Source organism: Pseudomonas sp. BN417 (genome assembly GCF_029871205.1).
In the GTDB taxonomy this organism is placed as follows: Bacteria; Pseudomonadota; Gammaproteobacteria; order Pseudomonadales; family Pseudomonadaceae; genus Metapseudomonas.
In genome coordinates, this window is sequence record NZ_SSOJ01000036.1 from 1 (window position 1) to 47,445 (window position 47,445).

The 47,445-nt window shown below is 64.8% G+C and carries 44 protein-coding genes and 1 pseudogene; 34 read left to right on the forward strand and 11 right to left on the reverse strand.

The genetic code is table 11. The features are described from left to right. Together E8F11_RS02955 and E8F11_RS02960 are read left to right on the forward strand one after the other, a co-directional pair. Positions 1 to 148 (forward strand): annotated as a pseudogene (locus E8F11_RS02955) (amino acid ABC transporter permease); the annotation flags it as partial. Further along, positions 141 to 875 (forward strand): amino acid ABC transporter ATP-binding protein, encoded by a 735-nt coding sequence (locus E8F11_RS02960; protein WP_280287311.1) that lies wholly within the window; start codon positions 141 to 143, stop codon positions 873 to 875. The pseudogene E8F11_RS02955 and the gene E8F11_RS02960, both read left to right, overlap by 8 nt. Before the next feature lie 149 nt (positions 876 to 1,024). On the opposite strand, the gene E8F11_RS02965 is transcribed toward E8F11_RS02960, so the two are convergent. After that, complete coding sequence (locus E8F11_RS02965; RefSeq protein ID WP_280287312.1) at positions 1,025 to 1,564, reverse strand: exonuclease domain-containing protein; 540 nt, start codon at positions 1,562 to 1,564, stop codon at positions 1,025 to 1,027. 114 nt (positions 1,565 to 1,678) lie between these two features. Here E8F11_RS02965 and E8F11_RS02970 point away from each other — a divergent pair, with 114 nt between their 5' ends. From E8F11_RS02970 to E8F11_RS02985, 4 genes are all read left to right on the forward strand, one after another. Further along, positions 1,679 to 2,551, forward strand: a complete 873-nt coding sequence (locus E8F11_RS02970; protein ID WP_280287313.1) for an NAD(P)-dependent oxidoreductase — start codon at positions 1,679 to 1,681, stop codon at positions 2,549 to 2,551. 103 nt (positions 2,552 to 2,654) lie between these two features. Then, positions 2,655 to 3,521, forward strand: a complete 867-nt coding sequence (locus E8F11_RS02975) for a hypothetical protein (protein WP_280287314.1) — start codon at positions 2,655 to 2,657, stop codon at positions 3,519 to 3,521. 47 nt (positions 3,522 to 3,568) lie between these two features. Further along, positions 3,569 to 3,826: a YkgJ family cysteine cluster protein gene (locus E8F11_RS02980; protein WP_280287315.1), complete on the forward strand. Its 258-nt coding sequence runs from the start codon at positions 3,569 to 3,571 to the stop codon at positions 3,824 to 3,826. 47 nt (positions 3,827 to 3,873) lie between these two features. Continuing rightward, complete coding sequence (locus E8F11_RS02985; protein ID WP_280287316.1) at positions 3,874 to 4,476, forward strand: START domain-containing protein; 603 nt, start codon at positions 3,874 to 3,876, stop codon at positions 4,474 to 4,476. A gap of 58 nt (positions 4,477 to 4,534) precedes the next feature. Here E8F11_RS02985 and gltA read toward each other — a convergent pair whose 3' ends face one another. Further along, a complete protein-coding gene (gene gltA, locus E8F11_RS02990; RefSeq protein WP_280287317.1) occupies positions 4,535 to 5,821 on the reverse strand; it encodes a citrate synthase in 1,287 nt (428 codons plus the stop codon). A 361-nt stretch (positions 5,822 to 6,182) separates the two neighbouring features. Between gltA and sdhC the strand changes: the two genes are divergently transcribed. The 12 genes from sdhC (at position 6,183) to E8F11_RS03050 (ending at position 20,551) form a co-directional block, all read left to right on the forward strand. Beyond that, a complete protein-coding gene (gene sdhC, locus E8F11_RS02995; RefSeq protein ID WP_280287318.1) occupies positions 6,183 to 6,557 on the forward strand; it encodes a succinate dehydrogenase, cytochrome b556 subunit in 375 nt (124 codons plus the stop codon). Then, positions 6,551 to 6,919 carry a succinate dehydrogenase, hydrophobic membrane anchor protein gene (sdhD, locus tag E8F11_RS03000; RefSeq protein ID WP_069083276.1) on the forward strand — a complete coding sequence of 123 codons (369 nt, stop codon included), beginning with the start codon at positions 6,551 to 6,553 and terminating at the stop codon, positions 6,917 to 6,919. The genes sdhC and sdhD overlap by 7 nt, the downstream gene beginning before the upstream one ends. A 3-nt stretch (positions 6,920 to 6,922) precedes the next feature. Further along, complete coding sequence (sdhA, locus tag E8F11_RS03005) at positions 6,923 to 8,695, forward strand: succinate dehydrogenase flavoprotein subunit (RefSeq protein ID WP_280287319.1); 1,773 nt, start codon at positions 6,923 to 6,925, stop codon at positions 8,693 to 8,695. Between the two features lie 11 nt (positions 8,696 to 8,706). Continuing rightward, entirely contained in the window at positions 8,707 to 9,429 is a 723-nt protein-coding gene (locus E8F11_RS03010) for a succinate dehydrogenase iron-sulfur subunit (RefSeq protein WP_280287320.1), read from the forward strand. 245 nt (positions 9,430 to 9,674) lie between these two features. After that, positions 9,675 to 12,506, forward strand: a complete 2,832-nt coding sequence (locus tag E8F11_RS03015) for a 2-oxoglutarate dehydrogenase E1 component (protein ID WP_280287321.1) — start codon at positions 9,675 to 9,677, stop codon at positions 12,504 to 12,506. A gap of 44 nt (positions 12,507 to 12,550) precedes the next feature. Then, positions 12,551 to 13,783, forward strand: coding sequence for a 2-oxoglutarate dehydrogenase complex dihydrolipoyllysine-residue succinyltransferase (gene odhB / locus E8F11_RS03020; RefSeq protein WP_280287322.1), 1,233 nt, complete (start codon positions 12,551 to 12,553; stop codon positions 13,781 to 13,783). 69 nt (positions 13,784 to 13,852) lie between these two features. Further along, positions 13,853 to 15,289, forward strand: coding sequence for a dihydrolipoyl dehydrogenase (gene lpdA / locus E8F11_RS03025; RefSeq protein ID WP_280287323.1), 1,437 nt, complete (start codon positions 13,853 to 13,855; stop codon positions 15,287 to 15,289). A gap of 201 nt (positions 15,290 to 15,490) precedes the next feature. Further along, on the forward strand, positions 15,491 to 16,657 hold the full coding sequence (gene sucC, locus E8F11_RS03030) for an ADP-forming succinate--CoA ligase subunit beta (protein WP_280287324.1): 1,167 nt from the start codon (positions 15,491 to 15,493) through the stop codon (positions 16,655 to 16,657). Beyond that, a complete protein-coding gene (gene sucD, locus E8F11_RS03035; protein ID WP_028629428.1) occupies positions 16,657 to 17,544 on the forward strand; it encodes a succinate--CoA ligase subunit alpha in 888 nt (295 codons plus the stop codon). Before sucC ends, sucD begins: the two co-directional genes overlap by 1 nt. A gap of 307 nt (positions 17,545 to 17,851) precedes the next feature. After that, positions 17,852 to 19,165, forward strand: coding sequence for a branched-chain amino acid transport system II carrier protein (gene brnQ / locus E8F11_RS03040; RefSeq protein ID WP_280287325.1), 1,314 nt, complete (start codon positions 17,852 to 17,854; stop codon positions 19,163 to 19,165). Positions 19,166 to 19,430: 265 nt separating this feature from the next. Next, positions 19,431 to 20,165, forward strand: coding sequence for a DUF599 domain-containing protein (locus E8F11_RS03045; protein WP_280287326.1), 735 nt, complete (start codon positions 19,431 to 19,433; stop codon positions 20,163 to 20,165). Further along, positions 20,162 to 20,551, forward strand: coding sequence for an MAPEG family protein (locus E8F11_RS03050; RefSeq protein ID WP_280287327.1), 390 nt, complete (start codon positions 20,162 to 20,164; stop codon positions 20,549 to 20,551). Before E8F11_RS03045 ends, E8F11_RS03050 begins: the two co-directional genes overlap by 4 nt. Positions 20,552 to 20,612: 61 nt before the next feature. Here E8F11_RS03050 and E8F11_RS03055 read toward each other — a convergent pair whose 3' ends face one another. Next, entirely contained in the window at positions 20,613 to 20,840 is a 228-nt protein-coding gene (locus tag E8F11_RS03055) for a hypothetical protein (RefSeq protein ID WP_280287328.1), read from the reverse strand. A 226-nt stretch (positions 20,841 to 21,066) separates the two neighbouring features. Between E8F11_RS03055 and E8F11_RS03060 the strand changes: the two genes are divergently transcribed. The 5 genes from E8F11_RS03060 to E8F11_RS03080 all read left to right on the forward strand — a co-directional run bounded on the left by E8F11_RS03060 (position 21,067) and on the right by E8F11_RS03080 (position 26,417). Beyond that, positions 21,067 to 21,522 (forward strand): PaaI family thioesterase, encoded by a 456-nt coding sequence (locus tag E8F11_RS03060; protein WP_280287329.1) that lies wholly within the window; start codon positions 21,067 to 21,069, stop codon positions 21,520 to 21,522. Then, positions 21,519 to 21,962 (forward strand): PaaI family thioesterase, encoded by a 444-nt coding sequence (locus E8F11_RS03065; protein WP_280287330.1) that lies wholly within the window; start codon positions 21,519 to 21,521, stop codon positions 21,960 to 21,962. Before E8F11_RS03060 ends, E8F11_RS03065 begins: the two co-directional genes overlap by 4 nt. A 43-nt stretch (positions 21,963 to 22,005) precedes the next feature. Beyond that, positions 22,006 to 23,256: an MFS transporter gene (locus E8F11_RS03070; protein ID WP_280287331.1), complete on the forward strand. Its 1,251-nt coding sequence runs from the start codon at positions 22,006 to 22,008 to the stop codon at positions 23,254 to 23,256. A 216-nt stretch (positions 23,257 to 23,472) separates the two neighbouring features. Then, a complete protein-coding gene (htpG, locus tag E8F11_RS03075; RefSeq protein ID WP_280287332.1) occupies positions 23,473 to 25,371 on the forward strand; it encodes a molecular chaperone HtpG in 1,899 nt (632 codons plus the stop codon). A gap of 260 nt (positions 25,372 to 25,631) precedes the next feature. Next, entirely contained in the window at positions 25,632 to 26,417 is a 786-nt protein-coding gene (locus tag E8F11_RS03080; protein ID WP_280287333.1) for a dienelactone hydrolase family protein, read from the forward strand. 28 nt (positions 26,418 to 26,445) lie between these two features. Here the strand turns inward: E8F11_RS03080 and E8F11_RS03085 are convergent, their stop codons facing one another. Both E8F11_RS03085 and E8F11_RS03090 read right to left on the reverse strand, forming a co-directional pair. Beyond that, the gene (locus E8F11_RS03085) at positions 26,446 to 27,306 is read right to left on the reverse strand and encodes a pirin family protein (RefSeq protein ID WP_280287334.1); all 861 of its coding nucleotides are present in this window, start codon (positions 27,304 to 27,306) and stop codon (positions 26,446 to 26,448) included. Between the two features lie 64 nt (positions 27,307 to 27,370). After that, entirely contained in the window at positions 27,371 to 27,790 is a 420-nt protein-coding gene (locus tag E8F11_RS03090; protein WP_280287335.1) for an OsmC family protein, read from the reverse strand. Between the two features lie 190 nt (positions 27,791 to 27,980). Here E8F11_RS03090 and E8F11_RS03095 point away from each other — a divergent pair, with 190 nt between their 5' ends. Then, the gene (locus E8F11_RS03095; RefSeq protein WP_280287353.1) at positions 27,981 to 28,949 is read left to right on the forward strand and encodes an amidohydrolase family protein; all 969 of its coding nucleotides are present in this window, start codon (positions 27,981 to 27,983) and stop codon (positions 28,947 to 28,949) included. 80 nt (positions 28,950 to 29,029) lie between these two features. On the opposite strand, the gene E8F11_RS03100 is transcribed toward E8F11_RS03095, so the two are convergent. Then, positions 29,030 to 29,284, reverse strand: a complete 255-nt coding sequence (locus E8F11_RS03100; protein WP_280287336.1) for a hypothetical protein — start codon at positions 29,282 to 29,284, stop codon at positions 29,030 to 29,032. A gap of 236 nt (positions 29,285 to 29,520) precedes the next feature. After that, positions 29,521 to 30,393, reverse strand: a complete 873-nt coding sequence (locus tag E8F11_RS03105) for a LysR family transcriptional regulator (protein WP_280287337.1) — start codon at positions 30,391 to 30,393, stop codon at positions 29,521 to 29,523. A 92-nt stretch (positions 30,394 to 30,485) separates the two neighbouring features. Between E8F11_RS03105 and E8F11_RS03110 the strand changes: the two genes are divergently transcribed. The 5 genes from E8F11_RS03110 (at position 30,486) to mddA (ending at position 36,697) form a co-directional block, all read left to right on the forward strand. Next, entirely contained in the window at positions 30,486 to 31,511 is a 1,026-nt protein-coding gene (locus E8F11_RS03110; protein WP_280287338.1) for a putative sulfate exporter family transporter, read from the forward strand. Between the two features lie 94 nt (positions 31,512 to 31,605). After that, positions 31,606 to 32,070, forward strand: a complete 465-nt coding sequence (locus E8F11_RS03115) for a DUF3859 domain-containing protein (protein WP_280287339.1) — start codon at positions 31,606 to 31,608, stop codon at positions 32,068 to 32,070. 63 nt (positions 32,071 to 32,133) lie between these two features. Further along, a complete protein-coding gene (locus tag E8F11_RS03120; RefSeq protein WP_280287341.1) occupies positions 32,134 to 32,862 on the forward strand; it encodes a response regulator in 729 nt (242 codons plus the stop codon). 138 nt (positions 32,863 to 33,000) lie between these two features. Continuing rightward, entirely contained in the window at positions 33,001 to 35,829 is a 2,829-nt protein-coding gene (locus E8F11_RS03125; RefSeq protein ID WP_280287342.1) for a PAS domain S-box protein, read from the forward strand. Between the two features lie 94 nt (positions 35,830 to 35,923). Then, positions 35,924 to 36,697, forward strand: a complete 774-nt coding sequence (gene mddA, locus E8F11_RS03130; RefSeq protein WP_280287343.1) for a methanethiol S-methyltransferase — start codon at positions 35,924 to 35,926, stop codon at positions 36,695 to 36,697. A 291-nt stretch (positions 36,698 to 36,988) separates the two neighbouring features. Here mddA and E8F11_RS03135 read toward each other — a convergent pair whose 3' ends face one another. The 4 genes from E8F11_RS03135 to E8F11_RS03150 form a co-directional block, all read right to left on the reverse strand. After that, entirely contained in the window at positions 36,989 to 38,614 is a 1,626-nt protein-coding gene (locus tag E8F11_RS03135; protein WP_280287344.1) for a methyl-accepting chemotaxis protein, read from the reverse strand. Positions 38,615 to 38,827: 213 nt separating this feature from the next. Then, positions 38,828 to 40,045, reverse strand: a complete 1,218-nt coding sequence (fabB, locus tag E8F11_RS03140) for a beta-ketoacyl-ACP synthase I (RefSeq protein WP_280287345.1) — start codon at positions 40,043 to 40,045, stop codon at positions 38,828 to 38,830. Positions 40,046 to 40,056: 11 nt separating this feature from the next. Further along, positions 40,057 to 40,572: a 3-hydroxyacyl-[acyl-carrier-protein] dehydratase FabA gene (gene fabA / locus E8F11_RS03145; protein ID WP_280287346.1), complete on the reverse strand. Its 516-nt coding sequence runs from the start codon at positions 40,570 to 40,572 to the stop codon at positions 40,057 to 40,059. 257 nt (positions 40,573 to 40,829) lie between these two features. Further along, complete coding sequence (locus E8F11_RS03150) at positions 40,830 to 42,737, reverse strand: ATP-binding protein (RefSeq protein WP_280287347.1); 1,908 nt, start codon at positions 42,735 to 42,737, stop codon at positions 40,830 to 40,832. Positions 42,738 to 43,100: 363 nt separating this feature from the next. Here E8F11_RS03150 and E8F11_RS03155 point away from each other — a divergent pair, with 363 nt between their 5' ends. The 5 genes from E8F11_RS03155 to E8F11_RS03175 all read left to right on the forward strand — a co-directional run bounded on the left by E8F11_RS03155 (position 43,101) and on the right by E8F11_RS03175 (position 47,227). Then, positions 43,101 to 44,123: an NAD(P)H-dependent glycerol-3-phosphate dehydrogenase gene (locus E8F11_RS03155; RefSeq protein ID WP_280287348.1), complete on the forward strand. Its 1,023-nt coding sequence runs from the start codon at positions 43,101 to 43,103 to the stop codon at positions 44,121 to 44,123. A gap of 31 nt (positions 44,124 to 44,154) precedes the next feature. After that, positions 44,155 to 44,502 (forward strand): DUF4389 domain-containing protein, encoded by a 348-nt coding sequence (locus E8F11_RS03160; RefSeq protein ID WP_280287349.1) that lies wholly within the window; start codon positions 44,155 to 44,157, stop codon positions 44,500 to 44,502. Next, positions 44,499 to 44,963 carry a phosphohistidine phosphatase SixA gene (sixA, locus tag E8F11_RS03165; protein ID WP_280287350.1) on the forward strand — a complete coding sequence of 155 codons (465 nt, stop codon included), beginning with the start codon at positions 44,499 to 44,501 and terminating at the stop codon, positions 44,961 to 44,963. Before E8F11_RS03160 ends, sixA begins: the two co-directional genes overlap by 4 nt. 105 nt (positions 44,964 to 45,068) lie before the next feature. After that, complete coding sequence (locus tag E8F11_RS03170) at positions 45,069 to 46,736, forward strand: AMP-binding protein (RefSeq protein ID WP_280287351.1); 1,668 nt, start codon at positions 45,069 to 45,071, stop codon at positions 46,734 to 46,736. Between the two features lie 47 nt (positions 46,737 to 46,783). Beyond that, on the forward strand, positions 46,784 to 47,227 hold the full coding sequence (locus E8F11_RS03175; RefSeq protein ID WP_280287352.1) for a hotdog fold thioesterase: 444 nt from the start codon (positions 46,784 to 46,786) through the stop codon (positions 47,225 to 47,227). The last annotated feature ends 218 nt before the right edge of the window (positions 47,228 to 47,445 follow it).

Sequence of the window (47,445 nt, forward strand, 5' to 3'; positions counted from 1 at the left end):
ACTGACCAAGAGCGGGCGCGAAGCGATCACCACCTCCTTCTCCACCTTCGAGATCTGGTTCTGCATAGCGGCGCTGTACCTGCTCATCAATCTGCCGCTGTCGCAAATCGCCAACAGTCTGGAGCGGAGGCTCGGGAAAAGTGATTGAAGTCCGTGATTTGGTAAAGACCTTCAACGCCCGCGGTCAGCTGGTACGTGCGGTGGACAATGTCGGTACGTCGGTGGCCAGGGGCGAAGTGCTGGTGGTGCTGGGGCCGTCCGGCTCGGGCAAATCCACCTTCCTGCGCTGCCTGAACGGCCTGGAGGAGCTGGATTCCGGCTCGATAGTCATCGACGGTGTCGACCTCGCGGACCCGAAGACGGACGTGAACGCCTACCGCCGCGAAGTGGGCATGGTGTTCCAGCACTTCAACCTGTTCCCCCACATGACCGTGCTGGAGAACCTCTGCCTGGCGCAGAAAGTCGTGCGCAAGCGCGGCAAGGCCGAACGAGAGGCCAAGGCCCAGGCGCTGCTGGCCAAGGTCGGCATCGCGCAGAAGGCCAACGAGTACCCCTCGCGCCTCTCCGGTGGCCAGCAGCAGCGGGTGGCCATCGCCCGGGCCCTGTGCATGGAGCCCAAGGTGATGCTGTTCGATGAGCCCACCTCGGCGCTGGACCCGGAAATGGTCGGCGAGGTGCTGGACGTGATGAAGCAGCTGGCCCAGGAAGGCATGACCATGGTCTGCGTCACCCATGAAATGGGCTTCGCCCGCGAGGTGGCCGACCGGGTGCTGTTCTTCGACCACGGCAAGCTGCTGGAAGACGCGCCCCCCGCGCAGTTCTTCGCCCAACCCCGGGACCCGCGGGCGCAAGCCTTCCTCAGTCAGGTGCTTTGATGCGCGAATGGTCCTGCAGGGTGGCCATGTCTACCCTGCGGGCCGGGCTGCGCCCCGCTGGTGGACAGCGCGGCCCAATCCATCCAGATTCCGGTTCGGACACAATCGCCAGGGGGCGCGGAGCCAGCGACACAAGGTCTGTGAAGCACCTAGGGCAGGGCCAGCGGCAATAGCCGGGCCGTGTTGCGGGCATCTTCCAGGGCGCGATGCTGCTGGCCCTGGAACTGCAGGCCGGCCAGCTGCAGCGCCGCATGCAGTCCCACGGCGCGCTTGAGCTGGCGCGCCTCGGCGAAGCGCTGCTTGAGATTGAGGTGGGGCACCGCGGCCAGCAGGCTGTCCAGGCCATGCAGGCGCCATTCCTGTTCCAGTTGCCGACGATCGTAGTCACCCCAGCTGGCCCAGCCTGCCAGTCGCGGGCTGTGGTGACCAAGCCAGCGTTCGAAGGCCGGCCAGACCTGGGGCAGGTTCGCCGCGCCATCCACGTCCGCCTGGTTGATATGGGTGAGCTGACGGCAGAATCCGGTCAGGCAGGGGCGTCGCAGGGGGCGCACGAAGCGCTGGAAATGGTCTACCTCGTGGCCGTCGGCACGAACCAGGGTGGCGCCGATCTCGATGATCTCCATTTCTTCCAGCGGCCAGCCACCTTCTTCGGTGGTGGCTTCCAGGTCTATCACCAGCCAGTGCGGCATGCGGTTCTCCTCGGCGGTGGGTGGTTGGCCGGCCTGGAGCGAGTATGGTGGCGCTTTCGCGGGTCGGCAAACTGCGTGTTAGGCTTTCCGGCAAGTCGACGAAGGAGAACAACAATGGCTGAAGTAGCGTTCATCGGGTTGGGGGTGATGGGCTTCCACATGGCTGGGCACCTGGCCTGCGAAGGTCATTCGGTGCGGGTCTACAACCGCTCTCCGGCCAAGGCCGAACTGTGGAGCGACGAGTTCGCCGGGGATGCCTTCGCCACGCCGCGCGAGGCGGCGGAGGGGGCCGAGTTCGTGATGGTCTGCGTCGGCAACGACGACGACCTGCGCGCGGTACTCCTGGGCGCGGATGGCGCCTTCGCCGGCATGGCGCCCGGCGCGGTGCTGGTGGATCACACCACGGCGTCGGCGGATGTGGCGCGGGAGATGGCGGTCCTCGCCGCCGAGCGCGAGCTGGGCTTTCTCGATGCGCCGGTTTCCGGCGGCCAGGCGGGGGCCGAGGCGGGCATGTTGTCGGTGATGGTGGGTGGCGAGCAGGCCTTCTACGACCGCGCGGCGCCGGTGATCGAAAGCTACGCCAAGATGGTCCGCCGGATGGGCCCGGTGGGCAGCGGCCAGCTGACCAAGATGGTCAACCAGATCTGCGTGGGCGGGCTGTTGCAGGGGCTCGCCGAAGCCCTGCATTTCGCCCAGTGCGCCGGGCTCGACGCCACGGCGGCGATGGAGGTGATCAGCAAGGGCGCCGCGCAGTCCTGGCAGCAGGAGCATCGCCATCAGACCATGCTGGAGGGCGCCTTCGATTTCGGCTTCGCCGTGGACTGGATGCGCAAGGACCTGTCCATCGTCCTGGACGAGGCAGCGCGCAACGGCGCGCAGTTGCCGGTGACGGCGCTGGTGGATCAGTTCTATGCCGAGGTCCAGGCTATGGGCGGCGGGCGCTGGGATACTTCCAGCCTCATCGCCCGGCTGAAAAGGCCCGGCTAGCTCCGGAAGGTGAAACAGGCCCCTCCGTCATGAACGAGGGGCTTTGTGCTGAGCGGTGCACAAGCCTGGTCGGGGGGCTGATTCTCAAGGAAAGGGGCGAGTCATGGCGGTTTGGCGTGGGTTGGGTTTCGCGGCTCTGGTACTGCTCGGGGTGCTGGTTGCGACCCTGCGCACCATGGAGGCCAGGCACCTGAGGCCGGTGATCGCGGAACTGCACCTGCCGCCGGCCTTCGCGGTGGCGCGCGATTTCGACTTCGGGCGTTATCGGCTGTCCTGGCGCGGGCAGGGGTTCCGCGTGCATCCCCAGGGGCGTCCGGAGAAAGCACTTTGGGGCGCGACGGGCGGCTTCCTGGCGGCGGGCGTCGGTCGTGCTGAGCGTCGCAGTCGCTGGCGCGCAGGGGAGCTGCGCGACCGGCGCGAGCTGCTCTGCCGCGAGCAGAGCCTGGAAGCCTTCGAGCGGCTCGGTTCGCAGTTGCTGCTCAAGGGCCACCTGCGCTGCGCCGACGGCAGCCTGAGCAGCTATGCGCTGGCCCTGCAGGATGATGGCGAGCGCGGCCTGGTGCTTTCCGTCACGCTGGGCGAGCCGCGGCTGAATCGCCTCTACCTGGCCTGGCATCGGGATGCGGATGAGCGTTTCTTCGGCTTTGGCGAGCGATCCGGCACCTACGACCTGTCCGGCCGCCGCCTTGCCATTGCCGGGGCCGGCAGTCAGCAGTCGCCGACGACGGAGGAGGTCGGCCGGAGCGGCGGAGCGACCCTTGGTTTCTACTTCACCTCCCGTTTGCGCGCCTTTTACAGCCAGTCCGCCGCCTATCAGGTGTTCGACCTGCGGGACGGACAGCGTGTGGGGCTGGAAGTCCACGAGGGGCGGTTAATGGCGCGCATCTACAATGGCGACAGCCAGGATGTGCTGCTGGCGCGCCAGGCTTCAGTGGTCGGGACTCTGCCAACCGCGCCCGGGCCCAAGTAAAATGCGCCTTTCCATTGCCCTGTCCCTGTCGTTCGAGGTCCATCACCATGCTCTGCCGCGCCGGCTGTGGTGCCTGCTGCATAGCGCCATCCATAAGCTCCCCCATACCCGGCATGCCGACTGGCAAGGCTGCGGGGGAGCGATGCCTGCACCTGTCCGCTGAAAACCTCTGCCTGCTGTTCGGCGACCCGCGTCGGCCAGCGGTCTGTGGTGCCTTCGACGCCGATCCCGAGGTCTGTGGCGGCAGCCGGGAGGAGGCGATACGGCTGCTCGGCTGGCTGGAGCAGGCGACCTCGGTGGCGTAACACAATGACCAGCCCCTGGGCTGGCCCTGTCTGAACAAGGAGAGATCATGAGAACCAAGGTCGTGGCGCTTTGCATCCTGGGTCTGTTGGCGGTGACCGCCGCCCATGCCGAGGAGTGGAAGCTGGCCAAGGACGAAGACGGCATCAGGGTGTACCTGAGCGAGGTGCCGGGTTCCCAGTACAAGGCCTATCGCGGCATCACCACCATGAAGGCCGATATCGCCACGCTGCGCGCGCTGCAGGAGGATGTCGCGGGTTCGTGCGTGTGGATCCACGAATGCAAGGAGCAGAAGCTGCTCAAGAGCGAGGGGCCGCAGAGCTGGACCTACACCCGTTTCAATACGCCCTGGCCGGTGACACCGCGGGATTCGGTGCTGCACGTCACCTCGCAGTTGGGCGCGGACGGCAGCGTGACGCGGATTCTCGAAGGGGTACCGGACTACCTGCCCGAGGCCAAGGGCTACGTGCGGGTCACCGAGGTGGACGGGCTCTGGAAGCTGGTGCCGAAGGGGGCAGGGGAGGTGGAAGTGACCTACCAGGTGCACACCGAGCCGGGCGGCAGCGTGCCGTCGTGGCTGGCGAACAGCTTCGTCGTCGACGCGCCTTTCAATACCCTGAAGGCCATGCGCGAGCGCGCGGAGAAGCGCTAGACCGAGTAGCAATAAAAAAGGCTGCCATCGGCAGCCTTTTTCATTTTTGCAACCCGCTTCAGTCGCGGTTTTCCAGCGACACGAAGTCACGCTGCTCGTAGCCGGTGTACAGCTGGCGCGGACGGCCGATCTTGTACGGGCTGGAGAGCATTTCCTTCCAGTGCGAGATCCAGCCGACGGTGCGCGCCAGGGCGAAGATCACGGTGAACATACTGGTCGGGATACCGATCGCCTTGAGGATGATCCCCGAGTAGAAGTCGACGTTCGGGTAGAGGTTGCGCTCCTTGAAGTACGGGTCGCTGCGCGCGATCTCGTCGAGCTTCATCGCCAGTTCCAGTTGCGGGTCGTTGATGCCCAGCTCGGCCAGGACTTCGTCGCAGGTCTGTTTCATGACCTTGGCGCGCGGGTCGAAGTTCTTGTACACGCGGTGGCCGAAGCCCATCAGCTTGAACGGATCGTTCTTGTCCTTCGCCTTGGCGATGAACTTGTCGATGTTCGATACGTCGCCGATCTCGTCCAGCATGCTCAGCACGGCTTCGTTGGCGCCGCCGTGGGCCGGGCCCCAGAGGGCCGCGATACCGGCAGCGATACAGGCGAAGGGGTTGGCGCCCGAAGAGCCGGCCAGGCGGACGGTGGAGGTGGAGGCGTTCTGCTCATGGTCGGCATGCAGGATGAAGATGCGATCCATGGCCTTGGCCAGCACCGGGCTGATCGGTTTGATCTCGGCCGGGGTGTTGAACATCATGTGCAGGAAGTTTTCCGCGTAGTTCAGGTCGTTACGCGGGTACATCATGGGCTGGCCCATGGAGTACTTGTAGGCCATCGCCGCGATGGTCGGCATCTTGGCGACCAGGCGCATCGCCGAAACTTCGCGGTGCTGCGGGTTATTGATGTCCAGGGAGTCGTGGTAGAACGCGGAGAGGGCGCCGACCACGCCGCACATGATCGCCATGGGGTGGGCGTCACGGCGGAAGCCGTTGAAGAAGCTCTTCAACTGCTCGTGAACCATGGTGTGGTTCTTGATGGTGCCGACGAACTTGGCCTTCTCTTCAGCGTTCGGCAGTTCGCCGTTCAGCAGCAGGTAACAGGTTTCCAGGTAGTCGGACTTTTCCGCCAGCTGCTCGATCGGGTAGCCGCGGTGCAGCAGTACGCCCTTGTCGCCGTCGATATAGGTGATCTTCGACTCGCAAGAGGCGGTCGACATAAAGCCAGGATCAAAGGTGAAGCAGCCCGTGGAGGTCAGGCCCCGCACATCGACTACATCGGGTCCCATGGTTCCGGACAGAACGGGCAGCTCTACGGGGGCTGCGCCCTCGATGATCAACTGCGCTTTTTTGTCAGCCATAGCGGCCTCCTAGTTATGCTTGAAATCATCAGAAGCCCCCCACGCAGGGCCCGGAACACTATAGAGGTATAAATTCGAATGTCAATTTGAAGAAACCCATATGGCAGAGGGGTTTGCGTGGGGTTTTCGACGAAAAAGAGGGGGCTATTTACGCCTTTTATATAGGTAGCGCAATCCACCCTTAGGGGCAGGCGTTCGCATTGTCATTAGTCAGCTAACTGTCTATACTCAGCGCCCGATCGCCAGGGGCCTTGGGCCCGTATTCTGGAGGTCGGCACTCCCTTTGGTGAGGGGTACCTGATCAGTGCACTTCCCGACAACTTGCCCTGTTTGTTAGGGGCCTCAGTGTGAAAAAAAAGCCGTGAATAGCCAACGACCTGTAAACCTAGATCTCAGGACCATCCAACTCCCCGTCACTGCTTACACGTCCATCCTGCATCGTATCTCCGGCGTCATCCTCTTCTTCGGCATTGCCGTGCTGCTGTTCGCGCTCGACAAATCGCTGAGCTCCGAGGAAGGCTTCGAGCAGGTTAAGGCGTACCTGACCAGTCCGCTGGCCAAGCTGGTGGTTTGGGGTCTCCTGTCCGCACTGCTTTACCACCTGGTCGCCGGTGTGCGCCACCTGGTAATGGATGCGGGCGTCGGCGAGACGCTCGAGGGCGGCAAGCTGGGCTCGAAAATCGTCATCGCAGTTTCTGCGGTGCTGATCGTGCTGCTGGGGGTGTGGATATGGTAACCAACGTCACGAACTTCTCGCGTTCGGGTCTCTATGACTGGATGGCCCAGCGTGTTTCTGCGGTCGTTCTCGCGGCTTATTTCCTCTTCCTGCTGGGCTACCTGCTGTTCAATCCGGGTCTGACCTACGCCGAGTGGCACGGTCTGTTCTCCCACACCGCGATGCGCATCTTCAGCCTGTTGGCCCTGGTCGCCCTGAGCGTTCACGCCTGGGTCGGCATGTGGACCATCTCCACCGACTACCTGACGCCCATGGCGCTGGGCAAGGCGGCGACTGTCGTGCGTTTCCTGTTCCAGGCTGTATGCGGCATTGCGATGTTCGCGTTCTTCGTCTGGGGCGTGCAGATTCTCTGGGGTGTGTGATCCATGTCTAGCATTCGTACTCTTTCTTTCGACGCCATCATCGTAGGTGGCGGCGGCGCCGGCATGCGCGCCGCGCTGCAACTGGCCCAAGGCGGCCACAAGACCGCTGTGGTGACCAAGGTCTTCCCGACCCGTTCCCACACCGTTTCCGCCCAGGGCGGCATCACCTGCGCCATCGCTTCGGCCGACCCGAACGACGATTGGCGCTGGCACATGTACGACACCGTCAAGGGCTCCGACTACATCGGTGACCAGGACGCCATCGAATACATGTGCTCCGTAGGTCCGGAAGCCGTATTCGAGCTCGAACACATGGGCCTGCCGTTCTCCCGTACCGAGCAGGGCCGCATCTATCAGCGTCCGTTCGGTGGCCAGTCCAAGGACTTCGGCAAGGGTGGCCAGGCCGCCCGTACCTGCGCTGCGGCCGACCGTACCGGTCACGCCCTGCTGCACACCCTGTACCAGGCCAACCTGAAGAGCGGCACCTCGTTCCTCAACGAGTGGTACGCGGTCGATCTGGTGAAGAACCAGGACGGCGCCATCGTCGGCATCATCGCCATCTGCATCGAGACCGGCGAAACCGTCTACATCCGCTCCAAAGCCGTGGTCCTGGCCACCGGCGGTGCGGGCCGCATCTATGCCTCCACCACCAACGCCCTGATCAACACCGGCGACGGCGTGGGCATGGCCCTGCGTGCCGGCGTACCGGTCCAGGACATCGAGATGTGGCAGTTCCACCCGACCGGCATCGCCGGCGCCGGTGTACTGGTCACCGAGGGTTGCCGCGGTGAAGGCGGTTACCTGATCAACGCCCACGGCGAGCGCTTCATGGAGCGCTACGCTCCGAACGCCAAGGACCTGGCCGGCCGCGATGTGGTCGCCCGCTCCATGGTCAAGGAAGTCATTGCCGGCAACGGCGTGGGTCCGGACAAGGACCACGTACTGCTGAAGCTCGACCACCTGGGCGAGGAAGTGCTGCACAGCCGCCTGCCCGGCATCTGCGAGCTGTCCAAGACCTTCGCGCACGTCGATCCGGTCGTCGCGCCGATCCCGGTCATCCCGACCTGCCACTACATGATGGGCGGCGTTGCCACCAACATCCATGGCCAGGCCATCACCCAGGACGCCAACGGTAACGACACCATCGTCGAAGGCCTGTTCGCCGTGGGCGAAGTGGCTTGCGTATCGGTCCACGGTGCCAACCGCCTGGGCGGCAACTCGCTGCTCGACCTCGTGGTATTTGGTCGCGCCGCCGGCCTGCACCTGGAAAAGGCCCTCAAGGAAGGCATCGACCAGCGTGCTGCGTCCGATACCGACCTGGAACTGTCTCTCAAGCGCCTGTCCGGCGTGAACGAGCGCAAGAGCGGCGAAGACGTGGCTCCGCTGCGTAAAGAGCTGCAGCAGTGCATGCAGAACTACTTCGGTGTATTCCGTACCGGCGAATACATGCAGAAGGGCATCGCCCAGCTGGCCGACCTGCGTGAGCGCATCGCCCAGGTGAAAATCGCCGACAAGTCCCAGGCCTTCAACACCGCGCGCATCGAAGCGCTGGAGCTGCAGAACCTGCTGGAAGTGGCCGAGGCTACCGCGATCGCCGCGGAAGTTCGCAAGGAATCCCGCGGCGCCCACGCCCGCGAAGACTTCGAAGACCGCGACGACGAGAACTGGCTGTGCCACACCCTGTACTTCCCGGGTGAGAAACGCGTCACCAAGCGCGCCGTCAACTTCGCGCCGAAGACCGTTCCGGCGTTCGAACCCAAAGTACGTACTTATTAAGGGTGGCCGATATGTCGCAAGCCAAAACTCTCACTGTCAGCGTCTATCGCTACAACCCGGACCAGGACAGCGCTCCGTTCATGCAGGATTTCCAGGTCGACACCGGCGGCAAGGACGTGATGGTCCTCGACGTGCTGGCGCTGATCAAGGAACAGGACGAAGGCTTCTCCTACCGTCGCTCCTGCCGTGAAGGCGTGTGCGGTTCCGACGGCATGAACATCAACGGCAAGAACGGCCTGGCGTGCATCACTCCGCTGTCCGCCGCCGGCCTGAAGGGTGGCAAGCTGGTTGTTCGCCCGCTGCCGGGTCTGCCGGTCATTCGTGACCTGGTCGTCGATATGAGCATCTTCTACAAGCAGTACGAGAAGGTGAAACCCTTCCTGCAGAACGACACGCCGGCTCCGGCCATCGAGCGTCTGCAGTCCCCGGAAGAGCGCGAGAAGCTGGACGGTCTGTACGAGTGCATCCTGTGCGCCTGCTGCTCGACCTCCTGCCCGTCCTTCTGGTGGAACCCGGACAAGTTCCTCGGTCCCGCCGCGCTGCTGCAGGCCTATCGTTTCCTGGCCGACAGCCGTGACAACAAGACCGAAGAGCGGCTGGCCGCGCTGGACGATCCGTTCAGCGTGTTCCGTTGCCGGAGCATCATGAACTGCGTGAGCGTCTGCCCCAAGGGTCTGAACCCAACCAGGGCGATTGGCCACATACGCAACATGCTGCTGCAGAGCGGTACCTGATTCGCGATTGCTGTACCCGCAACACCTGCGGCGCCGGCCTGGCCGGCGTCGCAGTAAACCAGGAACGCAGCTCACAAAGTCGTGTTCCTTATTTGAAAAATATATAGATGACCAGCAGGGGCAACCGGGCTGGTGCCCGGACTATCTGCGGGATCCTTGGTGGCTTTGCCGAAGTCGCTGTGCCAGGACTTTGAAGCCCTGTGGTGTCCACGCCGATGGCGTCCCCTTATCGAGGGTGACAAAGCATGCAAGAAAGCGAAATGCAGCGCATGTGGAACAGCGCCCACCTATCCGGTGGCAACGCTGCATATGTGGAAGAGCTCTATGAGCTCTACCTGCACGATCCCAACGCTGTGCCCGAAGAGTGGCGCACCTACTTCCAGAAGCTGCCGACCGACGGCAATCTTGCCACCGACGTTTCGCACTCCACCATCCGCGATCATTTCGTCCTGCTCGCCAAGAACCAGCGCCGTGCCCAGCCGGTGTCCGCTGGCGCTGTAAGCAGTGAGCATGAGAAGAAGCAGGTTGAAGTCCTGCGCTTGATCCAGGCATTCCGCATGCGCGGCCACCAGGCCTCCAAGCTCGATCCGCTTGGTCTGTGGCAGCGTCCGGCTCCGGCCGACCTGTCGATCCGTCACTACGGACTGACCGACGCCGACCTCGATACCACCTTCCGCACGGGTGAGCTCTACATCGGCAAGGAAGAGGCTACTCTGCGCGAGATTCAGCAGACCCTCAACGAGACGTATTGCCGCACCATCGGCGCCGAGTTCACCCACATCGTCGATTCCGAGCAGCGCAAGTGGTTCCAGCAGCGCCTGGAAAGCGTACGCGGCCGTCCGGCGTTCTCTCCGGAAGTGCAGAGCCACCTGCTCGAGCGCCTGACCGCTGCCGAGGGCCTGGAGAAGTACCTGGGCACCAAGTACCCGGGCACCAAGCGCTTCGGCCTGGAAGGCGGCGAGAGCCTGATCCCGCTGCTGGACGAGATCATCCAGCGCTCCGGCTCCTACGGCCTCAAGGAAATCGTCATCGGCATGGCCCACCGTGGCCGCCTGAACGTCCTGGTCAACACCTTCGGCAAGAACCCGCGCGACCTGTTCGACGAGTTCGAAGGCAAGAAGACCGAGGGCCTGTCCTCCGGTGACGTGAAGTACCACCAGGGCTTCTCCTCCAACGTCATGACTCCGGGTGGCGAAGTGCACCTGGCGCTGGCGTTCAACCCGTCCCACCTGGAAATCGTTTCCCCGGTGGTCGAAGGTTCCGTGCGCGCCCGCCAGGACCGCCGCCTGGACAAGACCGGCGACAAGGTACTGCCGATCTCCATCCACGGCGACGCGGCTTTCGCCGGCCAGGGCGTGGTCATGGAAACCTTCCAGATGTCGCAGACCCGTGGCTACAAGACGGGCGGCACCATCCACCTGGTGATCAACAACCAGGTGGGTTTCACCACCAGCCGTCCGGAAGACTCGCGCTCCACCGAGTACTGCACCGACGTCGCCAAGATGATCCAGGCGCCGATCCTGCACGTGAACGGCGATGATCCGGAAGCCGTCCTCTTCGTGACCCAGCTGGCCGTCGACTATCGCATGCAGTTCAAGCGTGACGTGGTCATCGACCTGGTCTGCTACCGCCGCCGCGGCCACAACGAGGCCGACGAGCCGAGTGGCACCCAGCCGCTGATGTACCAGCAGATCGCCAAGCAGCGCACCACCCGCGAGCTGTACGCCGACGCCCTGATCCAGACCGGCTCCCTCGAAAGCGCCAAGGTCCAGGCCAAGATCGACGATTACCGCACTGCGCTGGACAACGGCCAGCACGTGGTCAAGAGCCTGGTCAAGGAGCCCAACAAGGAGCTCTTCGTGGACTGGCGCCCCTATCTGGGCCACGCCTGGACCGCGCGTCACGACACCAGCTTCGAGCTGAAGACCCTGCAGGAACTCTCCGCCAAGCTGCTGGAGATCCCGGAAGGCTTCGTGGTTCAGCGCCAGGTCGCCAAGATCCTCGAAGACCGCCAGAAGATGGGCGCCGGTGCGTTGCCGATCAACTGGGGTTATGCCGAGACCATGGCCTACGCCACCCTGCTGTTCGAAGGCCACCCGGTGCGCATCACCGGCCAGGACGTCGGTCGCGGCACCTTCTCGCACCGCCATGCGGCGCTGCACAACCAGAAGGACGCCGGCACCTACCTGCCGCTGCAGCACCTGTTCGCCGACCAGCCGAATTTCGACCTGTACGACTCCTACCTGTCGGAAGAGGCCGTACTGGCCTTTGAATACGGTTATTCCACCACCATGCCGAATGCGCTGGTGATCTGGGAGGCCCAGTTCGGTGACTTCGCCAACGGCGCCCAGGTGGTGGTCGATCAGTTCATCACCAGTGGCGAGCACAAGTGGGGTCGTCTCTGCGGCCTGACCATGCTGCTGCCGCACGGCTACGAAGGGCAGGGCCCGGAGCACTCCTCCGCGCGCCTGGAGCGTTACCTGCAGCTGTGCGCCGAGCACAACATCCAGGTTTGCGTGCCAACCACGCCGGCCCAGGTCTACCACATGCTGCGCCGCCAGGTGATCCGCCCGCTGCGCAAGCCGATGGTGGCGCTGACGCCGAAGTCGTTGCTGCGCCACAAGCTGGCCATCTCGACCCTGGAAGACCTGGCCGAAGGCTCCTTCCAGACCGTCATCGGCGAGATCGACCAGATCGACCCGAAGAAGGTCGATCGCCTGGTCCTGTGCAGCGGCAAGGTCTACTACGACCTGCTGGAGAAGCGTCGTGCCGAAGGCCGCGAAGACATCGCCATCCTGCGTATCGAGCAGCTGTATCCGTTCCCCGAGGACGACCTGGCCGAGGCGCTTGCCCCGTACAAGAACCTCAAGCACATCGTCTGGTGCCAGGAAGAGCCGATGAACCAGGGCGCCTGGTACTGCAGCCAGCACCACATGCGTCGTGTAGCGGCGGCCCACAAGAAGGGTCTGTTCCTCGAGTACGCCGGTCGTGAAGGTTCGGCGGCCCCGGCCTGTGGCTATGCCTCCATGCACGCCGAGCAGCAGGAAAAACTGCTGCAAGATGCCTTTACCGTTTAACGCCTTCGCGCAGAAGAAACCGAATTAGATAGGAACCCGACACAATGGCTATCGAGATCAAAGCCCCCACCTTCCCGGAATCGGTTGCCGACGGCACCGTGGCCACCTGGCACAAGAAGCCTGGCGATGCGGTCAAGCGCGACGAGCTGATCGTCGACATCGAGACCGATAAAGTGGTCATGGAAGTCCTCGCCGAAAGCGACGGTGTGCTGGCTGAAATCGTCAAGAACGAGGGTGACACCGTCCTCAGCGGCGAACTGCTCGGCAAACTGAACGCCGGTGGCGCTGCCGCCGCAGCTCCTGCCGCTGCCGCCCCGGCCGCAGCTCCGGCTGCCCAGGCCGCCGCTCCGGCCGCTGCCGGCGACGACGCCATCCTCTCCCCGGCCGCTCGCAAGCTGGCCGAAGAGAACGGCATCGACCCGACCAGCATCGCCGGCACCGGCAAGGGCGGTCGCGTGACCAAGGAAGACGTGGTCGCCGCCGTTGAAGCCAAGAAATCCGCCCCGGCCGCTGCCCCCGCCGCTGCCAAGCCGGCCGCTCCTGCCGGCGAGGCGCCGATCTTCTCGGTCGGCGATCGCGTCGAGAAGCGCGTTCCGATGACCCGCCTGCGTGCCAAGGTCGCCGAGCGTCTGGTCGAAGCCCAGTCCACCATGGCCATGCTGACTACCTACAACGAAGTCAACATGAAGCCGATCATGGACCTGCGCGCCAAGTACAAGGACCTGTTCGAGAAGAAGCACAACGGCGTTCGCCTGGGCTTCATGTCCTTCTTCGTCAAGGCGGCCACCGAGGCGCTGAAGCGCTTCCCGGGCGTCAACGCCTCGATCGACGGCGGCGACATCGTCTACCACGGTTACCAGGACATCGGCGTTGCCGTATCCAGCGACCGTGGCCTGGTGGTACCGGTGCTGCGCAACGCGGAGTTCATGAGCCTGGCTGAAATCGAAGGCGGCATCGCCGAGTTCGGCAAGAAGGCCAAGGCCGGCAAGCTGACCATCGAAGAAATGACTGGCGGCACCTTCACCATCTCCAACGGCGGTGTATTCGGCTCGCTGCTGTCCAGCCCGATCGTCAACCCGCCGCAGACCGCCATCCTGGGTATGCACAAGATCCAGGAGCGCCCGATGGCCGTGAACGGCCAGGTGGTCATCCTGCCGATGATGTACCTGGCGCTGTCCTACGACCACCGCCTGATCGATGGCAAGGAAGCTGTAAGCTTCCTGGTCACCATCAAGGACCTGCTGGAAGACCCGGCTCGTCTGCTGCTCGACATCTGATCGGCAGTCTCTCTTAACGGCGGCCCCCCATACAGGGGCCGTCCGGTTTCATACGAGAAGGAATGAGTTATGACCCAGAAATTCGACGTGGTAGTGATTGGTGCGGGCCCCGGTGGCTATGTTGCCGCCATCAAGGCAGCCCAGCTCGGTCTCAAGACCGCCTGCATCGAGAAGTACCAGGACAAGGAAGGCAAGACCGCTCTGGGCGGCACCTGCCTGAACGTCGGCTGCATTCCGTCGAAGGCGCTGCTGGACAGCTCCTACAAGTACCATGAGGCCCATGAAGGCTTCAAAATCCACGGCATCGAAGCCAAGGGCGTCACCATCGACGTCCCGGCAATGGTTGGCCGCAAGAACACCATCGTCAAGAACCTGACCGGCGGCGTAGCCACCCTGTTCAAGGCCAACGGTGTGACCCTGCTGGAAGGCCACGGCAAGCTGCTGGCCAACAAGCAGGTCGAAGTCACTGGTTCCGACGGCAAGGTACAGATCGTCGAAGCCGAGAACGTGATCCTCGCCTCCGGCTCCAAGCCGGTCGACATCCCGCCGGCCCCGGTTGACCAGGACGTGATCGTCGACTCCACCGGCGCCCTGGACTTCCAGGCCGTGCCGAAGAAGCTGGGCGTGATTGGCGCTGGCGTCATCGGCCTCGAGCTGGGCTCCGTCTGGGCCCGCCTGGGCGCTGAAGTGACCGTGCTGGAAGCCCTGGAGAAGTTCCTCCCGGCCGCCGACGAGCAGGTTGCCAAGGAAGCCATGAAGGTCCTCACCAAGCAGGGCCTGCAGATTCGCCTGGGCGCCCGCGTGACCGGCTCCGAAGTCAAGAAGAAGCAAGTCACCGTCAACTTCACCGACGCCCAAGGCGAGCAGAAGCTGGTGTTCGACAAACTGATCGTGGCCGTTGGCCGTCGCCCGGTGACCACCGACCTGCTGGCCGCCGACAGCGGCGTGACCCTGGACGAGCGCGGCTTCATCTACGTCGACGACCAGTGCAAGACCAGCGTCCCGGGCGTCTACGCCATCGGTGACGTGGTACGTGGCGCCATGCTGGCCCACAAGGCGTCGGAAGAGGGCATCATGGTCGCCGAGCGCATCGCCGGCCACAAAGCCCAGATGAACTACGACCTGATCCCGTCGGTCATCTATACCCACCCGGAAATCGCGTGGGTCGGCAAGACCGAGCAGTCCCTGAAGGCCGAAGGCGTTGAGATCAACGTCGGCACCTTCCCCTTCGCCGCCAGTGGCCGTGCCATGGCCGCCAACGACACCGCCGGTTTCGTCAAGGTGATCGCCGATGCCAAGACCGACCGCGTCCTGGGCGTCCACGTGATCGGCCCGAGCGCTGCCGAACTGGTACAGCAGGGTGCCATCGGCATGGAATTCGGCACCAGCGCCGAAGACCTGGGCATGATGGTCTTCTCGCACCCGACCCTGTCCGAAGCGCTGCACGAAGCGGCACTCGCTGTGAATGGCCACGCCATCCACATCGCCAATCGCAAGAAGCGCTGAGCAACATCTCCTGCACAGGTTGCGCAAGTGGCCTGTTCAGGACGAAGAACCACGGCGGGTGGCCCGTCTTGAGCACCGATCACCCGATCGGCGCCCAACGCGGAAAGCCCGCCGGACTGCCTTCATCAGCAGTCACAGGTGGCGCGGCACCACGAATGCAGCGCCGAATGCGCAATACCTAAACGAAGACGGTAGACAAGCATGAATCTCCACGAGTATCAGGGTAAGCAGCTGTTCGCTGAATACGGCCTGCCCGTATCCAAGGGCTTTGCCGTAGACACCCCGGAAGACGCCGCAGAAGCCTGCGAAAAGATCGGCGGCAGCGAATGGGTTGTTAAAGCCCAGGTCCACGCTGGCGGCCGCGGTAAAGCGGGCGGCGTGAAGCTGGTCAAGAGCAAGGAAGATGCCAAGGCCTTCGCCGCCAACTGGCTGGGCAAGCGCCTGGTGACCTATCAGACTGACGCCAATGGTCAGCCGGTCAGCAAAATCCTGGTCGAATCCTGCACCGACATCGCCAAGGAACTGTACCTGGGCGCCGTGGTAGATCGTTCCAGCCGCCGTATCGTGTTCATGGCCTCCACCGAGGGTGGCGTGGACATCGAGAAGGTCGCCCACGACACTCCCGAGAAAATCCTCAAGGCCACCGTTGACCCGCTGGTCGGCGCTCAGCCCTACCAGGGCCGTGAGCTGGCATTCCAGCTGGGCCTGGAAGGCGACCAGGTCAAGCAGTTCACCCACATCTTCGTGAACCTGGCCAAGCTGTTCCAGGACTACGACCTGGCCCTGCTGGAAGTGAACCCGCTGGTGATCAAGGCCGACGGCAACCTGCACTGCCTGGACGCCAAGATCAACATCGACAGCAACGCCATGTACCGTCAGCCCAAGCTGCGCGCCATGCACGACCCGTCCCAGGACGACGCTCGTGAAGCCCATGCGCAGAAGTGGGAACTGAACTACGTGGCCCTGGAAGGCAACATTGGCTGCATGGTCAACGGTGCCGGCCTGGCCATGGGTACCATGGACATCGTCAACCTCCACGGCGGCAAGCCGGCCAACTTCCTCGACGTTGGCGGCGGTGCGACCAAGGAGCGCGTGACCGAAGCGTTCAAGATCATCCTCTCCGACAGCAACGTCGCTGCCGTTCTGGTGAACATCTTCGGCGGCATCGTTCGCTGCGACATGATTGCCGAAGGCATCATCGGCGCGGTGAAGGAAGTTGGCGTGAAAATCCCGGTGGTCGTCCGTCTGGAAGGCAACAATGCTGACCTCGGCGCCAAGGTACTGGCCGAGAGCGGTCTGAACATCATCGCGGCGACCAGCCTGACCGACGCTGCACAGCAAGTCGTCAAGGCCGCGGAGGGCAAGTAATGAGCGTCCTGATCAACAAAGACACCAAAGTCATCTGCCAAGGCTTCACCGGTAGCCAGGGTACTTTCCACTCCGAACAAGCCATCGCCTACGGCACCAAGATGGTCGGCGGCGTGACCCCCGGCAAGGGCGGCACCACCCACCTGGGCCTGCCGGTGTTCAACACCGTCAAGGAAGCCGTGGAAGCCACCGGCGCCGAAGCTTCGGTGATCTACGTTCCGGCTCCCTTCTGCAAGGATTCCATCCTGGAAGCGGCCAACGGCGGCATCAAGCTGATCGTCTGCATCACCGAAGGCATCCCGACCCTCGACATGCTGGACGCCAAGGTCAAGTGCGACGAGCTGGGCGTACGCCTGATCGGCCCGAACTGCCCGGGCGTAATCACTCCCGGCGAGTGCAAGATCGGCATCATGCCGGGCCACATCCACCTGCCGGGCAAGGTAGGCATCGTGTCGCGTTCCGGCACCCTGACCTATGAAGCCGTGAAGCAGACCACCGACGCCGGCTTCGGCCAGTCCACCTGCGTGGGCATCGGCGGTGACCCGATCCCGGGCTCCAACTTCATCGACATCCTGAAGCTGTTCCAGGAAGACCCGCAGACCGAAGCCATCGTCATGATCGGCGAAATCGGCGGTTCCGCTGAAGAAGAAGCCGCTGCCTTCATCAAGGCCAACGTGACCAAGCCGGTGGTGTCCTACATCGCTGGTGTGACTGCCCCTCCGGGCAAGCGCATGGGCCACGCCGGCGCCATCATCTCCGGTGGCAAAGGCACTGCGGACGAGAAGTTCGCCGCCCTGCAGGACGCTGGTGTGAAAACCGTGCGTTCCCTGGCTGACATCGGCAAGGCCCTGGCCGAGCTGACCGGCTGGGAAGTCAAGAACGCCTAAGGCCTCTTGATCCAGGCAAAGGCCACCCCTCGGGGTGGCTTTTGTATTTCTGGTTGCGCCAATCCCTAAAGGTGCAACCGCTTGTCGGTTAAGCGACAGAAACGGTTGCTACTCCGACAACCTGACTCACGTCAGGTGCTTCCCCCGGTAAAATCGGTAGCCTTGCAACTATCCCGCTCGCCAAGCCCCACAAGGGCAGAGGTCGGGCATCAGCGATCAATCCTAAACGGATGGATGACGTTTCCCCCGACCCATCAGGGAAACCCCTTCGGTAAAACCCTGTTTCAGCGATGTGGTAATTCCCCAGATGAAATCCTTGAAAGGCCAGGACGTCCTGGCACTCGGCTTTATGACATTCGCCCTGTTCGTCGGGGCCGGCAACATCATCTTCCCGCCCATAGTCGGCCTGCAGTCCGGCCCCCATGTCTGGATGGCCGCGCTCGGCTTCCTGATCACCGCCGTCGGCTTGCCGGTGGTGACCGTCATCGCCCTGGCCAAGGTCGGCGGCGCCATGGATTCCCTCAGCAGCCCGATCGGCAAGACCGCCGGCGTACTGCTGGCAGCGGTCTGCTACCTCTCGGTGGGCCCGCTGTTCGCCACCCCGCGCACCGCGACCGTGTCCTTCGAGGTGGGCCTGGCGCCCCTGACCGGCGATACCCCGCTGGCCCTGTTCGCCTATAGCCTGGTTTACTTCCTGGTGGTGCTGGCGGTGTCCCTCTATCCGGGGCGCCTGCTGGACACGGTTGGCCGCGTACTGGCGCCGATGAAGATCGTCGCGCTGCTGGTACTCGGGATCGCCGCCTTCATGCTGCCCCTGGGCGAAATCGGCGACGCCACCCCGGCCTACCAGGCCGCACCTTTTTCCCAGGGCTTCATCAATGGCTACCTGACCATGGATACCCTGGGCGCCCTGGTGTTCGGCATCGTCATCGTCAACGCCATCCGCTCCCGTGGCGTCGAATCGCCGCGCCTGATCACCCGTTACGCCATCATCGCCGGTCTGATCGCCGGTGTCGGCCTGGCCCTGGTCTACATCAGCCTGTTCCGCCTGGGAGCGAACAGCCACGACATCGCCGGTGAGGCCACTAATGGCGCGGCTGTTCTGCATGCCTACGTGCAGCACACGTTCGGCAACCTGGGCAGCGCGTTCCTCGCTGCGCTGATTTCCCTGGCCTGCCTGGTGACGGCCGTCGGCCTGACCTGCGCCTGCGCCGAGTACTTCAGCCGCCTGCTGCCGCTGTCCTATCGCAGCCTGGTCATCATCCTCGCTGCATTCAGCCTGTTGGTCTCCAACCTGGGCCTGACCAAGCTGATCCAGGTCTCGGTGCCGGTGCTCACCGCCATCTATCCGCCCTGCATCGTGCTGGTCGCGCTGAGCTTCTGCTGGAGCCTCTGGCATTCCCCGGGCCGCGTGGTGGCGCCGGTGATGCTGGTGTCCTTGGTGTTCGGTCTGGTGGATGCCGTGAAGGGCGCCGGACTGGGCGGCTGGATGCCCGAGTGGCTGGCCCACTTGCCCCTGTCCGAGCAGGGACTGGCCTGGCTGCTGCCAGCCGTCGCAACCCTGGCCGCGGCCAGCCTTTGCGACCGTCTGCTGGGCAAGTCGGCGGAAGTTGCCGCCTGATTTCTACAGGCCAGAAAGGGCCGCCTTCGGGCGGCCTTTTTCATTTGACTTGGGAAACCATGTCCTTAGGCCAATTTGGACGATGAGGTCGGTCTTTCTGTAGGAGCGAGCTTGCTCGCGAACAGCCTGAGCACGATCTTTCGCGAGCAAGCTCGCTCCTACGCGTTCGGCGTGAACCGTTCAGTCACCCGGGTCGCGGGAGACTGAACACAGCGCCTACAAGTGCCTCCCGCTATAATCCGCTGCGTTCTTACAAGGAATTCGCATGTCGATCATTCTGCGCAACTGGCCGCATCTACTGGCCATCATCTGGTTCATCGGCTGCTGGTTGGGCTACACCCGCTACGCCATCTGGAAAGGCCGGGACACGGCGTGCCTGGCTTCGGTCCTGCACCTCTATCGCGAGGACTGGATGCGCCGGCTGCTGCTGCGCGACAACCGCATCGCCGATGCCAGCGTGATCGGAAACCTGGAGCGCAACGCCTCGTTCTTCGCCTCCAGCACCCTGATCATCCTGGCCGGTATCCTCACCGTGCTCGGTTCCACAGATCGCGCGGTCTCGGTGCTGGAGGACCTGCCATTCGTGCAGCCCGCCAGCACCGGCATCTCCGAGCTGAAGCTGCTGGGCCTGGCGGTGGTCTTCGTCTATGCCTTCTTCACCTTCAGCTGGTGCATGCGCCAGTACAACTTCGCCGCCATCCTGGTGGGCTCGGCGCCGATGATCGGCGAGAGGCACGTCAGCGAGCAGGAGCGAAAAGACTTCGCCGAGCGCACCGCACGGGTGATATCCCTGGCGGCCAACCAGTTCAACTTCGGCCTGCGCAGCTACTACTTCGGCATGGCGATGCTGGCCTGGTTCATCAATCCCTGGTTCTTCATGATCGTCACCACGGGCGTGGTGCTGGTGCTGTATCGCCGCGAATTCCATTCCGATGTGCTGGATGTAATGGTCTACACCCCGACCCAGGCGCTGGAGGCGCCCAAGGAGAAAGTCGAATGAGTATTCCGTTCTGGTGCCTGTTCTTCGCGGCCTTGCTCATCTACCTGGCCAGGGCCCCAGTGGCCAAGGCCATGAGCGAGGAGGGCAGGGGTTATGACAACCGCAATCCGCGGGCGCAGCAGGCACGGCTGACCGGCTTCGGCGCTCGGGCGGTCGCGGCGCACCAGAACAGCATCGAGACCTTTCCGTTGTTCGCCGCGGGCGTGCTGGTGGCCCAGGTCACCCAGACCCAGGGCTGGTTCGTCGACCTGCTGGCGATCCTCTTCATCGTTTCGCGGGTCCTTTACTTGTTCCTCTACTGGAACGACAAGGCCACTTTGCGCAGCCTGGTCTGGGTCATCAGCCTGGTCTGTTGCCTGCTGCTGATGCTCAGCCCGGCGCTCTGACCGGCCCGCAAAAGACAAGGCCCGCAAAAATGCGGGCCTTGTTGTTCCTGCTACCGGGAGCTTACTGGCTCTTCTCCTCGGTCGGTGCGGTCTCCGGAGCGGCCGGGGCGGGCGCGCTCGGAGCCGGGGTGGCCTCTGGAGCCGGAGTCGGGGTCGGCTCGGTAGCGGGTGCGCTCGGCTGGGATTCAGTTGCCGGTGCAGCCGGGGCCTGGGCCTCTTCCTTCTTGTCGCAGGCAGCGAGACCAAGGCTGGCGGCCAGCAGCAGGGCGAGAGACAGGGTTTTCTTCATAAATAGAGCCTCCATGTGTGGCTTTCCTCATCGATAGCCGTTTGAACGTGTGAGCTTATTCGAAGTTCAATGTTTTCGCGCGAAAAATGCGTTAATTCCTGAGGTCAGCTCCGGCTGGGCCATCGGCCGCCGAAAAAGCCCGTCGCTGAGCGCTTGTCTACACGCGGAAGATCCCTCCGGCAGGGTATGATTCCGGCCCTCGCCACTCTCCGCCAAGGTCGTAGTCATGACGGACAACTCCCTTATTGAACGAGCCCAGCGCTTTCTTTCCGCGCTGCGCCATTGCCAGGTGCTCGGTATGAGCGTGCACGACGCCACGCCCGCGGGCCTGACCCTGAAGTTGCCCTACAGCGCCCAGATCATCGGCAACCCGGAAACCGGCGTGATCCACGGCGGCGCCATCACCACCCTGATGGACACCACCTGCGGCATCTCCACCGTCTGTGTACTGCAGGAATTCGAGATCTGCCCGACCCTGGACCTGCGCATCGACTACATGCACCCGGCCGAGCCGCACAAGGACGTGTTCGGTTTCGCCGAATGCTACCGGGTGACCCCGAACATCATCTTCACCCGCGGCTACGCCTATCAGGACGATCCGGCCCAGCCCATCGCCCACGTGGTCGGCGCCTTCATGCGCATGGGCAAGCCCGGCCAGCTCAAGCAGGGAGGTGCGGCATGAGCCTCGACCTCAACGCCCTGGTCCGCGAAGCCCACGAGAAAAACGACTACGACCCGCTGGTGTGCCTGATCCCCTACGCCAAGCTGCTCGGCATCGAATGCCTGCGCCTGGGCGACGACATGGTCTTCCGCCTGCCGGCGAACAAGGACAACATCGGTAACCCGACTCTGCCGGCCATTCATGGCGGGGTGATCGCCGGCTTCATGGAGCATGCGGCCATGCTTCATCTGCTGATGTTCATGGGCACGCCACATATGCCCAAAATCATCGACTTCTCGATAGATTACCTGCGCGCCGGACACTATCGTGACACCTACGTCCAGTGCCAGGTCTGGCGACAGGGCCGCCGCGTCGCCAACGTCGCCATCACTGCCTGGCAGACCACCCAGACCGAACCCATAGCCACGGCCCGCGCCCACTTCAAGGTCGACGAACCCTGAGGCGCGGCATCCGACGCGTGCGGTTGCTCATTAGGAAAGTCCGATGGTTGCGTTACTCATACTCGGTGGACTGCTGCTGATCGTCACCGGCCTGGTCTGGCTGGTGATGCTGGCGTTCGGCACCAGCCTGCTCTGGGGCTTCGGCAGCCTGCTGCCGCCGGTCACCCTGGCCTATGTGCTCTGCCACTGGCGCACCGCGCGCAAGGCCGTGGCCCTCGGCGCCATGGGCTTCATCCCGCTGGTGGTGGGCCTGACCATGATGGCCGCCCAGCAGCCCGAGCGCCTGCAGTCGATCCTCAGCCTGCGCTGGGTGGGCGCGGGGGAAAAGGTCGCGTCCGAACTGGACATCCGCCTCAACGGCGAGCTCAACGGCCAGCGTTTCGTGCCGCTGGAGGCCGAATTGGTGGGCGGTATCCTCAGCCTGCGAGAGGGCCAGGACTTCTACGCCCGCCGCGAGCTGAGCATCCGCCTCGGGCGCCAGCCCGAGGGGGCGCTGCGCCTCGATGTGCTCCCCCAGGACGCCGGCCCGCACCCTGAAGTCGAGATCAGTTGGCTGCTGCCGGAACAGGAACTGCCGGAGGCCCGACGCATCCCCCGCGGCTACACCTTGCACCTGGACCTGCAGCCGGTGGCGCCGAACCGGCTCGCCGGCGACTTCCACCTGGTGCTGCCGCCCAAGTTCGCCACCACCCTGTCCGGGCATCTTGAAGTCTTCACCGACCGCCTGCGCTACCGCGATGGCCAGGTCGACACCGCCTACGACTCCCGCGACACCCTGGCCTACGTGGTCCGCGACTACCTGCAGCGCCGTTTCGCCACCCGCGATGTGGAGCTGGCCCAGTTGCCGGCCTTCAGCCTGCCGGCGCGGGAACTGGAGCTGGAGGTGGAGGCGCGGATCGACGGCCAGCTCCAGCGGTTGCCGCTGCAACTCTCCAAGAACGAGGGCCGTGGCTGGCGGGTGCAGCGCGACAGCTTCCCGCCCCTGGCCGCTTCCGGTGCCGCGCCCGTGGCGCAAAGCGAGGCGAGCCCGGAGACGGCGGCCGCAGCCGAGGCCGCCCGCTCGGTGGACCGCCGCGAGCGATTCTCCCTGCAGCGCCTGTTGAGCAACCCCAATCACTACCAGGACCTCGCCATGCGCGTGTTCACGGTGCGCGGCAGCACCGCCGAAGGCCGCTTCGCCGGCCTCGATCGCGACGGCCGTGTGCTGATTCGTCGTAACCTCGGCGGCGCAGGGGCGGCCAGCTTCAGCCTGGCGGTTGATGAGATCGCGTGGGTCGAGTTGCTGGAGCCCTGATTCCCCGGGTGTACGACTCGTTTTCCCGTCAGCGAAGCTCGATTGCGTAGCGTGCGCCGTGCGCACCAGATCCCCCGCGCGGTGGTTCCGGTGCGCGCAGCGCACCCTACCGTCAGGCGTCTTTCGCTAAGCACTTGAAATCCTTGTCGAAGGCCCCATCTGGATGACATCCGCCGCCTTATGCGGCCCAAGCCATCGACGTGGAGTTAGAAGACCATGAGTGTGGAAACTCAAAAAGAAACCCTGGGCTTCCAGACCGAAGTGAAGCAATTGCTTCACCTGATGATCCATTCCCTGTATTCGAACAAGGAAATCTTCCTCCGTGAACTGATTTCCAACGCCTCCGACGCCTCCGACAAGCTGCGTTTCGAAGCGCTGGCGACGCCTGCACTGCTGGAAGGCGGCTCCGAGCTGAAGATCCGCGTCAGCTTCGACAAGGACACTCGCACCGTCACGCTCGAGGACAACGGCATCGGCATGAGCCGTGACGAGGTGATCGCGCACCTGGGCACCATCGCCAAGTCCGGCACCGCCGACTTCCTGAAGAACCTCTCCGGCGACCAGAAGAAGGATTCCCACCTGATCGGCCAGTTCGGCGTGGGCTTCTATTCCGCCTTCATCGTCGCCGACAAGGTGGACGTCTTCACCCGCCGCGCTGGCCTCTCGGCCGCTGAAGGCGTGCACTGGTCCTCGAAGGGCGAGGGCGAGTTCGAAGTCGCCACCATCGACAAGCCGGAGCGCGGCACCCGCATCGTCCTGCACCTGAAGAGCGGCGAAGAGGAATTCGCTGATGGCTGGCGCCTGCGCAACGTCATCAAGAAGTACTCCGACCATATCGCCCTGCCGATCGAGCTGCCGAAGGAACACCACGGCGAAGAGGCTCCGGCCGAACAGGAGTGGGAAACCGTCAACCGCGCCAGCGCGCTGTGGACCCGCCCGCGCAGCGAGATCAAGGACGAGGAATACCAGGAGTTCTACAAGCACGTTGCCCACGACTTCGAGAACCCGCTGTCCTGGAGCCACAACAAGGTCGAAGGCAAGCTGGAGTACAGCTCGCTGCTCTATGTCCCGGCCCGTGCACCGTTCGACCTGTACCACCGCGAGGCCCCGCGCGGCCTGAAACTGTACGTGCAGCGCGTGTTCATCATGGACCAGGCCGACCAGTTCCTGCCGCTCTACCTGCGCTTCATCAAGGGCGTGGTGGACTCCAACGACCTGTCCCTGAACGTTTCCCGCGAGATCCTGCAATCGGGCCCGATGATCGACTCGATGAAGTCGGCCCTGACCAAGCGCGTGCTGGACATGCTGGAGAAGCTGGCGAAGAACGAACCCGAGCAGTACAAGGGCTTCTGGAAGAACTTCGGCCAGGTGCTGAAGGAAGGCCCGGCCGAAGACTTCGCCAACAAGGAGAAGATCGCCGGCCTGCTGCGCTTCGCCTCCACCAGCGGCGACGCCGGCGAGCAGAGCGTGTCCCTGGCCGACTACATCGGTCGCATGAAGGAAGGCCAGGACAAGATCTACTACCTCACCGGCGAGAGCTATTCGCAGGTGAAGAACAGCCCGCACCTGGAAGTCTTCCGCAAGAAAGGCATCGAAGTGCTGCTGCTCACCGACCGCATCGACGAGTGGCTGATGAGCTACCTCAGCGACTTCGATGGCAAGGGCTTCGTGGACGTCGCCCGTGGCGACCTCGACCTCGGCAAGCTGGACTCGGAAGAGGACAAGAAGGCCCAGGAGGAAGTCGCCAAGACCAAGGAAGGCCTGATCGAGCGTCTGAAGTCCGCCCTGGGTGACGAAGTCTCGGAAGTGCGCGTATCGCACCGCCTCACCGACTCGCCGGCCATCCTCGCCATCGGCGAGCAGGACCTGGGCCTGCAGATGCGCCAGATCCTCGAGGCCAGTGGCCAGAAGGTTCCGGACTCCAAGCCGATCTTCGAGATCAACCCGGCCCACCCGCTGATCGAGAAACTGGATGGCGAGCAGGACGAAGACCGCTTCGGCGAACTGTCCCACATCCTCTTCGACCAGGCCGCCCTGGCCGCCGGCGACAGCCTGAAGGACCCGGCCGACTATGTGCGCCGCCTGAACAAGCTGTTGGTGGAGCTCTCCGCCTGACGGCTGGCTGTAACGAAAAAGGCCCGCCTGTGCGGGCCTTTTTCTTTGGCGTGCCCCAATGATCTGCGGGCGATTTCAATCGCCAAGGGTTGCGTAGCTGCCCCTGCAGCATTGCAGGCCGAACCTGCGGTCCGGTTGGCGAATGAATTCGCCCCTACAAGGGGGGCGCCTCGGAAATCCCCTGCTACGAACGCTGGGAGAAGTCGAATCCCTCATCGGGTCTAACCTTAGCTATCCCCACTGGCACAGGAGACTTTTCCATGAACAGATGGCTGCTGCCTCCGCTGCTCATTACCCTCGCCGGGCCGGCGTCGGCCGTGATGGTCGTCCAGGCCGTGCCCTACGAGATCGACGGCAAGGACTTCGAAGGCACCCTGGTCTATGACGATTCGGTGAAGACTCCGCGCCCCGGTCTGCTGATGGTGCCCAACTGGCTCGGTGTCACGCCGGCCGCCGCCGAGCAGGCGAAGGAGATTGCCGGTCAGCGCTATGTGATCTTCATCGCCGACATGTATGGCAAGGGCATCCGTCCGGCCAATCCGGTTGAGGCCAAGGCCGCCGCTACCGCCGTACGCGCCGACCGGCCGCTGATGCGCAAACGCGCCCAGGCCGGGGTGGAGGTGCTCAAGGCTCAGGGCCGGAAGGTTCCGCTGGACCTGGCCAGCCTGGGCGCCATCGGTTTCTGCTTCGGCGGTGGCAGCGTCCTCGAACTGGCGCGGTCCGGGGCGCCGCTGAAAGGTTTCGTGTCCTTCCACGGCAACCTGGACACCCCCGATCCGGCCGATGCCCGCAATATCCGCGCACCGATCCTGGTGTTGCACGGCGCCGACGATCCGGCGGTGCCCAAGGCCCAGGTGGATGCCTTCAGCGCCGAAATGACCGCCGCCGAGGTCGACTGGCAACTGGTCAGCTACGGCGGCGCGGTGCATTCCTTTACCGAGCGCGGGGCCAATGTGCCGGGGCGCAATGAATACCACCCCAAGGTTGCCGCGCGGGCTTACCAGGCCATGAACGGCCTGTTCGACGAAGTCTTCACCAGCCAATGAGCGCGAGGTTACGGCCGGTGCCGAGGGGCTAGGCCGGCAGCTCGATGCGGCTGGTCTCGCCCGGCACCACCGGCCAGTCGCCGGCGGCCCAGCGGCTGCGTGCCTGTTCGATCAACTCCGGGCTGCTGGAAACGAAGTTCCAGTTCATCCGCCGCGGAGCGTCCAGGGGCGCGCCGCCGATCATCACGAGGTGGCAGCCGCTGCAGGCCGCAACGACGTATTCGACGCCTTCCGGCAGCACCACCATGCTGCGCGGCTCCAGCGGCTGGTCATCCAGCTGTGCCTCGCCTTCCAGCAGGTAGAGCGCCCGTTGTGGGTGATCGCAGGGAATGGTCAGGGTGGCGCCGGTCTCCAACTGCAGGTCGGCGTAGAGGGTCGGGGAGAGTACCGGCACAGGCGACTCCAGGCAGAAGCCGTTGCCGGCGATCAGGCGAATGCGTACGCCGAGGGCTTCCTGCTGCGGCAGGCTAGCCGCCGGATAGTGGCTGTAGCTGGGTTCGCAGCCCTCCAGTTCGCGCGGCAGCGCCAGCCAGACCTGCAGGCCGTGGGCGCGGGAACCACTGGCGACCAGGTCGGCGGGGGTTCGCTCGACATGGGCGACGCCGCGGCCGGCGGTCATCCAGCTGACGTCACCGGGCCTGACCTGCTGGTCCGAGCCCAGGCTGTCCTTGTGCTGCAATTCGCCCTCGAACAGGTAGGTGAGGGTGGAAAGGCCGATATGCGGATGCTGGCGCACGTCCATGCCGCTGCCGGGGGCGTAGTCCGCCTCCAGCATGTGGTCGAAGAACACGAAGGGCCCGACGCTGCGGCACTGGGCCGAGGGCAGCGGGCGAAGGATGGGTTGCCCGGCGACCTCTTCGGCGCGTGGGCGGATGGTGAGGATGTTCATGCTGGGGCTTCCTGCGCGGGGTTTGCAGAAGAATAACCCTTCCACGCCGGAAGCCCAGCCTGGCTCACTGGCTGAAGTCGCCTTCTGCGAGGCGGGTTTCGATGCTCACCTCCACTTGGGTCATCAGCTTGTGCAGTGGGCACTTGTCGGCGATTCGCAGCAGGGTGGCGCGCTGCTCGTCGGTCAGGGCGCCGCGCAGGGTCAGCTTGACGTCCAGGCGGTAGTGCCCCTTGCGCTCCTCGCTATCGTCGCGAGTGACGTCGACGTCCACGCCGGTCAGCGGGATGCCATTTTTCTGGGCGTAGTAGGTCACGGTCAGGGCTTTGCAACTGCCCAGCGCGGCGTCGAAGTAGTCATGGGGCTCCGGGTCCGCGCCGGCGCCGCCCAGATCCAGGGGCAGGTCGGTGAACAGCGGGGCCTTGCCAGCGAGTTCGATGCGCTGCCGGGTGCCATTGGCGGAATCACGGGTGAGACGGATGGTCATGAATGGCCTCCTGGCCGAAGGGTGGGGGGAATCCCAGCTAGGCTAGCGCAAAGGGTGGTTGCCGCGCAGGCGATTGCCAGGCTGAACGCCGAGAGGTGAATGGCGGTCTACAGTCCCCCAGCCCATCCAGGGAGGAGTTGCCTTGTACCGACTGAGGACCAGTCTCGCCGCACTGCTGCTGGTTGCGACCATGCCTGGTGAAGCCCGCGACTACCGCTACAGCGACGCCCATCTGCATTACGTGGACTTCTTCCAGGAAAGCGATGGCATGGGGCCCCTGCTGGAGGCCATGGACAAGGGACGCATCGATCACGTGATGATCTCCGGCGTCCCGGTCGCCAAAAAGTGGCACGAGGACGAGCCCAAGCGCCCGCGTTACTACGCTGGCGACGATGCCGGTGCCTACTGGTACAGCGCCACCGATGTGCTGGTGGCCGCTGCGGTGTGGCAGTTGCCGGCCGAGCAGCGCGGGCGCTTCCACCCCTTTCTCAGCGGCTTCAACCCCAACGACAAGAACTCCGATGCCCATATCCGCCGCATGCTGGAGCTGGACCCGGGGCTCTGGCAGGGCATAGGCGAGGTGTTCACCCGCCACGACGACCTCACCGCGCTGATCGACGGCGACACGCCCCGGGCCAACAACGAGGCCATGAGCCGTATCTACCACCTGGCGGCCGAATACGACCTGCCGGTGCTGGTGCACTCCAACATCACCTCCCAGCGCGAGCGCAACCCGCTCTACCTGCAGGAACTGGAAGAACCTCTGCGCAACCACCCCCATGTCCGCTTCATCTGGGCCCATGCGGGCACCAGCATGGAAATCCACCGCCACCAGAAGAGGCTGGATTTCCTCCTGCCCACCCTGGGGCGCCTGCTGGAGGCTTACCCGAACCTCTACATCGACCTGTCCTGGAGCGTGCTGCGGCCCTATCTGCTGGACAAGGACGGCAAGCCCGACCGCCAGTGGCTGGAATTGGTGGAGCGCTACCCCGAGCGCTTCATGCTGGGTTCCGATGTGGTAGGTCGCTTCGACGGCCTGGGCGACTACCTGACCGCCTACGACCCCTTCCTCGACGCCCTGCCGCAAGCAGTGGCGCGCAAGGTGGCGCGGGACAACTTCCTCGCCGTGCTGCCCCGCAGGCACCAGGCGCTTCAATAGGAACCGGAGGCCAGGCAGGGAGGGCCGTCTGGGCTCCTGAGCCCTGCCCAGGCGGCGCTGGCGATGGAGATGGTTGCCAGTCAGGGAGTCAGGGCCAGTTTCTTCAGTTCGTGCTTGAGTATCTTGCCGGTGGCCGCAGCGGGCAGGGTTGCCAGCACGCGGATTTCCATGGGGCGCTTGTAGGGGGAAAGCCTGTCGGCGAGAAAGGCCGTCATTCCGCCCGCATCGAAGCTGTCCGGATCGGCGACCTGGAGGAAGGCGACCACTTCTTCGTTGCCTTCCACCGGACGACCCACCACCGCGGAAAGCACCACGCCCGGGTAGGCGTTGAGCACCGCCTCCACTTCAGGCGGGTACAGGACTGCGCCGAAGGTGGGCCAGGAGTCACCCCTTGCCCTCCGGGAGAGGGGCTGGGGTGAGGGTGGCTACCGGCTAGTTGGTGCCACGCCATTTTCGCGAATGAATTCGCTCCTACAGGGCATGTGGCTGAGCTCGTAGGATGGGTGGAGCGGAGCGATACCCATCAACCCCGAAGGGGCAGCTGTGCGTTCCTTGACGAATGAATTCGCCGCTACAGGAAATCCAGAAAACGCCGGAGCCCGCGTGTCGGCTGCTTGTCCTGGTGGATGGCGCGGTAGAACACGCGCTTCAGCGGGCCGCTGGGGCAGGGCAGGGTGCACAGCTGGCCGAGGGCGAGTTCGCTGCGCACCATGATGCGCGACACACAGGCGACACCCGCACCGGCAATCACGCAGCGCTTGATCGCCTCGCCATCGGACACCTCCAGCAATTGGCGCGGGCTGCCCAGCCAGGGGCCGATCAGGTGTTCCAGCATGTTGCGGGTACCGGAGCCCGGTTCGCGCATGATCCAGCGAGCCTTCGCCAACTCCTCGGCGGTCGGCTTGGGCTGGCGGGATAGCGGATGGCTCGGTGCCGCGATCAGCACCAGTTCGTCTTCCTGCCAAGGCCGCACATCGATATCCGGGTGCTGCACCGGCCCCTCCACGAAGGCCACGTCGACCGTGAAGCTGCACAGCAATTCGACGATGCGTTCGGTGTTCTCGACCTTCAGCTCCAGGCGGCTATCCGGCTCCGCTTCAAGGAAGGCAGCCAGCTTGTCCGGCAACAGATAACCGCCAATGGTAGTGCTGGCGCCGATGCGCAGGTGGCAGGTGAGCTGCTGCTGGAACAGCGATTCCACCTCCTGGGCGCCTTCCAGGGTGGCCTGGGCATGGGGATAGAGGCGACGACCGTGCTCGTTCAGCACCAGGCGCTTGCCATGGCGATCGAACAGCCGCGTGCCCAGTTGGTGCTCCAGGTCCTGCAGGGACATGCTCGCCGCCGACTGGGTGAGGCTGAGTTCCTTGCTGGCGCGGGTAACGCTGCCCAGGTCGGCAATGGCGATGAAGGTGGCGAGCTGGCGGAGCGTGATTCGGCACTGCATATCAGCATTCCTGATATGACCAATAAGAATAGGTTGCTTCGTTTAGGTTATATGCCGCGGCAAGCTTGCGCTACCACAAGCGAGGTATCGCCATGCTAGTCCTGAGTCGCTCCGAACGTTCGCCTTTCTTCCTGCTCGCCGGAGTCGGCACCAGCTTCCTGCTGGCCGGACTGGCGCTCTGGCTGTCGGGCTCCCCGGCGTTGCAGGGAACCGGGTTCGGTGCGCTGACACTGGCCATGCTGCTGGGTTTGCTGGCAGGGAACCTGACGTCCGAGCGCATCCACGGCCTGCTCGGGGCAGGCCTGCAATTCTGCAAGCAACCGGTGCTGCGCTTCGGTGTGGCGCTCTACGGCCTGCGCCTGACAGTCCAGCAGGTTCAGGCGCTGGGTGTGCAGGCCTTCGTCATCGACGCACTGCTGATCGTTTCCACCATGGGCCTGGCGATCTGGCTGGGTACCCGGATCCTGCGCCTGGAGCGTGAGACCGCCATCCTGATCGGCGCCGGTCACGCCATCTGCGGCGCCGCGGCGGTCCTTGCCAGTGCCGGCGTGGTGAAAGGGCGCAATGACCAGGTGGCCATCGCCATCGCCTGCGTGGTGCTGTTCGGTACCCTGGGCATGCTGCTCTACCCCTGGTTATTCACGCTCATGCCGACACTCTTCGGCGACAGCCACGGCTTCGGTGTGTTCGCCGGCGCGACGCTGCACGAAGTCGCCCAGGTAGTCGCTGCAGGCCAGGCCATGGACCCGCAGGCCGCCGAAGCGGCGATAGTGGCCAAGCTCATTCGTGTCCTGTTGCTGGCGCCTTTCCTGCTTGGCCTGGGTTTCTGGCTGGCGCGACGCTCCGAGCCTGGCCGCGCTGTCGCTCCGGTCCGGGTTCCGCTCTTCGTCATCGGTTTCGTGGTCTGCATGCTGTGCAATTCCTGGCTGCCCCTGCCGCAAGGCTTGCACCAGGCAATGGTCGGCCTGGACGACCTGCTGCTGGCTGCAGCCATGGGCGCGCTCGGCTTCAGTACCCGTCTCACCGACCTGCGCAAGGCCGGTCTCAAACCGCTGATTCTGGCCTTTGCCCTGACGGCCCAGTTGGTCATCGTGGGCGGTGCCCTGAGTTTCATCTGAGTGCGCCCATGCGCGCCGAGCCGCGCAGCGAGTCTGTCACGAGGCTGTCATGGCCGCGTCATAACCTCGCGCCACCGCAAACAAGGAGCGCGACATGATCCCCTTTCGAATGACAGCACTCATGGCCCTCGGCCTGGTATCCGGCGTTGCCCTGGCCGATGTACGGGTGGACGGGCCGGTGGAGTACGGCATCTTCGAAACCCAGTACAAGGACTACCAGCCCGGCGAGCGCGTGCTGACCCGCAGCGACCAGACGATCCAGCCCACCGGCGAGATCCCGGCCAAGCTGGGCACCAAGTTCGGCATGCGCTACACGCTGCTCGGCAAGCAGGATAAAGACACGCCGCTGACCCTGCTGTACCTCACCCCCGGCGTAGTCACCCCGGATGGCAAGCGCCACGACAAGTTCGTGGTGGAGCAGAAAATGGCGCCCGGCGCGCCCCTGGACGTGATGGCCTTCGAGTTCACCGAGCACTACGAAGTGGTGCCGGGCGAGTGGCATTTCATGGTCTTCCAGGGTGACCGCCTGCTAACCGAGCAACGCTTCACCGTCCGCTGATCCCACGCGTCGCCGTGGCGCGCTATATTCGCTGGGTCTGAAACTGGCGAGAGGCACAGGCCCATGGCCGAACTGATCAGCATCCTGGTCGTGGACGACGACGAGGCGATCCGCGAACTGCTGCTGGACTACCTCGGCGGCCAGGGCTACCAGGTCCAGGCCGTGGCCGACAGCGTCCAGCTGCGGGCGCGGCTCGCCGAGGCGCTGCCCGACCTGGTATTGCTGGATGTCGGCCTGCCCGGCGAGGACGGCCTCAGCCTGGCGCGGTTCCTTCGCGAGCATCACGACCTGCCGGTGATCATGGTCTCCGGCGCCGGTACGCCGCTGGACCGCATCGTCGGCCTGGAGGTGGGCGCCGACGACTACCTGGCCAAGCCATTCGACCCGCGCGAGCTGTTGGCGCGAGTCAAGACCGTGCTGCGGCGCTACCGCCGCGCGCCGGCCAGCGCCGCCCAGCCGGAACCGGAACCCGCCAGCGCCTGCCTGCAGCTCGGACTCTGCCGCCTCGATCTGCAGAGCCGCCAGCTGTTCGACGCCGCGGGCGAAGAAATCCCCCTCACCGCCATGGAGTTCGACCTGCTCCAGGCCTTCGCCCAACGCCCCAACCGGCCTTTGTCCCGCGATCAGTTGCTGAACCTCACCCAGCACCGCGACTGGAACCCCTTCGACCGCTCCATCGACATCCGCATCGCCCGCCTGCGGCGCAAGCTGGAGCAGGACCCGGACAAGCCGCAGATCATCCGCACGGTGCGCGGCGTGGGTTATATGTTCGTGCCGGGCGGCGCGTCTTAGACAGGCATCCTACAGTCCTGGCATTAGACCGACGCGACCTATTGTTTCAATTGTTTCAATCGCCGCCGAGCCCCTCCGGCCGGGGGCCGGCTGTCTCTATACTCAGGCTGTCCGCCCAGCCCCTCGGAGGGCCTATCGGTGAGCCAGCCCCTGACCAGCAGCCTGAAAGCCGTCAGCATCGAAGAGCACCGCCTGCGCCAGATAGTCGACAACAGCAGCGCGGTGATCTATGTGAAGGACCTCGACGGCCGCCTGCGCCTGGTCAACCGCGCCTTCGAACGGCTGTTCAAGGTGCGTGCCGAGCAGGTGCTGGGGCGCACCGACCACGACTTCTTCCCCAGGGAAATGGCCGATGTGCTGCGTGCCAACGACCTGCGCGTGGCCCAGCTCGGCCATGAACTGGAGTTCGAGGAGCAGGTGCCCATGGCGGGCGTCATCCGCACTTACCTGTCGAGCAAGTTCCCGCTTTTCGACAGCGATGGCCGGGTCAGCGCCATCTGTGGCATTTCCACCGACATCAGCTCGCGCAAGACCCTGGAAGAGGTGTTGCGCTTCGTCGCCCTGGGGGTGTCCGCGGCTACCGGCAACGAGGTGTTCGAGGCCATCGCGCGCTACATGGTGCGTTCGCTGAACGCCGATTTCGCCTTCGTCAGCCGCATCAGTGACGAGGGGCCGCATTGCCTGACCACCCTGGCGCTCTACTACGACGGCAAGCTGCAGCAGAATTCCACCTACGAGCTCAAGGGCACGCCGTGCGCCGAGGTCTTCGGTGGCAGCTTCCATTTCGTGCCCCGCGACCTGCAGTGCTCCTATCCCAATGACGAGGTGCTGAGGGCGTTCGGCGTCGACAGCTACGCCGGCTTCCCGCTTTTCGCCAGCGATGGACGGCCCCTGGGACTGATCGCGGCCGGGCGGCTCGGGCCGATGAGCGACCGCGACAAGGTGGAGTCGGTGTTGCGCATCTTCTCGGTGCGGGCGGCGGCGGAAATCGAGCGGCTGGAGGCCGAGGCCAGCTACCGGGCGATCTTCGATACCTCCGAGGACGCCATCTTCGTCCACGACATCGACAGCGGCGCCCTTGTGGACGTCAATCCCAAGGCCTGCCGCGCCTATGGCTACAGCTACGAGGAAATGCTCAAGCTGGACATAGACGCCTTCAGCGCCGGCTATTCGCCCTACACCGGCAAGGAAGCGGCCGGCTACCTGACCCGTGCCGCGGCTGGCGAGATGCAGCGCTTCGAGTGGCACCGGCGCAACCGCGATGGCAGCCTGCACTGGGACGAAGTGCTGCTCAAGCGCGTGGCCATCGGCGGCATCGACCGCATCCTCGGCATCACCCGCGAGATCACCCAGCGCAAGGAGGCCGAGCAGGCCCTTCGCGCCAGCGAGCTGCAGTACCGGGCCATCACCAACACGGCGCTGGACTGCTTCATCAGCATGGACGAGGCGGGCCGGGTGCTGGCCTTCAACCCGGCGGCGGAGCAGTGCTTCGGCCTCAGCCGCGAACAGGCCCTGGGCCATTCGCTGCTCAAGCTGATCATCCCGCCACGCTTCCGCGAGTCCTACGAGCGCGCCCTGGAGCATTACCTGATGACCGGTCACGGCGCCTTCCTCGGCAAGCGCATGGAAGTGGTGGCCCAGCGCGCCGACGGCCGCGAGTTCACCGCTGAGCTGGCCTTGACCCAGGTACCGGGTGACGAGGGGCCGCGCTTCATCTGCTACCTGCGCGACATCACCGAACGCACTCAGGCCGAAGAGGAGCGCGCGCGCCTCGAGCAGCAGCTGCGCCAGGCCCAGCGGATGGAGGCCATCGGGCACCTGACTGGGGGCATCGCCCACGATTTCAACAACCTCCTGACCAGCATGCTGGGTTACACCGTGATGGCCCAGGAGCTGGCGGAGCTGGGCAGCGACGAGCGCCTGAACAAGTACCTGGCCCGGGTGCAGCGTTCGGCGGAGAAGGCCCGCGACCTGATCCAGCAGATGCTCACCTTCAGCCGTGGCAGCCGCGGCAAGCCCCAGGTGGTGGCGCTGGACCAGCTACTCGGGGACTTCATCCGCCTGGTGGAGTCCACCTTGCCGGCCACCGTCGAGCTGGAGGTGCGCCTGGACCATGACCTGCCGCGGGTTCTGGCCGACCCGGTGCAGCTCGAGCAGGTCCTGATGAACCTCTGCATCAATGCCAGGGATGCCATGGGCAGCGTCGGCCAGTTGCGCGTCAGTCTGGGTCAGGAGGAGCTGGAGGGCGTTTGCGCCTCCTGCCAGCAGCGGATCAAGGGCAACTTCGTCGCGCTCACCGTCAGCGACAGCGGGCCGGGCATCGATCCGGCACTGCGAGTGCAGATCTTCGAGCCGTTCTTTTCCACCAAGGCCAGTGGCCAGGGCAGCGGCATGGGGCTGTCCATGGTGCACGGCATCGTCCACGAGTATGGCGGCCATCTCCACCTGGACAGCGCGCCGGGGCGCGGCTCCACCTTCAGGGTGCTGATGCCGGCCCACAGCCTGGCGGTACCGGGCCCGGTGGAGCAGGGCGCCTCGACCGCCGAGCGCCAACCGCTGCGTTCGGCCCTCTGTGGCCGGGTCGCGGTGGTGGACGACGACGCTACTGTGGCCGAGTTCATGGGCGAACTGCTGGAAGGCTGGGGCCTTGCGCCGGGCATCTTCTGCGACGCCGAGCAGGCCAGCCAGCTGCTCTGCGCCGATCCCTACGCCTGGGACTTCGTCATTCTCGACCAGAGCATGCCGCGCCTGTCCGGCCTGCAACTGGCGCGGCGCCTGCTGGCGTCCCGCGCCGACCTGCCGATCGTGCTCTACACCGGCTTCAGCGATTCGCTGCTGGAAAGCGAGGTGCAGCAACAGGGGGTCAAGGCGCTGTTGACCAAGCCGCTGAACCAACAGCGCCTGCACCAACTGTTGCAGGCCTGGCTGGGTACCCCGAAGAAGGGATACAAAGCAGAAACAAATTGAGCGCTGCCAGCCATCGGGCTGATACAGGCCGGGGCCAAGCTGGTGTCCAAGGCGGAGCGATGCCGCCGACCAGAACCCCGGGCAGGAGCGCATCATGTTCAACTATTCCAAGCGCATTTCGATCTTCATCTACGGTCTGATCAGCTACCTGATCTTCTTCGCCACATTCGTCTACTCCATCGGTTTCGTCGCCAACCTGCCGTTCGCGCCGCGTACCCTGGATGGCGATCCGCGCCTGCCGTTCTGGGCCGCCCTCGGGATAGACGTGCTGCTGCTGGGCCTCTTCGCCGTCCAGCACAGCCTGATGGCCCGCCCCGCGTTCAAGGCCTGGTGGACCCGCTGGATACCGCCGGCAGCCGAGCGCAGCACCTATGTGCTCTTCTCCAGCCTGGCGCTGGTGCTGCTGTACAGTTACTGGCAGCCGCTGGGCGGCGAGATCTGGAGCATCGAGAACCGTTCGGGCCGGCTGGTGCTGGGCGCCACCTTCGGCTTCGGCTGGGCCCTGGTGTTCTACGCGACCCTGCTGATCAACCACTTCGACCTGTTCGGCCTGCGCCAGGTCTGGCTGAACCTGCTGGGCAAGCCCTACACCGCGCTGGAGTTCAAGACTCCCGGGGCATACAAGCTGGTGCGCCACCCGCTGTACCTGGGCTGGTTCCTGTGCTTCTGGGCTACCCCGACCATGACCGCCACGCACCTGCTGTTTGCCGTGCTGACCAGCATCTACATACTGGCGGCCATTCAGCTGGAGGAGCGCGACCTGCTGCGGGAACATCCGGAATACGCGGATTACCGGCGCCAAGTGCCCATGCTGCTGCCGCGTGTCGGCCAGCGGGGCAAGGAGGGAAGTGGTCGCGAAGCGGCTTGAACGCTCCATGAAAAGGAAGGGCGCCGATAGGGCGCCCTTCTTGCGTTCGGGGATTCCCGTATGTGGGCGAATTCATTCGCGATCGGGCTCGTTCGCCGGAATTCGCAAGTTGGCGCCGAGGAAGGAGACTCAACGTCGCTTTGTGTAGGAGCGAGCTTGCTCGCGAAAGATTGCGCTCGGACTGTTCGCGAGCAAGCTCGCTCCTACGAGTCGGTAGCCCGAATGAAATCCGGGGGATATTCCAACCTCCGCTCCCTGAAATCGCTCCCACAGGCGTCTGACTGGACAGGCTCAGACCACGAAGTGCGCGATCATCCCATTCAACTCGGTCGCCAGGCGCGACAGTTCGTGGCTGGCGGCGGAGGTCTGGTTGGCGCCGGCCGACGTCTGCACCGAGACGTCGCGGATGTTCACCAGGTTGCGGTCCACTTCCCGGGCGACCTGGGCCTGCTGCTCCGCCGCGCTGGCGATGACCAGGGTGCGCTCGTTGATCTCGCTGGCTTGCCGGGCGATCTCCTGCAGCGCCTGGCCTGCGCCCTCGGCGACCTGGAGCATTTGCTGCGCGTGCTGATCGCTCTGGTTCATGGCGCCGAGCGCCGCATCGGAGCCGGCCTGGATACTGGCGATCATCTGCTCGATCTCGCGCGTCGACTCCTGGGTGCGATGGGCCAGGGCGCGCACCTCGTCGGCCACCACCGCGAATCCGCGCCCCTGGTCGCCGGCCCGGGCCGCCTCGATGGCCGCGTTGAGGGCCAGCAGATTGGTCTGCTCGGCGATGGCGCGGATCACCTCCAGCACCTTGCCGATGTTCTGCGCCTGCGCGGAGAGGTCGGCTACCCGCTGCGTGGTGTCGGCCACCTCCTGGCTCATGCCGCGGATCGCCTGGACGGTTCTTTCGACGCGCTCGCGGCCGGTCTGCGCGGTCTCTTCGGAGGCGATCGAGGCTTCCGATGTGGAAGCGGCGTTGCGCGCCACTTCCTCGACTGCCGCGCTCATCTGGGTGACTGCCGTTGCGGCCATTTCGATCTCGTCGTGCTGGCGGTTCAGCGAGCGGTTGCCTTCCTCGGTCACTGCGTTCAGCTGTTCGGCTGCCGAAGCGAGCTGGGAGGCCGAGTTGCCTATCTGTTCGATGGTGTCATGCAGGTCCTGCTGCATGGCCTGCAAGGCCGCCATCAGCCGGGAGGGCTCGTCGCGCCCTGTGCTGTCGAGCTGTCCGGTAAGGTCGCCCTTGGCGATTTTTTCCGCTGTGCGCATGGCTTCGCGGATGGGTAACACGATGCTGTGGGTCAGCAACCAGGCGATGGCGATGCTGGCCAGTACTGCCACCAGCATCACCGCCACTACCGCCCGGGTAGCGTCGTCGAACAGATCGTCGCCCTCCTGGCTGGAGGCCAGCGCTTCCTGGCGGACCAGTTCGATCAGCGCCGTCAGGCTCTGCAACAGGCTGTCGTAGCGTTCGCGCTGTTCGTTGCGCATCAGCTCGTAGGCCTGTTCGGTGTCGTTGCGCCGCGACAGTTCAAGCAGCGCCTGGTGTCCGTCCAGGTACTTCCGGGTCAGTCCGAGAAACGCCTGGAACAGCCGGCGTTCCTCCGGCAGCATCAATAGCGGTTCGTAGTCGTCCTGCACCCTTGCCAGGTCGGCGAGTAGCCCGTCCATCTGCTGTTCAAGGGCTTGCATGGTGGCCAGGTCCCGGGCCAGGACGTGGTTCATTTCGCTCTGGCGGAACTCGGACAGGAGCATGCCCATCTGCCCGGAGAGCTGGACACTGGGCAGCCAGAGCTCGCTGATCCGGGTGGAGGCCTGGTTGATGGCGGCCATGCGGTTGCAGGCGAACAGGCCGAGGCCGACCAGCATCAGGGTGATGATGGCGAAACCTGTGGCCGCGCGGTAAGCGATGGGTAGCTGGCGAAGGAACATGCGGTCTTCTCCGATCCGGGGCGATTGGTTGTTGCTCGACCCTTTAGCGGAGCTGAACGATTGTTCTTGATGGCAGAGGTGGGGGTTCGGAAAGGCCCTACAGGGTTTCGGGAGGTTGCTTCTCGTGGGCGCCGGGTTCGACTGCTGCGTGGCCCACAAACGACAACGCCCGTATCCGGGGATACGGGCGTTGCCGGTACTACTCGGGCCGGATCAGCCTTTGTAGCGCTTCAGTACCAGGGTGGCGTTGGTGCCGCCGAAGCCGAAGCTGTTCGACATCACGGTGTCGATCTGGGCGTTTTCGCGGGTCTGGCGCAGGATCGGCAGGTCGGCCACTTCCGGGTCCAGCTCGTCGATGTTGGCCGAGCCGGCCATGAAGTTGCCTTCCATCATCAGCAGGCAGTAGATGGCTTCCTGCACGCCGGCGGCGCCCAGGGAGTGGCCGGACAGGCTCTTGGTGGAGCTGATGGCCGGGGCCTTGTCGCCGAACACGGCGCGTACGCCGCGGATTTCCGCCACGTCGCCCACCGGGGTGGAGGTGCCGTGGGTGTTCAGGTAGTCGATCGGGGTGTCGACGGTGGACAGTGCCTGCTGCATGCAGCGGATGGCGCCTTCGCCGCTCGGGGCGACCATGTCGTAGCCATCGGAGGTCGCGCCGTAGCCGACGATTTCGGCGTAGATCTTGGCGCCGCGCTTGAGCGCGTGCTCCAGCTCCTCGACCACGACCATGCCGCCGCCGCCGGCGATGACGAAACCGTCACGCTTGGCGTCGTAGGCGCGGGAGGCGCGTTCGGGGGTGTCGTTGTACTGGGTGGAGAGGGCACCCATGGCGTCGAACAGGCAGCTCTGGCTCCAGTGTTCTTCCTCACCGCCGCCGGCGAAGACCATGTCCTGCTTGCCCAGCTGGATCTGTTCCATGGCCTGGCCGATGCAATGCGCGCTGGTGGCGCAGGCCGAGGAGATGGAGAAGTTCACGCCCTTGATCTGGAAGGGGGTGGCCAGGCAGGCGGAAACGGTGCTGCCCATGGTGCGGGTCACGCGGTATGGGCCGATGCGCTTGACGCCCTTCTCGCGGAGGGTGTCGATGGCTTCCATCTGATTGACGGTGGAAGCACCGCCGGAGCCGGCGATCAGGCCCACGCGCGGGTTGGAGATCTGCTCGGCGCTCAGGCCGGCGTCTTCGATGGCCTGCTGCATCGCCAGGTAGGCGTAGGCAGCGGCATCGCCCATGAAGCGGAAGAGCTTGCGATCGATCAGCTCTTCCAGGTTCAGGTTGACGGAGCCGGACACCTGGCTGCGCAGACCCATTTCCGCATAGGAGGGGTTGTGGCGGATACCGGCCTTGCCGGCGCGCAGGTTGGCGGAAACAGTTGCTTTGTCATTGCCCAGGCAGGAGACGATGCCCAGGCCAGTGATCACGACGCGACGCATGCGGATGTCCTTCAGAAGCTGTCGGTAGAGGTGAACAGGCCTACGCGCAGGCCTTCGGCGCTGTAGATCTCGCGGCCGTCGACGGCCACGGTGCCATCGGCGATGCCGAGGATCAGCGAACGATTAATAGTGCGCTTGATATGGATGTTGTAGGTGATCTTTTTGGCGGTCGGCAGGACCTGGCCGAAGAATTTGACTTCGCCGGAGCCCAGGGCACGGCCGCGGCCGGGATTGCCCTGCCATCCGAGGTAGAAGCCGACCAGCTGCCACATGGCGTCGAGGCCGAGGCAGCCGGGCATGACCGGGTCGCCCTCGAAGTGGCAGGCGAAGAACCACAGGTCCGGGTTGATATCGAGCTCGGCGACGATTTCGCCTTTGCCGTACTTCCCGCCGGTTTCGCTGATATGCACGATGCGATCGATCATCAGCATGTTGGGGGCGGGCAGTTGCGCATTACCAGGGCCGAACAGCTCGCCGCGACTGCAGCGCAGCAGGTCTTCCCGGGTATAGGCGTTTTGTATGGTCATGCGAGCTCCTCAATGGTCCCAGTGCGGCACAGGGATTTGCATTCATCCTTCTGCCGCGCGCGTTATCGGGCGTCTGTCGGCAGACTAGTCATAGACTGTTGCGTTGCGGTGAAAGTCACAGCGTGACGAGCACAGTCGTTCACTCGAGTGACGGAACCATCCGCAAGGGGCGTGCCAAGGGGCACCCCACTCGCAAAGCGTGGTGCACTTTAACATTCCTGGACACTCGACGAATGTCTGGAAACGCCTCCAAGCCATCAGTCCGACGGCTTGCTCAGCCAGCGCTGCATCACCCGTAGCAGGTCGGCGCGCTTGAATGGCTTGGCCAGGTAGTCGTTCATACCCGCGGCCAGGCAGGCTTCGCGGTCGCCCTGCAAGGCGTTGGCGGTGAGGGCGATAATCGGCACCGCGACGCCGCCATTCATCTGGCGAATCTGGCGTGTGGCCTCGTAGCCGTCCAGCACCGGCAGGCGGCAGTCCATCAGGATGGCCGCGTAGTGGTGGCGGGAGGCCTGGTGCACCGCCTGGGCGCCATCGCCCACCAGGCTGACCTGGTAGCCGAGGCTGCGCAGCATGGCTTCGATCACGGTCTGGTTGACCGGGTTGTCCTCCACCAGCAGCACCTGCTGGCCGCTGCCCTCGCTGTTGCTCTGCTCCAGGCCGTAGGCGACTTCCACATCCTGGGTACGGAATGGCAGGGGGATCTCCAGGGTGAAGACCGAGCCGGAGCCTTCGTGGCTCTCGGCCCGCAGGGTGCCGCCCATGCGCTCGGCCAGGGTGCGGGCGATCGGCAGGCCGAGGCCGGTTCCGCCATAGCGACGGGAAATCGAGTGATCAGCCTGCTGGAAGGCGTCGAACATGTGCTCCAGGCGGTCCGGCGGGATGCCGATGCCACTGTCGTGCACCGCGCAGGTCAGCCAGAGCACTTCGTTGTCCAGGGCCTGCCAGCGCGTTACCACCCGGATGCCGCCTTCTTCGGTGAACTTCAGGGCATTGCCCACCAGGTTGACCAGAATCTGCCGCAGCCGCGTTGGGTCGCCCTGCACCTCGACCCGCTCCAGGCCCTCCTGGGTATCCAGGGCCAGGGCCAGGCCGCGCTGCTGGGCGCTGTGCTGGAACACATGCACCGAGCCGAGGATCAGCTCCAGCAGGTTGAAGGGAATGCGCTCGAGCTCCAGGGCGCCGCGCTCGATACGGGAGAAGTCGAGGATGTCGTTGATCACCTTCAGCAAGTGCTCGGTGGATTCCGTGGCGAGGGCGGTGTACTCCGTCTGCTCCTCGGTCATCTCGGTGGTTTCCAGCAGTTGCAGCATGCCCAGCACGCCGTTCATCGGCGTCCGCAACTCGTGGCTCATCATCGCCAGGAAGTCGGATTTGGCGCGGTTGGCCATTTCCGCTTCCTCGCGGGCCTTGATCAGCTGGTCCATCGCCTGTTGCTGTTCGTGGCTGGCCTGCTGCAGGCCGCTGGCGAGGTTGTTGATGTGGCGGCTCAGGTCGCCCAGTTCGCTGTCGTCCACCACCGGCAGGCTGGCGCTGTAATCGCCGGCCTGGATGGCCTTGACCGCCTCGCCCATGGCGCTGATGGGCTGCGACAGGCGGGTGGCCAGGCGGCGGGCGAGGAGGAAGGTGAAGAGCAGGGCGATCAGGGCCAGCACCGTCGCCTTGAAGAGGATTTCCTGCTGGCGGCTGCTGAAGGCGTCGTTGGACATGCCCACCACGACCCGGCCCAGGTAGTTGCGGTCGCCGTTGCGGCCATCGTCGCCGGCCTGGGTCCGCCGCGCCTGCAGGTGCATCTGCTGCTGGACGATGGGAGCGTGGAACACCTCCACCTGGGCGCCGCTCTTCTCCAGGCTTTCGTGCTGCTCCAGATAGACCAGGATATTGTCGGCCCGGTCGCGGACTTCGAGGAAACGTACGTGGGGCGTGCCGAGGCTGGCCTGCAGCAGGCCTTCCAGCACTTCCAGGTTGCTGGTGACCACGCCGTACTCCGCCGCCGGGGCGAGCTGGTTGGCGATCAGTTGGCCGTTGTGGTTCAGCTCCTGGCGCAGGTCCTGCAGCCGCGCGAAGGTGAAGAAGCCCGTCAGCAGCAGGGTCAGCAGCAATGCCGGGCCGAGGCTGATCAACTGGGTGCGGGTATGGATGTCCCAGCGCTGACTCAGGGTCATCGGCGCGGCTCTCCTGCGCCAGACGGACGGGAATGGCCCCGATGCGGCTGTAACCGGAATGTCACGAAAGGGTGGGAGACGGGGCGCATCATCCTTTGGCCTCTTTGCGGGGTCGTCCGTGGGGACAGAGCTATGCTGGAACTTTAGTCTCGTTACGCCCCGAAGCTGGGGGAAATTTCGTTGAGTGGAGCTCGCCCGCGGGCGGAAAGGGCACCTGAAGGCCCGCCGCGGGTCAAATTCGAGGCATCTTAACCGAGGCACGCGGCTTTTCCAGCGCAAAGGCTCTGGATTGAGGCTGGCTGGCCGGCAACGCCTCCGTATAATGCGCGCACTCGCCATCCCAATGGCCTACATGGACCCGTTATGACTGAACAGCAACCCATCGCGGTGCTCGGCGGCGGCAGCTTCGGCACCGCCATCGCCAACCTGCTGGCCGAGAACGGCCAGCGCGTGCGCCAGTGGATGCGCGACCCGGAGCAGGCCGAGGCGATCCGTACCCAGCGGGAGAACCCCCGTTATCTCAAGGGGGTGAAGATCCTTCCCGGGGTCGAGCCGGACACCGACCTGCCCGCTGTCCTGGCCGACTGCGAACTGGTCTTCGTCGCCGTGCCTTCCAGTGCCCTGCGCCAAGTGCTGGAACCCGTGGCCGGGCAATTGACCGGCAAGTTCCTGGTCAGCACCACCAAGGGCATCGAGGCGCAGAGCTTCAAGCTGATGAGCCAGATTCTCGAGGAGGTGGCCCCGGATGCGCGCATCGGTGTGATTTCCGGCCCCAACCTGGCCAAGGAGATCGCCGATCACGCCCTGACTGCGACCGTAGTCGCCAGCGAAGACGCCGAACTCTGCAAGCGTGTCCAGGAAGCGCTGCACGGCCGCACCTTCCGCGTCTACGCCAGCCAGGACCGCTTCGGCGTCGAGCTCGGCGGGGCGCTGAAGAACGTCTACGCCATCATGTCCGGCATGGCTGCCGCCCTGGATATGGGCGAGAACACCAAGAGCATGCTGATCACCCGCGCCCTGGCGGAAATGACCCGTTTCGCCGTCAAGCTCGGCGCCAATCCCATGACATTCCTCGGCCTGGCGGGGGTGGGCGACCTGATCGTCACCTGCTCCTCGCCCAAGAGCCGCAATTTCCAGGTGGGTTTCGCCCTGGGCGAAGGCCTCAGCCTGGAAGACGCCGTGGCGCGCCTGGGCGAAGTGGCCGAAGGCGTCAATACCCTCAAGGTGCTCAAGACCCGCGCCGAAGAGCTGCAGGTCTACATGCCGCTGGTCGCGGGCCTGCATGCCATACTTTTCGAGGGACGTACGCTGGCCCAGGTAATCGAAGCGCTGATGCGCGCCGAGCCCAAGACCGACGTAGACTTCATTCCAACCACCGGCTTCTGAGCCATCGTTCTTTTGAACAAGGAGATTCCCCATGAGTGAAGCGCCTGACGACCTGCAGCGTGAGCACATCCTGCTGCGCGTCCTGTGGATGCTGATCTTCGTCATCGTCTGGCAACTGGCCGAGATCGTCCTGGGCGCCGTGGTCCTGCTGCAGCTTGGCTACCGCGCCTTCTACGGCGCGCCCAACGCCGGCCTGCTGGGCTTCGGTGACAGCCTCAGCCAGTACCTGGCGCAGATCGGCCGCTTCGGCACCTTTAATACCGAAGAAAAGCCCTGGCCGTTCGCCGACTGGCCCGAAGCCCGCGCCCCGCAGGGTGAGGCGCCTCACGACGTGCCCCCGGCCGCCCATCCGGTGCGGGACGAAGAGCCCAAGCTGTGAGGCTCTGGCTGCTGCGCCACGGCGAGGCCGAGGCCCGCGCCCGTACCGACGCCGAGCGCGAGCTGACCCGTCACGGTCGCAAGGAAGTGCTGCACAGTGCCGCCCAACTGGCCGGAAGGCCGTTGGGGGCGATACTCGCCAGCCCTTACGTGCGTGCGCAGCAGACCGCCGAGCTGATTCGCGAGGCCCTGGGATTCGCCGGCGCCATCGGTACCGCGCCTTGGCTGACGCCCGACAGCGACCCGCGCGAGGCGCTGAACTTCCTCGCCGAACGCAGCGAGCAGGACCTCCTGCTGGTCACCCACAACCCCTTCGTCAGCGAGCTGGCGGGCCTGCTGCTGCACGGCCATCGGCAGGAGCCGCTGCCCATGAGCACCGCCAGCCTGGCGGAGCTGGAGGGCGACCTGCTGATCCCCGGCCTGATGTCCCTGCGCTCCCTGCACCACGTTCGCCATCACTGACAGAACGCAACATTTCTTAACTTGCGCCCCCTCCAGGTGCGTGGAATAGTCGGCCGAGCAAGTGCTTGGTTGTCCCCACAAAAAGAACAAAATGGAGGAGGCCCTGTGGCTGATGCAGTCCGTTTGCCGCTTGAAATGTTCTTCGAGCGCGAAGCCCGTCATCCGAATAAGCGCTACCTGGTCCAGCCCCTCGGCGGCGGCCAGGTCCAGGAACTGACCTGGTCCGATGTGGGCGAGCAGGCCCGCCGGGCGGCCAGCTGGCTGCGAGGCCGCGACCTGCCCCAGGGCAGCCGGATCGCCATCATTTCCAAGAACTGCGCCCACTGGATCATCGCCGACCTGGCGATCTGGATGGCCGGCCACGTCTCGGTTCCCCTCTATCCCAACCTCACTGCCGACTCGGCACGCCAAGTGCTGGAGCACTCCGAATCCGCCCTGGCCTTCATCGGCAAGCTGGACGACTGGCCCGCCATGGCCGGCGGCGTACCCCAGGGCGTGGCCACCATAGCCCTGCCGATCCACCCCGAGGGCGAGTTCGACTACGGCTGGGCCGACCTGCAGGCCAGCAGCCCGATCCGCGATACCCCCAAGGGTGCTCCCGACCAACTCGCCACCATCATCTACACCTCCGGTACCACCGGTACGCCCAAGGGCGTGATGCACAATTTCAGCAACTTCGCCTTCGCCGCCAGCCATGGCATGGACCTGTTCGGCACCGGCGAGGACGACCGCCTGCTCTCCTACCTGCCGCTGTGCCATGTGGCCGAGCGCATGTTCGTCGAGATGGCGTCCATCTATGCGGGGCAGACAGTGTTCTTCGCTGAAAGCCTGGACACCTTTCTCGACGACCTGCGGCGTGCCCGGCCCACCGCCATCTTCGGCGTGCCGCGGATCTGGACCAAGTTCCAGATGGGCGTCTACGCCAAGATGCCGGCGCAGAAGCTCGACCGCCTGCTCCGGCTGCCCATCATCGGCCGCATGGTCGGGCGCAAGGTCCTCGCCGGCCTCGGCCTGGACGCCGTGCGCTACGCCCTCTGCGGCGCCGCGCCGGTACCCGGGGCCCTGCTGGACTGGTACAAGCGTCTGGGGCTGGACGTGCTGGAGGTCTATGGCATGACCGAGAACTGCGGTTACTCCCACGTCTGCCGCAGCGGCATGCAGAAACGCGGCTGGATCGGCCAGAACAGCCCCGGCGTGGAAGTGCGCATCAGCGAAGAGGGCGAAGTCCTGGTGCGCAGCGGCGCCACCATGCAGGGCTACTACAAGGACCTGGCGAAGACCGCCGAGACCCTCACCGCCGACGGCTACCTGCGCACCGGCGACAAGGGCGAGCAGGATGCCGATGGCAACCTGCGCCTGACCGGGCGCATCAAGGAAATCTTCAAGACCAGCAAGGGCAAGTACGTGGCCCCGGCGCCCATCGAGAATCGTCTCGCCGTGCATCCGCGTATCGAGCAGGTCTGCGTGGTGGGCGACGGCCTGCCGCAACCCATGGCGCTCTGCGTGCTGTCCGAAGCGGGCCGGCAGGAAGCGGCCAACAGCGCCCGTTCCGAACTGGAGGTCAGCCTGCGCAGCCTGCTGGAAGAGGTCAATGGCGACCTCGACAAGCATGAGCGACTGCTGGGGCTGGTGCTGGTCAAGGACGTCTGGGCCGTGGACAACGGCTTCCTCACCCCCACGCTGAAGATCAAGCGCAACATGGTCGAAGACGCCTACGGCAAGCGCTTCCCCGAATGGCTGGAACGCCGCGAAGCAGTCGTCTGGCACGAATGAACCAGTCGGGCCGGGACTTCCGTCCCGGCCTCATCAAGGAGTGATCCATGGGCCTGTGGCTACAAAACCCCGATCTTGCGCAGCTCAACGAATCCCTGAAGAACACCATCGGCGAAGGCCTGGATATCCGCTTCGAAGGTTTCGATGACGAGTCCCTGACCGCCAGCATGGTGGTCGACCCGCGTACCCACCAACCCTATGGCCTGCTGCACGGCGGCGCCTCGGTGGTGCTGGCGGAAACCCTGGGCTCCACCGCCAGCTACCTGTGCATCGACAACCAGCGCTTCTATTGCGTCGGCCTGGAAGTCAACGCCAACCACCTGCGCGGCTTGCGCAGCGGCCGCGTCACCGCCGTCGCCCGACCCGTGCACCTCGGCCGCACCACCCATGTCTGGGACATCCGCCTGTCCGGCGAGGATGGCAAGCCCAGCTGCATCTCCCGTTTGACCATGGCCATCGTGCCACTCGGCGCCGAACCGCCGCGCGGCTGATTTGCCTGCAGACGCGCCTTCTACATGGGCTTCGTCGCGTTCCCACCGCCCTCAACTTCGCCCAAGCGCGCCTTCGTAGGTTGGGCTGAGCGCAGCGAAGCCCAACATTCTCCGCTCGGCCAAGCCTCGTTGGGCTTCGCGTAGCTCTGCCCAACTGTAGTGGTCTACTGATCCCGGACACCGATTTAGGCGAGAATCCTCGCCGTGAGAGAGGTGTC

Excerpts from the sequence above, each read along its gene's own strand:
- lpdA (WP_280287323.1), top strand. The coding sequence starts at position 13,853 with ATGACCCAGAAATTCGACGTGGTAGTGATTGGTGCGGGCCCCGGTGGC.
- sucC (WP_280287324.1), top strand. The coding sequence starts at position 15,491 with ATGAATCTCCACGAGTATCAGGGTAAGCAGCTGTTCGCTGAATACGGC.
- sucD (WP_028629428.1), top strand. The coding sequence starts at position 16,657 with ATGAGCGTCCTGATCAACAAAGACACCAAAGTCATCTGCCAAGGCTTC.
- E8F11_RS03155 (WP_280287348.1), top strand. The coding sequence starts at position 43,101 with ATGACTGAACAGCAACCCATCGCGGTGCTCGGCGGCGGCAGCTTCGGC.
- E8F11_RS03090 (WP_280287335.1), bottom strand. The coding sequence starts at position 27,790 with ATGACCATCCGTCTCACCCGTGATTCCGCCAATGGCACCCGGCAGCGC.
- E8F11_RS03120 (WP_280287341.1), top strand. The coding sequence starts at position 32,134 with ATGGCCGAACTGATCAGCATCCTGGTCGTGGACGACGACGAGGCGATC.
- E8F11_RS03135 (WP_280287344.1), bottom strand. The coding sequence starts at position 38,614 with ATGTTCCTTCGCCAGCTACCCATCGCTTACCGCGCGGCCACAGGTTTC.
- gltA (WP_280287317.1), bottom strand. The coding sequence starts at position 5,821 with ATGGCTGACAAAAAAGCGCAGTTGATCATCGAGGGCGCAGCCCCCGTA.
- htpG (WP_280287332.1), top strand. The coding sequence starts at position 23,473 with ATGAGTGTGGAAACTCAAAAAGAAACCCTGGGCTTCCAGACCGAAGTG.
- E8F11_RS03095 (WP_280287353.1), top strand. The coding sequence starts at position 27,981 with ATGCCTGGTGAAGCCCGCGACTACCGCTACAGCGACGCCCATCTGCAT.
- E8F11_RS02975 (WP_280287314.1), top strand. The coding sequence starts at position 2,655 with ATGGCGGTTTGGCGTGGGTTGGGTTTCGCGGCTCTGGTACTGCTCGGG.
- sdhA (WP_280287319.1), top strand. The coding sequence starts at position 6,923 with ATGTCTAGCATTCGTACTCTTTCTTTCGACGCCATCATCGTAGGTGGC.
- brnQ (WP_280287325.1), top strand. The coding sequence starts at position 17,852 with ATGAAATCCTTGAAAGGCCAGGACGTCCTGGCACTCGGCTTTATGACA.
- E8F11_RS03070 (WP_280287331.1), top strand. The coding sequence starts at position 22,006 with ATGGTTGCGTTACTCATACTCGGTGGACTGCTGCTGATCGTCACCGGC.
- E8F11_RS03115 (WP_280287339.1), top strand. The coding sequence starts at position 31,606 with ATGATCCCCTTTCGAATGACAGCACTCATGGCCCTCGGCCTGGTATCC.
- E8F11_RS03175 (WP_280287352.1), top strand. The coding sequence starts at position 46,784 with ATGGGCCTGTGGCTACAAAACCCCGATCTTGCGCAGCTCAACGAATCC.
- fabA (WP_280287346.1), bottom strand. The coding sequence starts at position 40,572 with ATGACCATACAAAACGCCTATACCCGGGAAGACCTGCTGCGCTGCAGT.
- E8F11_RS03080 (WP_280287333.1), top strand. The coding sequence starts at position 25,632 with ATGAACAGATGGCTGCTGCCTCCGCTGCTCATTACCCTCGCCGGGCCG.
- odhB (WP_280287322.1), top strand. The coding sequence starts at position 12,551 with ATGGCTATCGAGATCAAAGCCCCCACCTTCCCGGAATCGGTTGCCGAC.
- E8F11_RS02970 (WP_280287313.1), top strand. The coding sequence starts at position 1,679 with ATGGCTGAAGTAGCGTTCATCGGGTTGGGGGTGATGGGCTTCCACATG.
- mddA (WP_280287343.1), top strand. The coding sequence starts at position 35,924 with ATGTTCAACTATTCCAAGCGCATTTCGATCTTCATCTACGGTCTGATC.
- E8F11_RS03055 (WP_280287328.1), bottom strand. The coding sequence starts at position 20,840 with ATGAAGAAAACCCTGTCTCTCGCCCTGCTGCTGGCCGCCAGCCTTGGT.
- E8F11_RS03065 (WP_280287330.1), top strand. The coding sequence starts at position 21,519 with ATGAGCCTCGACCTCAACGCCCTGGTCCGCGAAGCCCACGAGAAAAAC.
- E8F11_RS03160 (WP_280287349.1), top strand. The coding sequence starts at position 44,155 with ATGAGTGAAGCGCCTGACGACCTGCAGCGTGAGCACATCCTGCTGCGC.
- E8F11_RS03085 (WP_280287334.1), bottom strand. The coding sequence starts at position 27,306 with ATGAACATCCTCACCATCCGCCCACGCGCCGAAGAGGTCGCCGGGCAA.
- E8F11_RS03105 (WP_280287337.1), bottom strand. The coding sequence starts at position 30,393 with ATGCAGTGCCGAATCACGCTCCGCCAGCTCGCCACCTTCATCGCCATT.
- E8F11_RS03060 (WP_280287329.1), top strand. The coding sequence starts at position 21,067 with ATGACGGACAACTCCCTTATTGAACGAGCCCAGCGCTTTCTTTCCGCG.
- E8F11_RS03150 (WP_280287347.1), bottom strand. The coding sequence starts at position 42,737 with ATGACCCTGAGTCAGCGCTGGGACATCCATACCCGCACCCAGTTGATC.
- sdhD (WP_069083276.1), top strand. The coding sequence starts at position 6,551 with ATGGTAACCAACGTCACGAACTTCTCGCGTTCGGGTCTCTATGACTGG.
- E8F11_RS03110 (WP_280287338.1), top strand. The coding sequence starts at position 30,486 with ATGCTAGTCCTGAGTCGCTCCGAACGTTCGCCTTTCTTCCTGCTCGCC.
- E8F11_RS02965 (WP_280287312.1), bottom strand. The coding sequence starts at position 1,564 with ATGCCGCACTGGCTGGTGATAGACCTGGAAGCCACCACCGAAGAAGGT.
- E8F11_RS02985 (WP_280287316.1), top strand. The coding sequence starts at position 3,874 with ATGAGAACCAAGGTCGTGGCGCTTTGCATCCTGGGTCTGTTGGCGGTG.
- E8F11_RS03015 (WP_280287321.1), top strand. The coding sequence starts at position 9,675 with ATGCAAGAAAGCGAAATGCAGCGCATGTGGAACAGCGCCCACCTATCC.
- E8F11_RS03050 (WP_280287327.1), top strand. The coding sequence starts at position 20,162 with ATGAGTATTCCGTTCTGGTGCCTGTTCTTCGCGGCCTTGCTCATCTAC.
- E8F11_RS03010 (WP_280287320.1), top strand. The coding sequence starts at position 8,707 with ATGTCGCAAGCCAAAACTCTCACTGTCAGCGTCTATCGCTACAACCCG.
- E8F11_RS03045 (WP_280287326.1), top strand. The coding sequence starts at position 19,431 with ATGTCGATCATTCTGCGCAACTGGCCGCATCTACTGGCCATCATCTGG.
- fabB (WP_280287345.1), bottom strand. The coding sequence starts at position 40,045 with ATGCGTCGCGTCGTGATCACTGGCCTGGGCATCGTCTCCTGCCTGGGC.
- E8F11_RS02980 (WP_280287315.1), top strand. The coding sequence starts at position 3,569 with ATGCTCTGCCGCGCCGGCTGTGGTGCCTGCTGCATAGCGCCATCCATA.